This is a genomic window from Ignavibacteriales bacterium (genome assembly GCA_026390595.1).
GTDB lineage: Bacteria > Bacteroidota > Ignavibacteria > UBA10030 > UBA10030 > UBA9647.
Window position 1 is genome coordinate 57672 of the sequence record JAPLFQ010000008.1, and the last position, 57671, is coordinate 115342.

Sequence of the window (57671 nt, forward strand, 5' to 3'; positions counted from 1 at the left end):
CAAACATGTCACCGAGCGTGTATTTTCCCTTCCCATCGAGGTATCCGCTTCGCTCAGTCTGGCTGTTTCGCTCGGTGCTGAAGATGCCGGAGTCAATAGCGGCAACTGCAAAATTGTTCACGGCGTAGGGAATAACGACTTCGGGATTCGATTGGATATACAGATTGGGGGGAAGATCCATCCCAGACGTCGCATGCCCGGCCGCATCGCGCCTGCCGATTGCTTCGAAATAATCCAGATAGTAGTCGAAGGGCAAATCAGCAACCGACCGGGCGTAGGCTCCGCCCCACGTGAAGCTCAACCCCTGAAGAAAATTCTCTCCGCGGACAGAAGTATTGAACGCCGTCACCTTCTGGTCCCGGGCTTCGGTCTCGTAGTAGACGGGAGTGCTGCCGGCATTGTTTGTGGGATAGTTTCTCATAAACGTGTTGTATCCCCGCTGCGTGCCGTTGTAGTTTACGCTCATGCGGACAGATCCGCTGTCCGGAGTATTCACATCAAGCAACAGCGTCCCCCCGTCGCGCTTTCTGACTTCATCGACAAACTGCAGCTTGAAATTGCTCACGAAGTAGGTGGCTGGACGGATATCGTAGCGGTCTGAATAATTGATTGTCGTCTGTTCGTTGCTCCGAATCCTGTTCTCCAGGTTTCCGCTCACCTGCACTCCGAGGATCCCGTCAAAGAAGCGCTCTCCGTAGCGAAGGCTCAGGTCATATTGCTTCGCAGAATTCATCAGTCTGTTGTAATCCCCCTTGATGTCAGCTTGCAATTGTCTTTTGGAGGGCGCCCTTTTCGTAACGAGGTTGACGCTCCCCGCAATCGCATCGGCGTCTTTGTCCGGAGTGAGCGCTTTAGACAACTCGATACCGGACAATGAGCCCTGAGAGATTGTGCTCAGGTCGACACCGCGTGAATCTGCGTCTGTCGCGGCTATTTTGACGCCATCAATGGTGACGGTTGTAAACTTGTCGCTGAGGCCGCGGAGTATGACCTTGTTCGCTTCGCCGCCGGAGCGGAGGATGGAAACTCCGGGCAAACGACCGATGGATTCCGCAGCATTTGCATCCGGCAATTCTCTGATCTTTTGTTCAGAGACAACATTGATGATCGTGTTTGAGGCGATCTGTTGGTTCATCGCCGCGACCTGGCCGCGCATCTGTGCGGTGACAACAACTTCCTGACCCTGGATGACGGTGGAATTCAGTTTCACATCCAGCCGTTTCGCCGGGTTCTTTGAGAAGTCCACTTCAATCGTCTTCACTTCGTAACCGATGCAGGAGATCCGGATACTATAAACTTTTTGAGGAATTCCCGTGATGGCGTATTCACCTTCGATGTTCGTCGCGTTCCCCATTCCGGTACCAACGAGAACAACATTGACTCCGACGAGTTTCTCCTGCGTGAGCGTGTCAGTGACAACACCCCGGAGAGTGGCCTGGCCGAAAAGGGCAGCAGGAAGAAGGAGAACAATGATAACAAGGAGAAGTATGGAGAGCGAAGACTTCATGATAACTCCAGTGCAGGATTTGAGTTTGGCAAATCAACATCGGGAAACGTGAAGAGGCTGCTTACTCGCCGCTCAGGAGCGGGAACACATTGATCAGCCTCGGATTTCGGCTTCCTGATTATAGATGAGAGCATGGTTGGAGGTTCGGTGCAACCCTTTTTTCGCGTGGACGATGCGAATCTGGTTCGATGGTTCGGATGAGCGGAAACCCAGGCGCTCTGATGTTACTTAATCGTTTACTTTACCGATGACGGTGCGACACTACTTTAAGAAAAGAAACGGGTTTTGTCAAGTGTTTTCAGGGACTTGAGGCCAACAGAAAGGGCGCCGTTCTCAATATTGCAAAAGCACGAGAACGAGCGCCCCTTCGGGTGAAGATGAGATTCCGGCCTACAGCACAGGCTCAGGTACCAAAAAACAGCGGTACGATATGCCTTTGATAGAGGTTTTCGGAAACGTTGTTGGCAATCGTGTCCCGGTACTTCACCAACATTCCAATGTAGCGATCCCCCATTTCCGCGGCAACTTTGTACCCAACATGAAGCAATTGCCTGAAATGGAGATTGTATCGGGGATCTGTCTGATTGTGTCTGAGCGCGCACGCATAGTCGTCACTTCCCCATGTCTGGATTTTCTGAGGATCGGGAAGCTTCGACCTGTCGATATTGATGACGGTTTCGTACGGTTTGCACAGCTCGTCGATCCTGCTGAAAGCAGTTGCGTAAATTTCCTGTGCAATCTTCAGTCCCTCTCCACCGGCAGACGCCAGACCGATGAGTTCTTCCAGCCACGTCGTCCCAGCTGTCTTCAAATGCAAGCCTGCATTTTGCTTTTGCATGGCACGGCGGATCACCGGATAGAGCGAGAACTTATCGCTGCCGGAATGTACGCTCAGCTTGAGGTTCTTGGGAAGATCGAACGTCTTGATTGCATGCTCAATCACCAGCAGATCCTCCTCGAACTCTGTCGTGAATTTCTCTACGCTCCCGACGTAGTCGATTCCCTTCAGGAACGAGCCGGTGAACTTCGGCGCGATCGTTTGTACGCGCACACCTTCTTCCGCAAGCGCAGCCAGAATGAAAAACAACTGTGCGGGCGTCTGCGGTTCGTTTGCCTCGTCCGTCGACACCTCGGCCACAAAATTTTCCTCCCCCTTCTTCGTAGCGATGTGCCGGTAGATTCTGCCGGCCTCTTTCACCGCGAAGAGGTACTTCCGCCCGATTGCATACAGATCGTCTTCCGTTACCTTCGTCGTCGTATGAACACCGGCCAGCGGAAACGCAGCGGTATGCTTCATCATCGATCGGACGAATGCTTCAATGTCCTTCTCCTCCGCCGCTTTACCGATGAAATCAGCCACATCGAGTGTATAGAAGTTGCTCGAATCGAGGAACAGATCAACATTCTTCAAGCTGATATGATCTGCGTCGACGTAGTGCGCATAGCGCCAGCTGCGTTCCTTGACTGCGGAATCAGCCGCGATTCTCGTGTCGGCGGGTTTTGTTCCAACGATTGTATGTTCTCGGAATGATTTGTTCCACACGGGTACTATCTGTACACCGCGCTGAGCGGCGTGTTCGAGCGCCTGCAGCTGTGCCGCGCCCTGATGTCCAAACCTGTCACCAACTCCAATGGAATATTTTTCCAGTATCATGCGTTTCTCCGTTCTCTTTGTCAAAGTGCTTCATGTTGTCGAACGACATCGCCCTGCTGTTACACGATATAGGTCGACGATGCTGTGTCTCCTCCGCGGCCGGTCCAATTCGTATGGAAGAACTCTCCGCGCGGCTTATCGATCCGCTCAAACATATGTGCTCCAAAATAGTCGCGCTGCGCCTGCAGAAGGTTTGCCGGCAGGCGTGCGTTGCGATACCCATCGAAATAGTTCAGTGCCGTGGAAAATGCGGGAATCCAGACTCCATGCATCACTGCGGTCGCGATCACGCGCCGCCATGCTTCCTGCGATGCTGCGATCTTCTCCTTGAAGAACGGATCGAGCAACAGGTTTGCAAGCGTCGGGTTTTTCTCGAATGCCTCCTTGATCTTGCCGAGGAACGCCGAGCGGATGATGCAGCCGCCACGCCACAGGAGCGCGATGCCGCCATAGTTCAGATTCCATTTGAATTCATCCGCCGCCGCACGCATCAGGGTGAAGCCCTGGGCGTACGAGACAATTTTGGACGCGTAGAGAGCCTTCTCAAGATCCCCAAGAAACGCCTTCTTGTCGCCCGTAAACTTCGTGGCGGGGCCTTTCAGCACGCCGGACGCCGCCACCCGTTCTTCTTTAATAGCAGAAAGACAACGCGCAAACACGGATTCGCTGATCAATGTGAGCGGGATTCCGAGATCGAGCGAAGTCACACTCGTCCATTTTCCTGTCCCCTTTTGGCCCGCGGTATCGAGAATCTTGTCCACGAGCGGCTGGCCATCTACGTCTTTGTAGTCAAGGATGTCCCGCGTAATTTCAATCAGATAGCTGTCAAGGTCCCCTTTGTTCCAGCCCTTAAAGACTTCGTGCATCTCGCCAGCGTTCATACCCAGCAATTCGTGCATGATCTGATAGGCCTCGCAGATGAGCTGCATGTCGCCGTATTCGATTCCGTTATGGACCATTTTGACGAAATGCCCCGCTCCGTCGTTTCCCACCCAATCACAACATGGGGTTCCATCTGCCACTTTGGCGGCGATGGATTGGAAAACGGGCTTCACCTGAGGCCAGGCCGCCGGAGAGCCCCCTGGCATGATCGATGGACCCTTCAGTGCTCCTTCCTCACCTCCGGAAACGCCCGTCCCGATGTACAAGAACCCCTTCGACTCAAGGTACTTTGTCCTTCGGATGGTGTCGGGGAAGTGCGAATTCCCGCCATCGATAATGATATCGCCGGCATCCAGGTGCGGAATAATCTGCTCGATGAATTCATCGACCGGTTTCCCGGCTTTCACCATGAGCATAACCCGGCGAGGCTTTTTGAGGGAAGCCACGAGCTCGGCGATCGAATGCGCGCCGAGGATCTTCTTTCCCTGAGCACGCCCCTGAATGAAATGATCAACTTTGTCGACGGTCCGGTTAAACACCGCAACTGTAAACCCGCGGCTTTCAATATTCAAGACAAGGTTTTCTCCCATCACCGCCAATCCAACGAGTCCGAAATCAGCTTGTTGTTGCATGCTTTTGCTTTCTGTTGTTGTGTCTAGTGTAGTGTTTTGAATCCTATTGCCTTCACGATCGGCTCCAGTCCATCGCGTGCATGGAGCAACCTGACGGTGTACGTCGGGAACTCCCTCCGTAACGGATACTCACCGCGCTGCTTCTCAAATGCCGCCGGAAACATCCGGAGTCTGGCATCATCTGTAAGTACGTCATACGTGCGCTTCACGAGACCCGCGACCACGTTCTGCGTGCTCTGGTTGGCGCACTCAACTTCGAGCGTCGTGCTTGCGGGCAATGGCACTTTTTCAGGGTACCATTCGTGAAGATCCAATCCGAAGAAACGACTGAATGCCTGCACACTCATCGCTGTGCCGTTGGCTTTTCCATCTGCGGAATAGCCGGCAATATGCGGCGTCGCGATTCCAGCGAGGCGAAGAAGATCCGGGTCGATATCGGGTTCATGCTCCCATACATCCAGCACCGTGTCCTTCATCGGCCTGCTTTTCAGAACCGATTTCAGTGCTTCACCATCCACCACTTCCCCCCGGGACGAATTGATGAGGATGTGATCTTTTCTGAATTTCGCAAGCAGTCGTTCATCCACCATGTGCAGCGTTTTGTCCGGGCCATCGGGATTCAAAGGAACATGAAACGTGACAATATCCGACTGGTCGATGAGCGTATCGAGCGATACGAAATCCTTTGATCCCTCGTGACGTTCGCGCGGGGGATCGTTCAACAACACTCTCATCCCGAGCGCCTGGCAGAGCTTCGCCACCTTGCGGCCGACGTTTCCGACACCTACGATGCCGATGGTTTTCTGAGCAAGCTCAAACCGGTGCTGTTCGGCAAGGTGAAAGAGCGCCGCGGCAACGTACTGCTGGACAGAGGATGCATTGCAGCCGGCGGCGTTCGTCCAGAAAATCTTGTTCGCATTACAGAATGCAGTGTCGATATGATCAAACCCGATTGTCGCCGAGGCAATAAACCTGACCCGGGTCCCTTCCAGCAATTTCCGTGTGCATTTCGTCCGTGTGCGGACGATCAGCGCGTCGGCATCCCGGATGTCCGCCTGTCCGATCTCATGCCCCTCGAGATAAAGGACCTCGGCGTGCGGCTCGAGCACTCCCTTGATAAACGGAATGTTCCTATCGATGACAACTTTCATTCGATTCGTTCGGTGAGATACTGTGAAGGCTGACGTGGAACGATGCTCCCTCTGCTATCGAAATCGATCCCGGTGAGCCCAAAGCCCCAATGCGGGATTTGAGACAAAGAATACTTTCTCGCCATCGGGCATTGTGTTGAATCCTTCGCTCAGCGTGCCCGGGTTGTACTTCGCCATCATCGTGTTCAAATCGGCGTAGTGGAAGTTGACGCTCTCAATTTCCTGTTTCGTGAGATGTCCCGGGCAGTACGTGATCGAGAAACGTCCCTCAGACGAGCCGTGGATGAGGTGGGCAGCAGCACTCAGGTTATGTTTCAGATCTTCCGTGCTCTCTACATACCGCAACACTTCAGGGGTGGTCACATATCCGTACTTGCGTATAAGGACATCGATCTGCTTGTCCTCGCCAAATTCTTTCAGGCCGGGGGCCAACACGATGAGTTCCCCCCCATCGGCGATTGCCATCCTGGTCCGATACACACTTTTATTGCCGAGCCACGTGCTCTTAAATTCAGACGGATCCAGGTATACCACCACTTTCCTGAGCGGTTCGTCAAGTATCTGGAAATTCACCTTCAGGGATAGCGCCGCTGCCTGGTGGAAGCACTCCGCATCGTCTCCGACAAACAAGCCCCGCACTTTCAGCTGACCGTCTGCCCCTCGTGCGACCACAGTCAGTACATACACGATCGGCAGGTGTTGTGCAAAATTCTCGGACGCGTAGTTGAGCACTCTCCGCACGGGGGTGTCGGCACGCCCCATCATCCGTTCCATCCCATAGACCGCGCCGAGGAAATGACTCTTGTTGATGCCTTCCTGCCCGCCGGTTCCAACAAAAATATTCTTGTTGTGGCCTGCCATGCCCACCACCTCGTGGGGCACAATCTGTCCGACCGAAAGAATCAGATCAAACCCGCCCTCCACAAGCAGCTTGTTAACCTGCGCTTTCCAGGAATAGCTGAGTTTCCCCTCAGACTGCTGCCGGATAAACTCTGCGGGGACCTCTCCAAGCGTCACAATGTCATTTCGCCAATCGTGGATCCGGAAGAGTCCGAGAGGGGTCTCACCGAACATCGACCGTATATCCTTCTCCTGCATGGGCGAATGAGTGCCGAGAGCAGGAAGAATATCCGTGAGCCGTTCCCTGTAATACTCCCAGGCAAGACGGGTCAGGATGCCGGCATGAGAATGAAACCGCGTGTAATCCGGCGGAATGGCCAGAACTTTCTTCCTAGCTCCCAGTTTCCCGAGCGCCTCTTGTAGTCCGGCCCTCAGATCCTCCTCACGGAGGACATCATCCTCGGATCCTCTATGATAGAATACCATGGTTCTCCGTCGAACTACCGTTTGATCCTTGCGGAACCCCCGCCCATCACGTGTTTGATTTCTTCCATGGTGACCATGCTCGTATCACCGCGGGTGGATTGCAGCAGCGCACCGTGCGCCGCACCCATCTCCACGCACTCCTGGGGCGCCATGTCATGCAACAAGCCGTACACAAATCCGCTGCAGAACCCGTCACCGCCGCCGACTCTGTCTTCAATTTCGAGGTTCTCGTACTTCCGCGATTGATAGAAGACACCGTCATAATACATGATGGCAGACCAGTTGTTGACGAGGCCGCTCACGACCTCACGAAGCGTGGTCCCCACAGCTTGTATGTGCGGGTACGCGCGTACCACCTGCTGCACCATTTTCTTGTACCCATCGATCGGCAGCTGTTTCAGGTGTTCATCTGTTCCTTCCACCTGGAACCCGAGAACTTGCTGGAAATCTTCTTCGTTGCCGATGAGCACGTCGATGAACGGCATCAGTTTCTTTGTTTCGTCGATCGCTTTCTTCGACGACCAGAGCTTGCTACGGAAGTTGAGGTCGTAGCTCACGATGGTGCCGGCTTCGTGCGCTGCCTTCATCGATTCGAACGCCACGGCTGCGCAGTTGTCGCTGAGGGCGGTGAAAATTCCCCCGGTGTGAAACCACCGGACTTTCCGTTGTTGAAAGATCCGTTTCCAGTCCACGTCACCGGATTTCATGTGGGCCACCGCTGTGTGGCCGCGATCGTAGAGCGTCACACTCGCACGCACGCCAATGCCAACCTCTGTGAAGTTGAGTCCGATCCGGTCAGTGCGGCCCGACCCGTCATACGGCACCCAGATGACTTCGCTGAGATCCATGCCACTCGTGCGAGCGTGATTTTGAATGAAGTGACCGAGCGGATTGTCCACGAGACGTGATATCCAACTCGTTCTCATCCCGTAGCGCGAAAGAGCGTACGCAACGTTGTATTCTCCCCCTCCGGCGTATGCTTCAAAGACCGGAGTGATCTCGATGCGCTGATGTCCGGGTGGACTCAATCGAATCATGCACTCCCCCAATGCGAGGAGATCGAACTCAGTGCTGGATGCTACGAGTACTTTCACGCCCATTGATGGACCTTCCCGTTACGGTTATGTGGTGTTGCTCCTGACTTCTTACCGGGTTTTTCTGCCCTTCTTTGCGGGTTTCGCTTTCGTTTCAAAATCCGTGATCTCGGTCCCTTCCCGCTTGCTCTGCCAGACTGCCCACGCAATTGCCAACGCACACAGCAGCGCCGCCATCCCACCGATCGTCTTCATCGCCCATTCCGTTCCGGGCGCTGCAAGCTTCGGCGCAATTACGTTGTATTGGAGCACCAGTCCCAATGCAAGCAAGCTGACCATGTTCATGACCTTGATCAGTGGATTCACGGCCGGACCTGCAGTGTCCTTCAGCGGATCACCGACTGTATCACCGGTGACTGCTGCCTTGTGCGCGTCGGATCCCTTGCCGCCGTAGATGCCGTCTTCAATCAGCTTCTTTGCATTGTCCCAGGCACCGCCAGCGTTCGACATAAAGACAGCGAGGAGCTGACCGGTGAGGATCATGCCGGCCAGAAATCCTCCCAACGCATACGGTCCAAGCAGGAATCCCACAAGCAAAGGAGCCATGATTGCGAGAAATCCCGGACCGATGAGTTCTTTCTGTGCCGTGTTGGTGCAAATATCAACCACGCGGCCGTAGTCCGGTTTCTTCGTGCCTTCCCAGATCTCAGGATCGCGGAACTGCTCGCGGCATTCGCGGACGATATCGAACGCTGCGCGCCCCACAGCACGTATGAGCATGCTGCTGAACAGGAATGGAACGGCGCCGCCGATGAGGAACCCGATGAAGACCATGGGATCAGCGACGGTGAGCTTTCCGGCTTCGATAAGGTACTGCGCTGTTGTCATCTCACTGATCTTGTCTTCACTTCCCACCGCGATCACCGCGATGAAGCTTGCAAAGAGCGAGACGGCGGCGATGACTGCGGAACCGATTGCGATCCCTTTGGTCTCCGCTTTTGTTGTGTTCCCGACAGCGTCAAGGTCGGCAAGGATCTGTCGGGCGCGCTTGTAACTTCCCGGGTTCGCCGCTTCCATCTCCTTCGGTTCATATCCCATCTCTCCGATGCCGTTGGCGTTGTCGGCCACAGGTCCGAACACGTCCATCGAGATCGTGTTCCCGGTGAGCGTCAACATGCCGATACCCGTCATTGCGATGCCGTAGGCGACAAACAGCGGCGGAGTGCCCGCATAGACGAGGACGGAAAGCATGATCGCAGTCGCAATCACGATGATCGTTGCCACCGTGCTCTCGTATCCGACCGCAAATCCCTGAATGATGTTTGTGGCGTGACCGGTTGTGCAGGCTTTCGCCAGACTCTTCACCGGAGCGTGCGCCGTGTGCGTATAGTAACTGGTGACCTTGTTCAGCGCGACCGCAAGGAAGACGCCGATGAGACAGGTCCATGCCGGTCGCAGATCGAGGCCTGGAATTCCCCACGATGAAATCGTCGAAAGGGCTCCCGGATCGCCATTGGGGAAACCAGCGGCGGCTGTTGGATTCAGCAGTAGATAGGCCGCGTCGAAATGGAGATAGAAATACCCCAGGACGAAGAACCCGACCACGCTGATCACCGATCCGATCCAGAATCCGCGATGAACGCTCTTGAGTGCTTTGTCTGATGCATCATGTTCCCCGGCCCGGACGGTGTAGGTGCTGATGATGGACCCGAGGACGCCGATGCCGCGGACAAGAAGCGGGAAGATAACTCCTTTGTGCCCGAACGTTGCCATTCCAAGAATCATGGCAGCGACAATGGTGACTTCATAACTCTCGAAAATATCGGCAGCCATGCCGGCGCAGTCTCCGACGTTGTCGCCGACGTTGTCCGCGATGGTCGCCGCGTTGCGCGGATCGTCTTCCGGAAGATCTTTTTCGATTTTCCCGACAAGGTCCGCTCCAACGTCAGCCGCTTTTGTGTAGATGCCGCCGCCGACGCGCATGAAGAGAGCAAGAAGCGTTCCGCCGAATCCAAATCCCAGCAACGCTTCATACGCCTTGTCACCGAAGATCAGGAAAATGATCGTGCCGCCCAGCAACCCCAACCCGTCGGTGAGCATTCCCGTCACAGTCCCGGTGCGGTAACCGAGCTGCATTGCTTTTCCATAGCCGTGCATCGCCGCTGCTGCAACGCGGAGGTTTCCGGTCGTGGCAAGACGCATGCCCACAAATCCCACCGTCCAACTGAAGAGCGCTCCCACGAGGAAAGCGAACGCCCGCCCCCATCGGAAAGCCTCTACGGCACCGGTGTATGTAATAAACAACAGAACGGTAATGAGGATAATCAGCGGACCGATTCGCTTGAACTGGGCGCCAAGGTATGCGTTCGCCCCTTCGCGAACCGCAGCCGCGATTTCCTTCATCTTGTCCGTGCCGGAATCAGCAGCGTTCACCTGCCTCATGAGGAGAAGTGCGTAAAAAAGTCCCGCAACGGCGATCCCAAGAACCGACAGGAGGCTGAAGATCTCCATCGGTGAATACTTCGGATCGCTGAAGAGTGAAAAAGCTTCAAAGTGATGGGTTTCAGTGGCGACCGTAACGACTTTCGTGCTGTCCTGACTATAGCCAATCTGCCAGATGTACACAGCGGCAAATACTACCATCATCAAGAACAGGTACGCCCGTCGGACGGCCTCAGATTTAAAGTATCTTCTTATCGATTTCATTGTTAAGACCATTTCTCGTTAGGATGCTTGTGTATGTCCGTTGGTACGATTATTCCCTGACAACGCAGCATCGCTGTGTGCCCCGATCGAAACCGGACCAATCACGAACGGTTGCTGTCGCCATGGGTTTGTGCGGTGAACAAGAATGTAATCCTTTCAAGAGACCCGTGATTACGAAACGAGGCTCTCCGAAGCTGATCTCCACCATTTCGCGTATTCAACTTCAAGGATGCGGCGATCAGGGAATTCGTAGAACTTCAGGCCGGTCTGATCTCCCAGGAAGAATCCGCGACGGATCGTCCGGAAAAATGCGTGGTGACGGGGGGACCGTGAAACCGTCTTGGTCTTCTTGTCACTCCCTTTTTCCAGATCGTTGACACAGTCGATCAGGTGAAGGGGATCCGGATAAGGGAGATACCCCGCGAGCTTTCCGTGTTCATCCCGGTCGAGGAGCATATCGACGAAGAAGAGCCGCGGGACGCTGACCGGATTCTTCGGGTCGGTCATGAATTTCACAAATCCTGACGGCGGGAGCGCCGAAACGACGAGCGGGTAGACGGGACAGAGTTCTTCATAGAGATTTGACCCGGATTTCTCAGCCTTCGCATCGTAGGGGGAAGAATCGAGCGACAGGACGCGTCCATCAGCAGTGCAGAGATGGAGTTTCCCGAACGCTGAGAGAGGGAGATGCTCAAGGACTCTGTACACAGAGATGTATTTGCTGCGCTTCGGACTGCCATCCAGGTGCGGTGTGCACCGTTGCGCGATGTCGTCCATCTTGAAATGATCATTTTTCAACGTTGGATCTATCTCGAAGAACAGTACATTGCCGCGTGCATTCTTCTGAGTACCCATCGCCATGTAGCGACCGAACGCTTCAGGCTCAAGGTGTGATGCCACCAGTGCTTCAAAACGATAACAGAGCATGTACAAGTGTATGTTCATAACAACCTCCGGAACTAACCGACCTCCTTGGTCGTACAGCTTTGTGAACGATGATTAAGGGTACAGCAAAATCGACCGGTGGTTCGCCGAAACCGTACGCCACCGTTCCAGTGCATTTACCGGACAAATCTCCACCAATCGTAATACTTGTTTTCCAGATCGGAGTGCGACGGCATGGGATAAAACAACAACTCGCCGGGCGCAGCAAACCAGAATCCATGCTTGATCAGCGCATACGATGCTTCCACGAGTGTCGTGCTCAGGCTGATGGTCTTCGTTTTCTTGGATGGTTCTGCCTGCAATTCCAGGAGAAAATCATAAATGCGGGCCGGGTTGGTCTCCGGGATCGGCGAGGACATAATCTCACGATTCTTGTTCCTCTCCATGAATTCAGCAACATTGAAATCATATTGCGTGAAGCAGATCTTTGGCGCCCCCTTTGACTTCGTTTCGGTGGTAATGTATTTCCCGAACGAACGCTGATCCAGCGTCGATGCTACGAGATTGGTGAGTGGAGTCATTTCCTGATAGATGCGCACCAGTCCGGGCTCGTTCACAGCATCGTACGGCTTTGCCGTGAGTTCCAGCGACTTACCGTTCGCCGTGACCAGGTACAGATTTTTCATCGCTTTCAGGTCAACGTGCTCCAGGACGGCGTAGGAAGAGATGAATTTGGTTTTCTTTGGATGGCCGTCGGGGTGCGGAACCGTCAGAGCAAGGTAGTGATCGATATCAAAGTAGGGGTTCCGGAAGTTGATATCGATCTCCGCAAAGATCACTTTTCCTTTATAGTGCTTGGCGCTGCCGATGGTGTAATGCTCGGCGAATTCGGTCGGCTTCAACTGAGAAGCGACAAGCGCATTAATGGGGAAAACGATCATATACAGATGTTTATCGTGCTCAGCCATTATCTTTCCTCCGCATTGCGTATGTGATCATGTATGGAAATCAAACGTAAGTTCAATGTTCGGGAAACAGTCCTGGTCATCGCAGCCTTCAGTGCGAGGCCGCATCAGCGCTGGATGCGCGCCGATCCGCCTTTGGCGAAGGCCCGGACCTGTTCCACCGTGACCATGGTTGTGTCACCGGGGGTTGTTGTCATCAGAGCGCCATGTGCCCATCCCAGTCTCACAGCTTCTTCGGTGGTCTCTCCGTTGAGCAAGCCATAGATGAAGCCGCTTGCGAACCCATCGCCTCCACCTACGCGGTCAAGCACACCCAGCTCACATGTCGGTGCAATGTACGTCTTTCCGTTGACCCATGCCACGGCACACCAAATATGGCGATTTGTCAAATGGACCTCGCGCAGGGTCGTAGCAACCGCTTTGATTTGCGGATGCCGCGCAATGACCTGACCAATCATTCCAAAAAAAGTCTTCGGATCGAGTGATGACGTCGCGGCTACTTCCGGACCCGGGATACCGAGACCCTTCTGCAAGTCTTCTTCATTTCCCACAAGTACATCGACATTCTCCACAATGCGACTGACAACCTCGGCTGCTCTCTGCGAGCCGCCCCAGATATTCCACAACTTCTCGCGGAAATTCAAATCGAAGCTGACGACGGCCCCTGCCTTTTTTGCCGCCTTCATTCCTTCGATGATCACTTCTCCCGTCGTTGCCGACAAGGCTGCGAAAATACCACCGCTGTGAAACCAGCGCACGCCGCCGGCAAAGATTGCGTTCCAATCGAAATCGCCAGGCTTCAACTGCGCCGCTGCTTCGTTGGACCGGTTGTAGAACACCACCGGCGGACGGACACCATGCCCCTGGTCGCTGTACACGGTGGCCATGTTTGGACCATTGACGCCATTGTGCTTGAACTGCTTGTAGAAAGGCTTCACACCCATAGCCCTCACCCGCTCTGCGATCAGCTCGCCGATGGGATAATCGACCATCGCCGTCGCGATTCCCGTGTTCAAGCGGAAACAATCCGCGAGGTTCGCGGCCACGTTGAACTCGCCGCCGCTGACGTGGATCTGGCATTGCGTTGCCTTCCGAAAGGGAATGATACCCGGATCCAGCCTGTGAACCAGTGCTCCCAGCGAAACCAAATCGAGCGCACCATTGGGACGCACATTCAATTCGTTGCTCATCACTTGCTCCTTATGCTTTTTGATTTCTATTCCAGATTCTTGGTGCTCTTGGCGGCCTTGGCGGTTAATCCTTTCCACACATTGCTACACACCGGAGTACGCCGAGAACCCGCCGTCGATCGGAAGAACGACGCCGGTGACGAACGCGGACGCCGGCGAGAGCAGCCACAGAGTCGCTCCCAGCAAATCCTCCGGTGATCCGAAGCGCCCCATGGGCGTGTGATCCATGATCTTTTTTCCCCGCGCCGTAAGTTCTCCGGTGTTCTTGTCCGTCAGCAGAAACCTGTTCTGGTTTGTGAGGAAGAACCCCGGAGCGATGGCGTTCACTCTGATTTTGGGCGAATACTCCTGCGCCATATGCACGGCGAGCCATTGCGTGAAATTGCTCACTGCGGCCTTCGCTGCCGAGTAGGCCGGGATGCGCGTCAGCGGGCGGAATGCGTTCATCGAGGAGACGTTAAGTATAATCCCCTCCTTCTGCTCCGCCATGTATCGTCCGAACACCTGGCTGGGGAGAACCGTCCCAAGCAGGTTCAGATCGGACACGAGCTTGAACGCCTCGGCAGGCAGATTGAAGAATGACTGTTCGGGATTCGTCGTCGCCTTGGGGTTGTTCCCTCCGGCGCCGTTGACAAGACAATCGATGCGGCCGAATTCCTTTATGACAGCAGCGGCAGCTTCTTCCATACTTGCCCTGTCCAGGACGTCCCCTTTCGCCACAAGGTACTTCCCCTTGATCCCCTGAAACCGTTGTACCACCAGATCGGCCAGCGCCGGATCGCGATCCAGTATCGCGACGTTGGCATGACAACCGACGAGAGCGCAAGCCATTTCTCCACACAAGACACCTCCACCTCCCGTGATGACCACGGTGCGGTCTGTGAAATCATATTGTTTTGTGAGGTCTGCAAGATTCATACGAGTGTCCTTTATGGTCAACATTCACGGTGCGTGCGATGGCGTTCTCCATGGCACACGGCAATCTGTCTATGCAGCTTCCTTCATTTCAAATTGTTCAAACTTGGGAGCCAGAACATGGTGCAGGCCAAACGAAACCAGGTATGCGAATCCACAGATCGAGAACAACACGGCATAGCCGGCTGTGATGTTTCCCGAAGCTTTGAACACATCCAGCAATCTCCCCGTAATGAACGGGAACAGCATTCCACCAATCGCCCCGGCCATGCCGCCAATACCGATCACGGATGCCACCGCGCGCTTCGGAAACATGTCAGACACCGTGGTGAACAGGTTTGCGGACCATGCCTGGTGCGCAGCGCCCGCGAGACCAATCAGCATGACCGCCGTCCAATCGCCGACTTCTGTCACTGCCAGGATCGGAAGCACCAGAAAGGCGAATACGAGCATACCGGTTTTCCGGGCACGCGTTACCGTCCAGCCCGTTTTTGTCAGGTAACCCGTCACCCAGCCGCCAAGAATACTGAGAACTGTGACAATCGCATAGATCGTGACCAGGTGCACCCAACTGGATTTGATATCCAGGTGACGTGTTTGCTTGAAGTAGTCCGGCAGCCAGATAAGGAAGAACCACCAAACGGGATCGGTGAGAAATTTCGCCACGATAAATGACCACGTTTGACGGTAGCTCAGCAATTGAAGCCATGGAATCTTTGTGGTCTTTTCTTGATCGAGGTCGCTGCGGATGTGCGTCAGTTCACTTGCGGAGAGCTTTTTGATTTTTTCAGGAACATTGTAGAGCGGAAACCAGAAAAGCAACCAGAGGAACCCTGCCAGGCCTGCAGCGATGAACGCAGCCTGCCATCCCCATGTGAACGCTATCCACGGAACAACCGCGGGCGCGATGATCGCACCGACGTTTGTGCCGGAGTTGAAAATGCTCGTCGCAAGGGCACGTTCCTTCTTCGGGAACCAGAGAGCCACAGCCTTGATTGCGGACGGAAAGTTCCCTCCTTCACCGAGGCCAAGGGCGATGCGGGCAACGAAAAAACCTCCGACGGTCACAACGAGCGCGTGACCAAGCGCCGCCAGGCTCCATGCGGCGATCGAAACGGCATAACCGACCTTTGTTCCGTACTTGTCGATAAACCACCCAAAGAAGAGAAGAGCAACGGCATAGGCACCCTGGAAGGCCGAGTTGACCAGACCGAATTCTTCGTTCGTCCATTTCAGCTGCTCGTCCAGGATCGGCTTGAGCAGCGAAAGAATCTGGCGATCGATGTAGTTGATCGTTGTGGCAAAAAACAATAACGCACAAATCGTCCAGCGATATCGACTGTGCTCGGGACTTTCAATTGATCCGGTCATCTGCAGTGTTCCCTTTCGTTGGAGTCTGGTTTTCCGTTGCCTGATGCAAAACGGCTAGAGCTTGTAGGCCTTCTTCACCAGCCCGTTCGCCATGTCGTAGATCATCTCCCCCGCTTCGTCCAGTGTCAGAATGTGTTTCGCCACGAGACCCGCGAGGAAATTTGCGTCGACGCGCCGCGCCAGGTCGTGCCGGGCGGGAATCGAGACAAACGCACGGGTGTCGTCATTGAATCCCGCAGTATTGTAAATACCGGCGGTCTCCGTGACCATGGAACGGAATCGCGTCATCCCTTCGATGCTGTCGTGGAACCACCAGGCGGGACCGAGCTTCATCGCTGGGTAGTGGCCGGCGAGGGGGGCAAGCTCGCGCGAGTAACTCGTCTCATCCAGCGTGAAGACGATCACCGTCAGACGCGGGTCGTTGCCGAACTTGTTGAGAAGCTCTTTGAGGTTATGCGTGTACTCCGTTTGCGTCGGGATGTCACTTCCCTTGTCCGGTCCGTACTTCTCATAGATCGTCCTGTTGTGATTGCGGTCGGAGCCCGGATGGATTTGCATGACCAGTCCGTCCTCAACGCTCATGCGCGCCATCTCCATCAGCATGTGAGCTGCAAAGACAGCTGCGTCGTCCTTCGATGCCTGGCCCATCAGAGCTTTGCGGAATACGCGTTCCGCTTCTCCTTCTGTCAATTCATGCGTCGCCGGCGAGAAGACACCGTGATCCGTCGACACGGCGCCCATGGATTTGAAGAACGCGCGCCGGTTTTCCAACGCCTGGATGAACCGACGGTAGGAGGTAACCTCCATCCGTGATCGCGCACCGAGCAGCTCAACGTTCGCCCGCCAGGTCTTGTTGTTCAGATCCGTGACACCGTCCGGCCGGAAGCAGGGAATGACATTCCCCTTCCATCCGGATTCACGGAGTTTCTGATGAGGTTCCAGCGTGTCCGTCGCCGCATCGGTGGTTGAGAGCACGGCAATCTTGAATCGCTCAAAGAGTGCCCGGGGTTTGAACTTCGGCGTCTGTAGCTTCGCATTGATCTCATCGTAAATGTCGAGCGCGGTGGAACCGTTGAAGTGCTTCTTGATTCCAAAAACAACGGAAAACTCGTGGTTCAGCCAGGCCCCGGTGGGCGTGCCGCGGAAGAGGTAGTAGTGATCGCCGAAGAGTTTCCAGATCTTTCGGGCATCGGTTTCCCCTCTCGATCCGTCAAGAGCCGGGATGCCCAGCGACTCGAGTGGTATCCCCTGCGAGTACAGCATCCGGAAAATGTAGTGGTCGGGAACCAGAAAGAGCTCCGTAGGATTCGGGAACGGTTTGTTTTCCACAAAAATGTTCGGATCCACATGACCGTGAGGGCTGATGATGGGCAAATCCTTCACGGACTTGTAGAGTTTCCGGGCAGCGTTTCTGATGGCCGAAGCCGGATCGAAGAAGCGGTCTTCATTGAGTACTAGTCGGGATTGTGTTTTCATGTCTTCCTTTGTTTCTGCTGTTGTTGATGCATTGCTCTGGTGATGCCGCTAGGCCAGGTCGTTCACCTTGACGCCGTCCATGTCATCAAATACCTGGTTTTCGCCCCCCATAGCCCAGATGAACGTATAGGCTTGTGTCCCCACGCCGGCATGGATCGACCAGCTTGGATTGAGCACCGCCTGCCGGTTGCGCATCACGATATGTCGCGTCTCCTCAGGCTGGCCCATGAGATGCACAACCATTGCCGTCGGCTCGATGTTGAAATACATGTACACCTCCGACCTTCGCTGATGGGTATGCGGCGGCATTGTATTCCACACACACCCTTCCTCAAGCTCCGTCAGACCCATGACGAGCTGGCAGCTCCTGATGCCGTTCGGGTGAATATATTTGAAGATCGTTCGCTTGTTGGCATCTTTCTGACTGCCCAGCCGGGCGGGTTCGGCATCGGCAAACTTCGCGTGTGTCGTCGGCAATTCCTTGTGCGCCGGATAACTGACAAAATAGAACATTGCCGGCGTGTCGGGGTTCTTACTCGTGAATTCTATCGTCCGTGCGCCGCGCCCGATGTAGAGGGCGTCCTTGAACGTCATGGCATATTCTTTTCCGTCGATGGCGATCGCTCCATCGCCGCCGGTATTGATGACTCCGATCTCTCTGCGTTCTGCGAAATACTCTGCAGCCATTTCTTTTTTCGTTCCGAGGAGTTTGAGCGATCCCTTGACCGGCACCGCTGAACCGGTGATCGAACGATCGATATCGGAATACACCATCGGTATATCGTCCGGCGTGAACAGGTGTTCGATCAGGAACGATGTGCGAAGGTCTTCCGTCGTCATCGATCGAAATCCTCTGGGGTCTGTTGAGAATCGTACTTCCATTGTGTGCTCCTTCTCGTGTGATCGTTGTCTTCTGTACTCGTTGATGCTCAATTGCGTGTCTGTGGAATCATGATCCGTACTGTGGAACACTCAGAAATCACTTCCACAGCATTTCTTGTACTTCTTCCCGCTTCCGCAAGGACACGGTTCGTTCCGGTCTATCGCGGTTGAAGTTTTGTGGTTCTGCGTGCCAGATGCGAACACCGGTTCAACCGGGGCGGCGTTTTGTTGCATCCAATCGCTCGCGAGCTTTTTCAAACGGCTGTCAGCGTGTTCAAAGAACGCTATGTACGACTCGCAAAAGTGATTCAGATTGTTGTCACGGGGATCCCGTACACGATCCTTGGTGCATCCTCCCTGACAGGAACGCAGCCACTGGCATTGTGTGCATTTCTCGGGCAGTTCAGCCTTCCACGATCCGAATGTTGACTGCAGCGGCGAGTTCAGCATCTCGATGACGCTTCCTTCCATCAGATTCCCCAGTTTCCATTCGGGCTGAACAAAGAAGTCGCACGCATAGACATCGCCGTTGTGCTCCACCACAACATACACACCGCACGTTTTGAGGAGTGTGCAGTCCGGAGCGTTCAAGCCGACATATGTGTGAAAGACCGAATCGAAGAAGCGAATGGAAGTGGTAGCCACCGGCCCGTCGAAATCGGCCTGCCAGAGATCGAACAGCCTCACGAGAAATCTGCCATAAGCTTCGGCGGAGACTGAAAATGGTGCTGCCTTTGAAGGATCCGAAGGATCTGTCTCCACGCACGGAATAAATTGCATGAAGGTCAAACCCAGTTCTTTGTGGAAATTGTAGATCTCTTCGGGAAACTGAACCGAATAGTCATTAACAACAGTCAAAGCATTCACTTCAACGCCGGCATCGAGGAGTAGTTTGGCCCGATCTACAACTTCCTTCCACGATGCCTGTCCGCCCTTGAAGACCCGGTAGTGATCATGGACGTGCTCAGGTCCGTCTATCGACAGCCCGACCAGGAAGTTATATTGTTTCAGGAAATTGGCCCAATCCTTGTCCAGCAGGATTCCATTGGTCTGAAGGCCGTTTCCGACAGACCTCCCGTTACCGTACTTGATCTGAAATTGAACTGCCTTTTCGAAAAACGGGAGTCCGGCCAGGGTTGGCTCTCCGCCCTGCCACCCGAACGAGACGTGGCGCCCTCCCTGCTGCAAGACCTGTTTTACCGTTTCTTCAAGAACGTGCTCGCTCATTCGATGGACCTTCGCTTCCGGAAACTGGTTCGCCCGATCGAGGTAGAAACAGTACGTGCAATCAAGATTGCAGTCGGGACCTGCCGGTTTTATCAGGACGGAATCGAGAGATTTTCTGGCGAATTGCATAGTCCCTGAGATTTTGTTTTCCAACTCTTTCAAGATCTTTTCCATCGCATGCAGTCACCGAGCCTTGATTGAGCAATATCTCGAACAGCGCTCATGGGAAGGATCCTATCGATTCACAATCACGTAACTGCCTTTGAAGTCCTGATTACGCGCTTCGATCACCGCTTTCTTGCCCGGAGCCGGTTTGAACTCGATCTGAGCCTTTCCGTTTGCCATTTCGATGACAGAGCTGCGGGTTGGTGTCCCATAGTTCACAACCAGTTCGCCCCCGCCATCACTCGTGAAATATAACCGTTTGTTGTATTCGAGGCATCGTTGACCGTTCGCGTCGACCGCTGTCGCCGTCACGAGAATCGTTCCACCAGACAGCGTCTCTGATGTCAGCGCGATGTGATCTGCTTCCCCGCTCTTTCGGTTTGTGTACTGCACGATGACCGTATCGGATGCGGCAGCTTTGCCATTTGTGTACCCGATCGCAATCAGGGTGTTCTTCCCCGAGAGAAAGTCGATTTGCCAGTTGAGCCCGCTGGCGGGAAACTTCTTGATGTCCTTGAGACGTTTTCCCTGGTTGACACCATTCAGAAACAGTTCGACTTCGCCGCAATTGCTGAATACCTTCACGTCGCGCTTCACCGTGGCCGGGCCGCTTCGCTCCGTCCAGGTGTGAGATTCAATGTAACAGAATTCGGGAGAAGTTGTCCAATAGCTCTTGAATACATAGTAAGCATCTTTTGGCTTTCCAGATCTGTCGACCAATCCTTTTTGATTGATGTACGGTATTGGATTCTCCGGGCGCAGGGGCGTTGGAAAATCCTTGAACGCCCACTGAGCATTTCCGGTGAACCACGGCGTCTGTTCGGAGATATGCAAATACCAATCGAACAAGTTCACAATGTAGTTTTCGCTCCAATCGCTCATTTGTGAAATGTTCTTGATCTTCTGAGGTTTGATATTCTCCTCCCATCCGGTGGAGACTGTCATCCCTTCGCCAGTGACCGGAGTTTCTGTGTGCCGGCCAACGTGACTATCGCCCCCGTACTCAGCGTGAAAGCACCGTGCGAAGTTTTTTCGCGCATCGGTAATCGCCTTCTCGAACGTTGTGTAGACTCCGCTGTACCACCCCGGCCACATGGAAGGGGAAACCAGATCAACAAGGTCAGCTCCTTCTGTAAATTTCCGCGTGGCGGTGGCACGTCCCGGGTCTAATGCATGAGCGATGGTGTTCAGTTCCTTGATCATGGAGCGGAGAGTATCCATCTGATCCCCTCCAGGAACATCAGGCAGCCAGTAGAGCTCGTTGCCAAGTGAGTGAATGATGATCGATGGATGATTGAAATTCTGGACGATTTGTTCTTTGAGGAGTCTCCGCGTGTTCGTTTTCCATTCCTCACCCCCCATACCACCGCGGCACCAGGGGAGTTCATCCCACACGAGAATTCCCAACTCGTCGCACGCCTTATAGACCTCCGGGTCCTGAGGGTAATGTGCAAGGCGCACGAAATTTGCCCCCATTTCCTTGATCATGGTCATATCTTTTCTGTGCAGACTGTCGGGCATTGCGCTGGCAAGGCCGGCGTAGTCTTCATGACGGTGAGTCCCGCGCAGCAGCAGGCGTTCCCCGTTCAAGAAGAACGGTCCATGTTCCTGGAACTCAAACCACCGGTATCCGATGCGCTCGACGACGTTGTCGATCATCCGTCCAGCCTGTTTCAGCGATACTGACACGGTATATAATGCCGGATCGGATGGCGACCAGAGATCTGGATTCTTCACATTCTGCATGGTCAAGGCACATTCCGTGGTACCTTTGGACAGCTTCACCCTGGCAGACCTGCGACCGATTTCTTTTCCTCCGCGATCTTTGAGAACGGCCTCGACTTCACCGTTCATCTCTGCGGCCCCGGCGTTGGCGATCGAAACGTTCACGACTGTCTCGGCTTCCTTCCTGGTCACTTTCGGCGTTTTGATCAGCACGCGTTCGACGAATTGCGGCGGCACAATGTTCAACCAGACATCTCTGGTAATGCCGCCATAGATATGGAAGTCAGATTTCTGCGACGGAATGACATTCGGATCGTACGAGTTGTCGGCTCTGACCAAAATGGTGTTCGTTTCCCCATTCTTCAGAAAGGGGGTCATATCAACTGTAAAGGCAAGGTATCCGCCACTGTGCCCACCGGCGCGTGAGCCGTTGACGTACACATCGCTCTTGATGTTGACCCCTTCGAACTCCAACAGATACTGGAGACTGATCTTACTTGCAGGAACAAACAACTCCTTTTTGTACCAGCTTGCGGAACGGCGGTAGCCGGGAACCTGGTCGACAGCGTCAAACTGGTTCCATGTGTGCGGCAGATCGATTTGCATCCATGGCTTGCGTGTTTGGCTCAGTTGTTCGACGGTCGCAAGGTTGTCCTCGAGATAATTCCACTTCTCGTTGATCCTGAAGATCTGCCTCTTTGGCTCATCAATGATCGCTTGTGCCGTGACAATCGAGAGTGAAACCAGGACAAGAACAATCGACCTCAAGAGCAGAACGAAGAGTCTGTTTGTCATGTGCATTATCGTACCCAAAGAACCGGTTGCCGGATTGGAATGCTGCGCCGGACTTCTTCATTCCCGGAGTCGGCATCAAGCGTCTTCCATGTTTCAACATAGCGCTGCTCACCGAGAGCGATGCCGGCGAAGAGCAAAAAAGGTTGTCGCGCTGGAAATGCATCAAAATGCATCACGTCTTTCGCATATGGCCATTTCGATTTGTCCACGATGTAGGGATAGAGGAACTGAACCGCCTTCCGCATGTTCCGGCCGTCCGGGAGCGTGAATTCCCAGAGATTGTCATCGGCCGTCGAGAGAACCCAGCAGATCGCTGCCATTCCCTCGAGGTTAAAAATTGAATAGCTGTAGGGCTTTGTTCTTCGCAGTTCCTCCGGAAAGCTCCCATCGGCAGCAAATTGTTTGGGGAGGAAGACGTTCTTGAACCTTGAACGGCAAGACGAGAGCGTCGCCGTGTCATTGACGAGATGGGCAAATGCCGCCGCCTGAGTCACCCACCAAGTCCCGTGATTGTTCTTTGCCTCCCGCTCGTCAATTCCGTACTGGTGAGTTGTCAGCCATTGGAGGTATTCGCCAAACCACTGCTTGATGGCAGCCTCTTCGCCCGCCTTGAACGACTTCGATCCGGAAAGAACCTCGACCGCACGTGCAGCCTCAATGAGATGGATGGTGTCAATGATACCGGTCCCGCGTCCCGTGAACTTTCCTTTGATGGCCTGAGCATACTTCAAGTGAGGATACATTTTCGTTGCGTCATCAACACACCACGCATGCAAATGCAGAATTGCCTTGGAGGCGAATTTCTCGTCGCCGGTGATCTTGTACGCAGCGGTCAATGCAGAGACAACGTCACAAAAACGGCGCATGACCTCCCTATGTTTGTTGAAATTGTCCGGGTTCGTCATCCCATCGCGCTGTACATACGGACCATCCGGATTCTTCGGATCAGGCCACCAGTAGTCCCCTTCTGAAAAATACTCATGTACCCCGCCGGTGCTTCGCGGAGATGAAAAAGCAGTAACCGTCACAGGGGGTTCTTTCAAACACTCTTCTGCGCTTTTCAGGATACGGACGCGATCAATTGAGGCAACATCGACCACACTCTTTTGCCGGGCAGAGGCGTTGGACGCCGGGAGACAACACAGTCCGACCAGGCAGAATGCAAGAACAACTGAGCTGATGGTGATCGACGTGTCGGTGCTGAGTGACAATTAATTCCTCCTGTGGAGATACCGAAGCATCGCTTCGATGAAGTAGTAATCGCCATAGATAATCGAAACGTCGACCTCTGACTTGGCGGGCTTGCTGCCGACGGCGTGATTCAAAATCGCGTGCGAATTTGTTCCCTCTGCCAGATAGGGAGCCGAACAAAGCGAACGAAGTATCTTCTCTGCTGTTTCGAGATAATGTGTTCTCGTAGACGGGTTCTCTACGTAGTTTGATAATTCAAACAGGGCTGACGAAGTAATAGCAGCTGCGGAAACGTCCCGGGGTTCATTCGGTATCTCGGGCGCCAGGAAATCCCAGTAGGCCACATTGTCCGCAGGCAGATGACTGATGAAATAGTCCGCTGCACGCTGGGCTGTTTGCAGAAACCGCTTGTCGTGTGTGAACCGGTACGTCATCGTGTAACCGTAGATCGCCCATGCCTGTCCACGCGCCCAGGCCGATTCATCGGCGTATCCCTGATGCGTGTTCCGTGCGACCACGCTTCCATTCGTCGTATCATACCCGAGAACGTGATAGGTGCTCCCATCGGGACGGAAATGGTTTTTCATGGTCGTTTCCGCATGTTTGATGGCAATGTCACGCAGTTGTTTCGAACCGCCGTTCTCTGCCGACCAGAAGAGCAGCTCGAGGTTCATCATGTTGTCTATGATGACAGGGTATTCCCATTTGCGGTTATCCCATGATTTGATACAGCCGACAGTAGCGTTGAAGCGCGTCGAAAGCGTTTGGGCCGCCTGAAGAATGATCTTTTTGTATTCATCCGAGGGATACAATCGATATCCGTTCCCGTAACTGCAAAAAATCTTGAAACCGACATCGTGCGTGCCGGTATCGAATTGCTCATGTGCCATGCCCGCGGTCCATTTCTCGGCGGCATTCTTGAAGAACGGATCCTTTGAGTACTCATTCAAATACCAAAGTGAGCCCGGAAAGAACCCGCTCGTCCAATCGCGGGCGGCGACGGTCTTCCATGATCCATCTGGAAGCGTACATCGCGCGAATTTCGTGCTGTCCTGAATTACGCCGACCGACCGTCGCAACTGCTCTGCTGAGAATTGCAGCGCTTGCGAAACGAGCACATCGAGTTTCTGCAAACTCCGAACTCTGGGAAGGAACAAACGAGACGATGCCGCCGCGATTGTAGGATTCATAAGTCTCTCATACGCCGACTCATATCGTGCATCGCCGTATTTTACCGCTGCAATCTGGAGCATCGCAACCAGGTGATCGTACTCAATCGGCACGATCTGCCGCCATGTCCATTCCTTTTCCTTGAGCGCGTACGGGAGGAGGAAATCGATCGCCTTTTGTATGCCCCGTCCATCGGGAGTAGAATAGTGCCAGAGGTCAACACCGACATGGTCGCCAAGCAGTGCGAGGTTTACGAGTCCCCCCGTGTTCATGACCGAGTAACCCCACGACTTGGTGCGGGCCAGCTCGAAGGGCTGCGAGCCATCAGGTTCGATCTGAGCTGCGATCCTTTTCGTTCCGGCATTCGAAAGAACCTCCCGCACGAGCGCCGTCTTGTCCAGAAAAAGCGCGATGGATACTACCTGGACATCATATGCCGTCCCATGGTTATTCTTCTCCGCAGCTTCATCTCTCCCGTTCTTGCTTTCCAGCAGCCATGAAAGATACGCAGCAAACCACTCTTTCAATCCACGCTCGAGAGATGGTGTCAGAGATGCGGACCCTTTCAACAACCCGATCGCGTCGATGACGTCCCTGAAACCATAGGAATCAATGATACCGATCCCCCGGCCATCGGTGATACCGTTGATTGCCTGGGCAAAATTGAGATTGGGATTCATACGCGTCTCAGGATCCACGAACCAGACCTGCAACTGCAAACAGGCAGCACGTGCGAATTGCTCATCGCCGGTAATAAAATTCGCCGCCGCCAGCGTCCGGACCGCGCTCATCATTGTTCCCAACCGAACCCGATCGCCGAGAGTGTTGTGTTCCGGATTCGTTTCGCCATCACGACGAACATACGGCACCCCCCCGGGTTTGCTGCTGTCCGGCCACCAGTACGGACCCACACTCATATAATCGTGCTTGCTTCCGCTCGGCGGTACGCCTGATTTCTGCATCACGGAGACTGGCTTTGCCTGAAGAGCTTTCCGGGCCTCTTTGAGCAAGCCGTCTATCGGAGTTTTGAGCTCCCCGTTCTGCGTGCCGTACGCTGCCCGGGCGGCAACGAGAGTGGATGGATCAAGCAGAAAAACCCGCGGCCGCCGATCCTGAGCGGCAAGCGGTCGGCACACGAGGATAAGAACCAGCGCGAAAGCAGCAATTGTCTTCATCGAATCTTTCCCGGAATTACTTTTCGGATAATTTGAAAGACGGTATCCAATTCCGTTTCCCTGACGCCAATCGTCGAACCCGTCATTGCATCTGCCGGAATCGAATAGACAGAGTTACCAAAGGTGTTTTCCGATCGCACGCTATGATCTGGTGAATATGACAGAAATTAGGCGACGGTTGAAATCCAGCGTCGAGTTTGAATTTCCACCTATATGTATGCACCTCCCCGTACGCTGCTTTCATCGTATCGGGAGAAGATCCGTCCGTCTTGATCTCACAACGCTGTCGGTCTGTATTGATACACCGGTCATCGTCCTGGTCTCTGTGCAGCGTGAACACGAAAACGAATTTGCGCAGGTCAACGTCTCAAGCTTCGGTAATGTGTCTGCCCGCGTGCTTGCAGTCGGGAACCTCATAACCATATTTTTTCGACACGATCCGGGCGTACGCGTCTCCTGTGCTGTCGGCATTCATGAACACCTGGCCGCTCAGAAGATTCGTGGCAACGATGGACAATACGAGAATAGAACGCACTGAAGACATGATCATACCGTGTGGGGACATCTGGCTAGATCAAACAGGTTTCATGTGTGTACATTGACGGCTCGTGCACCAACAAATCCTATCGCGCCATCCAGCCGCCATCCACCACGAGAACGTGACCGTTCACATAGTCGGACGCGGGGGATGCGAGAAATACTGCCACATCAGCTAAATCCTCGGGTGTTCCCCAGCGGCCGGCCGGGATCCTGTCGAGAATAGCCTTTGACCGAACAGCGTCGGCGCGCAAAGCCTTTGTGTTGTCTGTCGCCATGTACCCTGGAGCAATCGCATTGATATTGATACCCAGCGACGCCCATTCGTTTGCCAGCGCTTTCGTCACCTGCGCAACGGCGCCTTTGCTCGCGGAGTACGCGGGCACCAGGATCCCTCCCTGGAAACTCAGCAAGGAGGCGATGTTGATGATTTTGCCGGATTTTCGCTTCACCATATCCCGTGCGACAGCCTGGCTGAAGAAGAAGACGGTCTTGGCGTTTACCGCCATGATGTCGTCCCAGTCTTTTTCAGAATACTCAAGCGCCGGAGTGCGGCGAATTGTCCCGGCGTTGTTCACGAGGATGTCAACTTTTCCGAACGCCTTGATCGTCTGCTCGACAAGCGATGGGATGGGCTCAATGGACATCAGGTCTGCCGAAAGCGTCAGCGCTTTTCTGCCAAGCGACCGGATCACGTCGGCTGTTTCGCTCGCTACTTCCCGATCAACGAGCGCGACATCTGCCCCAGCTTCGGCCAGGCCGATAGCCATACCGCGTCCCAGACCTTTGAAACCACCTGTCACGATCGCTACTTTGCCCGTAAGATCAAATGAGTGTTTCATGTGAGATCCTTCGTTTAATTCATTCCACAACGGTTTGTTGTTTGCCAACCCCAAAACAAATCCTCAATCACACCTTCACCAGAAAATCTTCACGCATCGGAGTGAACACATCGACGAGGACCCCCTCTTCCAGGGCAACCACTCCATGTTCAACACCAGATGGAATGAAGAACGAGTCGCCGGCCCTCAGCAACCTCTTCTCCTCAGCAATCTGCACTTCGAATGAGCCCTTTTCGACGAACGTCACCTGACGATGCGGATGTGAGTGCATCGCACCAACGGAGTGTTCTTGAAATTTGACGCGTACCATCATAAGTGCGGAATCGTACCCGAGAATCTTTCTCGTGACTCCTCCTCCCACATCTACCCACGTGAGTTGCTCCTCGTTCACAAACAGGCCGCTGTAGTTCATCTCTTGGCTCCCTTTGATTGTTCCTGTCGCTCTTTGTTTGCACATACCGTTGGTCACGCAACGATCATGCCGGTCTTTCTGTCTTTACAGCGACCGTCTGCTGTTCGGTTTCCCTTTCTCACCAGACGACTCACGGATGACCAGTTTCGGTTTCACGACCCTGCGAACTGCTCCCCCCTTTCCTGACATCAACCTAAGTAAGAGATCTACGGCTTGTTTTCCGATTGAGTCGGTAGGTTGGCGGACTGTCGTCAACGGCACCGTTGCGAACTCGCCCCGCTCGATATCGTCAAAGCCAACGATAGCGATGTCGTCAGGAACACGCAGTCCCTGTTCGAGGATTGCATCTTCAAATCCCAGAGCGGAGAGGTCGTTGTACACAAATACAGCGTCGGGTTTCACGGAGAGCGATCCAAATTTCTTCCCGATCTCGTAGCCGGACTGATAATCATGCTTTTCCCCCCTTCGGCGGAGCCGAAACTGCAGGCGTTTATCAACTCGCCGGCCGGCAGCTTTGAGAGCCTTCTCATAGCCTCGCCGGCGTAACTCCCCTACCATATTACCCGCTTCGCCGTTCACGTAACCGATTCGCCGGTACCCCTGGTTCATCAGGTATTCCGTAGCCAGGTAACCTCCCTGTTCGTGGTCACTTCCCGCGAACGGAACGTCCTCATCGGCGATGTACGAAACCATGACGAATGGAAATCCCTGCTGCAGCATTTTGCGAATCGTCGGCGTGACGTGGTACTTGTGGGTCATCGACGCAATGATCATTCCGCTGACCCCGAACTCCCGGAACCTCGCAATTTGCGCTTCTTCTTTTTCCGCTTTGCCCGATGAATTCGAGATAAGAACATGGTATCCGAGTTCATATGCAGCATCTTCCACACTGTGCATCACGCGTGAGAAGAAGGGACTGCGGATGTCGCGGATCACGAGACCGATCGTGGGGTGTCCGTTTTGACGCGTATCGATTGCGCGTTGCGCGACGTACGTGCCTTTACCGACACGGCTGAAGACGATTCCTTCGCTGGCCAGCGTCGTAAGCGCTTTCTTCACCGTAATAAGGCTGACACCATATGCGGAGGATAGTTCGGCGTGCGAGCCGAGCTGATCGCCGGGCTTGAGCTCCTTCGAAGCGATCTTCGACTTGATGTCGTCGATGATCTGAAGGTACAATGGCGTGGAGTTATGGATGTCGATGGGCATATGATAACCTGGTATACTAGGTATAACCAGATTACGTGGAAAGTACTTTTTTGTCAAGACCTATTTTATTTGACAAGTGGACAGCATTCCCATTCCTGAGATATGAAGACATGGGGGGCATCGAGCAACAAGTGAAGATTCTCACGCAAAGCAGAGTGTTTTGGAGGAATAGGAAATGATTGCTAGTTCTGCGGGCGGGTAGTTTCCGGAAAGAACCAGCTGACAAAGAATGGTAGCAATTATGTGGCGTCCTCAAACCATCGATTCGTTTTCTCAGACAAAGGAAACGAGGCGCCGTAGAAGCGTCTTCGATGGCGGACGAGTTCGGCAACGATGCTTATTGCGATTTCTTCTGCCGTGACCGCACCGATGTGAAGACCAATCGGCGCATGAACCCGCCTGAGTGTTTCAACGGGAACACCCTCTTGTCTCAGGCTGTCAAACGTCGCACGGACCTTTTTACCGCTCCCGATCATGCCGATATACCGGGCCGGTGTGTCGATCACAAGGCGCAAGACTTCTTTGTCTGATTGATGAGCGCGGGTCACAATGACAATGGACATCGACCGCGTGATCGTAATCTTTGAAAGCGCATCACTCCATTCTCCCGAGATTGTCGCCGCCGCTTCAGGACAACGCGCGGGGGTCGCATAGTCTTCCCGGTCATCGACAATAGTCACAGCAAACCCTGTTGCCGCTGCAACTTTCGAGACGGAACGACCAACGTGCCCTCCACCGCAAATGACTAAGGCCTGTATTCCCGAGATCGGCTGGATGATGAGCTCGACTCCGCGCGTGGCGAGACGCTCCACGTATTCTTCGCGCTGCGATCGTTGGACCTGCTGAAGGAATGTCTCTGGTTCGATCCCGAGCTCATGCAGGAGCGCCCTCAGAGGCTTGAGGTTTGGGGCGCGCTCATCTGATTCCTCCAGCACAATCCTGGACACAACTCCCGACAGATCGATCCGGCGAAGGAGTACACAATCCTGTCCACTGCTGCGCAGTGCAACCAATTGCGAAAACACATCGAGAGCATCTTCTCCGATTTTCTCAATCAATACGTCCACGTTGCCGCCGCAAATCATCCCTTCTTCTGAGCCGGATTCGTTCAGATCGAATTCTTTGATCACCGATTCCCCTGCGGCCGCAAAACGCTCTTTCGCTTCCCTCGTCACCTTTGCTTCAAGCAATCCACCGCCGACGGTCCCCAGGGCTCGCATTCCATGTTCGCAGATGAGCATCGAGGAACCGGTGGGCAACGGCGTCGATCCCGACGACGAGATGATTGTCGCAAGCACCACACGTTCGCGCGCTTTCAGAGCAGTGACAATTTCACCGAGGAGGTCCATACGTCGGGGGGGGTTAGCGAACCGTGGCGGAATCTGTATAGACCGATGGAAACATGGCGTACCACGCCATTGCCTTGACAAGCTGCTCAACGGCAATCTGCTCGGTGGCCATGTGCGCGAAAACTTCATTCCCTGGTCCAAAGCCGATGCACGGAATGCCATGCATGCCCATGACGGCAACCCCATTTGTGCTGAAGTGCCATCGATTGACAACCGGTTTCCCGCCGAACAGCTTCTCGAATGCCGAAACTCCGCTCTCAAGCGCGGGGTGGTTCCCGGGCAGCAGCCAGGTCGGATAGTACTTTTTCGTTGGATATGTCAGCCCCTTCCAGCTCGGCACCGCGTAGTCACACACGACAACCTCCGCCTGCGACTGCTTGACTCCCGGCAAGTCCTGGATTTCCTGGACTGCCGACATCAAGGTGTCGGTCGCCGCGAGACGGCGGTCGAGGTGGATTGTCGAAGAGTCTGCAACGGCGCACAGTGAAGGAGATGTTGAACGAATTTCCGAAATCGTGACTGTTCCTTTGCCAAGAAACGGTTCCCCCGACAGACGCTCGTTGAGCTTCTCGATATCCTGTATGATCGGAGCCATCGTGTAGACCGCATTAACTCCCCGCTCGGGAGCTGACCCGTGACATGAAATCCCCTTTGTGGTAACCTGAATTTCCATCCGACCACGGTGCCCGCGATAGACACCCAGGTTTGTTGGCTCCGCGATGACAACGAGCTCCGGATGCAGCTTGTCCTCGTTGATGATATATTGCCAGCACAGTCCGTCACAATCTTCTTCTTGCACGCTCCCCACGACATAAAGGGTGTAGTCATCCTCGAGCCCCAGGTCTTTTATCAGCTTCCCGCCGAACACAATTGACGCGAGCGCCCCCTTCATGTCACAGGCTCCCCGGCCATAGATAATGCCGTCTTTTTCCGCGCCTTTGAATGGATCGACCTTCCAGTTCGCAGGATTGCCGACATCAACTGTATCCACGTGAGCATCGAGGGCGATGACATGTTTCCCTTTGCCAATCCGGCCAAGGATATTGCCCATCGGATCAATCGTCACCTCATCATACCGGCACCGTTCCATTTCCTCTTTGATGCGTTGAATGACCTGTTCTTCCTGCGAGCTGAGAGACTTGATCGCGATCAGGTCCCGCAGGAATTGTACTATCTGGCGCTCATTACGGTGTGCAGCCTGAAGAATCTCTTTCTTCATACTTGTCCTTCGTTTAGCTTGCCATGGCGTTGAATTCGCCGATCAGCGTGTCGAAATATCCGACCTCATCTTCAAATAGACTGCGCCAGTATTGCGGATCCCACTGGGCGTTAATCTCTTCGTAGGTTTTTCCCTGTTGCTCCACCCACGTGTAATATTTCAGATTATGAATCGCCTTTCGGTCGTAGTACGTTAATTCCTTGAAATAATCAATCGATTGATGGGCGAGCGGTCCGGCTTGATCCCGCGCTGCTTCCACAGAAGAATATGCGCCCCGTTCTTTGCGAAGCTCTTCGAGCCGTGACTGGTAAAGATCAACCGAATCCGTGAAGATCGTGAAGATCACATCATCCTTTGTCAATTCAAAGTACTTCGCCGTCTTCATCGCTGCAAGCATGTTGCCGATGGATGATATGCCGAGCAGTGACAATCGATCAACGTGTTGTTGTGGAATACCCAGCGACGAGAGATACTTCTTCCCCTCCGTTTCATTGAACAGCCTGAGAAGGCGCATGCAATCCTCATCGTCCACTGCGGCTACCGCGTCAGTATTCCGGACATTGTGAACCCACGGCACGTGTTTGTCTCCGATCCCTTCGATGCGATGGCCGCCGAAGCCATTCATGAACAACGTTGGACACTGCAGCGCTTCACTTGCAACGATCTTGAGATGCGGATAGTGTTTCTTCAGGTAATCACCTGCAGCTATCGTGCCGGCAGACCCCGTGGCCGAAACGTACGCGGCCGCACGCAGGTTTGCTGAACGGAGTTCCCGGAATACTTCATCAATTGCCGGGCCGGTTACATTGTAGTGCCAGATGGGATTGCCGAATTCCTCGAACTGATTGAAAATGATGTTGATTGGATCCTTTTTCAACTCCCAGCATTTGTCGTAGATCTCTTTTACGTTCGACTCACATCCCTGCGTTGCGATGATCTCTGCACCAATTTCACGGAGCCACTGGAATCGCTCTTTCGACATTTCCTCCGGGAGGATGGCCACCGGTGTGCAGCCGAGCAAAGCGCAATCGAAGGCTCCGCCTCTGCAGAAGTTGCCCGTCGACGGCCATACCGCTTTATGCCGTGATGGATCAAATTCGCCGCTCACGAGGCGCGGGACCAGGCAGCCAAACGCAGCCCCCACTTTGTGGGCTCCTGTCGGGAAATACTTGCCGATGAGACCTATGATGCGCGCATTCACACCGCTGAGGGCCGGGGGAATTTCGAGGTAGTTCACCCCACCGAACATTCCGGTCGCTACATCATTCTTCCAGGTAATGCGGAACAAATTAAGCGGATTGATGTCCCAGAGTCCTACGCCCGAGAGCCGCTTCCTGATTTCAGCAGGAATGAGCTGTGGGTCGCGCATCTGCGCAAACGTGGGGATAACAACTCCGCGTTTCCTGCAAAGAGATGCTGTCTTCTTGATGACATCAGGAAAGAGTTGAGCAATGATCTTTGACATAAGTTTTTCCGGTACATTAACCACGGATTACGCTGAAATGACACAGATTGTCACGGATTTGACATCGGTGGATATCCGCACTATTCGTGTTATCCGTGGTTCCTCTTTCTTTTGGTGTTCATGAATTTGGTTATAGTCGGGACGGGTTTCTCCATTCTCGTCAGAAAGATGATTGCCGCTATCACAAACGGTTTGAACCCAGCCTCCGCGTACGTATCGAGGCGATATTTCTCGAATACGTTCTTCGATACTTCCCCTTGCACACAGCTCACACCGGAGATGTCGGCTGGGAGACAATGCATGTAGAGGGCTTGTCCTTTCTTTGTAAGCTTCATCTTCTGTTCGTCACATTCCCAATTCTTGAACCTTGCGTTGTTCACAAGGCATTCCTTCTCCAGCCCGACCAAGCCCTGCTTGTCATTGGCAAAGAGAAGTTCTGTTCGGCGCTGCATAACCTGGTACGGCGCCCACGATTTCGGGTACACCACGTCTGCGTCTTCAAACGCGGCCTCCATGCTGTCGACGACGGAAAATGACCCGCCGCGTTGACCGGCATTCTTCCGTGCGACGTTCACAACATCGGGGATCAGGTCATATCCCTTCGGGTAGGCCAGCGAAACGTTCATCCCGAACCGCGTCATCAGTCCTATGATTCCCTGAGGCACCGACAACGGTTTCCCGTAACTCGGAGAGTAGGCCCAAGTCATCGCCAGTTTCTTTCCCCGGAGAGCTTCGAGGGAGCCAAAATGGTTCTTCAGCTGCAGAAGATCGGCGAGAGTCTGTGTCGGGTGATCGATGTCGCACTGAAGGTTCACGACGCTCGGCCTGCGATGGAGAACGCCTTGTTCAAAACCCTCCTGGACTGCCACGCCAACCTCACGCATGTACTTGTTCCCTTCCCCAAGAAACATGTCGTCCCTGATACCGATAGTTTCCGCGAGGAAGGAAATCATGTTCGCGGTTTCGCGAACCGTCTCGCCATGAGCGATCTGTGATTTCTCTTCATCAAGCTCGGAGAGACCCAGTCCAAGGGCGTTCACTGCTGACGCGAAGCTGAACCGTGTGCGTGTGGACTTATCCCGAAATATCGAAATTGCCAGGCCGGTATCGAACGCCTTGAAGGGAATGCCCGCATTGTGAAGGTGTTTGAAGATCTCCGCGACCAGGACAATTCCCTTAATCTCGTCGTCGCTCTTTTCCCAAGTGAGGAGAAAATCTTTGTTGAACATTCCGAGCTTGAGTTTCTTCAACTCTCGCATTGATGAGTGCAGCTGTTTCTGTGTCATCGTGCTCCCTTGTTCACTTCCTGAACATGGTGATCTGTTACGCTTTCACGTGCATCTCGATGCATCCGTCCACCGGGCACACAAACTGACAGAGACCGCAGCCGACACACCGTTCCCAGTCGACGTGAGGAGACTTGTTTGCCCGCTGGTCAATTGCATTGTGGCCTCCATCGCGGCATGCAACATAACAGACATCGCACGCGATGCAGAGTTTGTCATTGATATGGCTGCGGATGGTTTGCCGCGGGAGATCGTCATGCATGACAATATTGGGAAGGGCCTTGCAGACAATTTCTGCCGGCGACGAGAACTTCATTTCATCGAGATAGTGTGACATCCCGCTTCGCAGGTCATCAATCACGCGGAAACCGTGATGCATAACCACCGTGCAGAACTCGACAACACCGGCCCCAACTGCCATGAATTCGACCGCATCGCTCCACGTCGATGCACCGCCGGTCCCGAGAATTGGAATGTCCACATTGCGCGCGATTTCGGCAATGGTGCGCAGCGTGATTGGCTTGATGGCCGGGCCCGTCATACCGCTGTACGTTGATTTTCCGGCCAGACTTGGATTTGGCGCGAACGAGCGGATATCAATACCCATGAGGGCCTGGATCGAGTTTGAAGCCGTCAGTGCATCACACCCACTTCGCTTCACCGCCCTGGCCACCTCCACGATATCGGTAACATGGGGGGTGATCTTGATGGAAACCGGGATTCTCGACGCTGCTTCTTTGACCCATCGGGCGGTCAGCTCGGTCGCACTCAGGCTCTGTGCAAGCATCTTTCCCGGGTCCTCACCGATATTTCCCTGGGGACACGAGAAACTGCATTCGATCAGATCCGCTCCCGCCTTTTCCAGCCGCGCAACCAGAGTCTGCCAGTCTTCTTTTCTTCCGGCCATGATGCTGGCTGCGACCATTTTGTCGGGAAACTCTCTTTTCAGCGTCCGGACATTGTGTTCAATCTTGTCGATGTGATGTTCGGAGATGAGATCGATGTTACCCATGCCGAACAGCTTTTTCCCTTCGTGTTCGAAGCTCGACATCATGGGATAGCACAAATCGACCAGCGTCCCCTCGATTGATGTCGTCTTCAGAATCGCCCCCGCCCATCCCATCCGGAATGCGCGACGCACCATATCAAGGTCATCGGTCGAGGGAGCCGCCGCCAGGATGAACGGATTCTCGAGGTGTATTCCCAAAAAATCATACGATAAATCCCGTGAAGGATAGATCTCAATTTCTGTCATGCGTTGGTATCCCATGCTTCTCCCCTCACTTCGCTGTCAGATATTGATGAATGGCGTGGGCTGCATACTTTCCATGCGCAACCGATTGGACGATCGTTCCTTCTCCCGCAATCATATCACCGCCGGCGAACACACCCCGCACCGATGTTTCAAAACTACCGCCGACTTTTACGTAACTGCCTTTTCGATCGAGATCGCCGAGCCACGCAGCCCCGATCGTCTGGCCGATCGCGATGATGACCGCGCTGGCGTCCAGCACGAAATCCGATCCCTTTACTTCAACAGGCACTGCTCTGCCGGATTTGTCTTTTCTCTTGCCAAGAGCTGTCTGGCGGCAAGTGATGCCTTCAACCTGTTTCTTCCCGGTGATTCGAACAGGATTGACGAGAAAGCGAATTTCCACCCCCTGTTTTCTGGCTTCGTCGAGTTCTCCCTTCCACACACGCATTTCTTTCTCGCTTCGGCGATAGATCAGGATCACGCTGTCAGCCCCCAGCCGTTTGGCGGTCGCTGCCGCGTCGAGCGAAACATTGCCGCCTCCGATGATCACCACCTTTTTTCCCAGCTTCAACCCTGATGGCCTTGTCTTGGCTCGTTCGAGGAACGAAAGCACTGGAAACACTCCCTGCAGTTTTTCACCGGGAATTCCAATCATCCGATCTTCGCCGAGACCAACTGCAAGAAAAGTCGCTTCGTGCGTCTTCCGAATCCGGTCGAACCCCCTCGCATCCACTGTTTGTTTCTTCACAGTGAAGAACTGCGAAAGGAATTCTGTATCCGAGTCAAGCTCCTTCGCGGCAAGCCGGAATGAAGGGATGCTGTTACGCGGTACTCCACCGGGTTTCCCCGAGTCATAGACATCGACCCTATGTCCCATTTTCGCCAACTCGAACGCACAACCGAGCCCGGCGGGTCCGGCGCCGACGACAGCGACGCTCCTGGCGGATTCCCGAAATATTTCCGGCATCGAAAACCCTCGCCTACGTTCACGTTGGGTTGCGAAGAAATGCAGCTCGCGAATCTGAATGGGTGTGTCTTCTTTGCCTCGCGTGCACACTGACTGGCAGAATACTTCTTCCGGACAGATCTTGCCGCATGTGTTTGCTAATGCGTTCGAAGTTTTCACGACCTCGGCTGCTCCGATCACATTGCCCGATCGTATCATCGAAATGAACTTCGGCACGTCGATGTGAGTCGGGCAGGCCGTCATGCAGGGGGCGTCAAAACAATACAGACAACGCTCTGCTTCAGTCTTCGCTTGTTGGGAATTCATATGATCGAGGTAGTTCGGTTTTGAGTTTTGAGTTTCGGGTTTCAAGTTCAAGGTTCAAGGTTCCCGGACAATACAACGTCTTACATCTAACGTTTTACGTCTTACATTTTACGTCTTCCACCTCTTTTATCGCATCAACGATTTGCTGATAGCCGGTGCAACGGCAAAGGTTACCGGAAATCGCAATCCGCACTTCCTCTTCGCTGGGTGTCGGGGAATGGTCGATCAGATCTTTGGCACTCATCAGCATACCGGGGGTACAAAAACCGCACTGCACCGCATCGTGGTCGAGAAACGATTCCTGCAATGGATGCAGTTTGTCGCCGTCAGCTAACCCTTCTATGGTAAGGACTTCCTGGCCTCGGATCTGCGGAACGAGAACAAGGCAGGAATTCACCGCCTGTCCGTTCAACAGCACGGTGCACGCGCCGCACTCGCCGATTTCGCATCCCCGCTTTGTGCCGGTGAGGCCCAGTTCGTCCCTCAAGAAATCAAGGAGTGTCTGGTTCGGGCGAACTTCGAGCTCGTACTTCCTGCCATTGATTGTCGTGTTGATCAGAACCAAATTCATGAATCCATCCTTCATGTCGTCGTGGGCAAAGGACGCCTTCACCCTGCATGCGCGTCCTTTGCGGTTGCTTTTCGCTATTGGCAACCCTCCAGTGTGCGCCGGACAAGGACGGCGATCACCGGTTCTTTGTATTCCGTCGACCAGCGCCTCCCGGAAAACGAGATCATCACTTCAGAGACTTTCTTTCCTGCCTCGGCGAAAATGTCCCGCGACGGTTTCTGACCGATTAACAGGCTCTCCGCTTCAGAAACCCGCTGCCACTTCGGCAGGGCGGCCCCCGGTACAATCCGCGCATCAGTGATAAGGCCGGACTGATCTCGGACAAGAATCGCGGCAACGCTCAGTCTTGAAATCGAGAGAGCGTTTCGGCGTCCGAGTTTGACGAACGAGCTTCGCGCGCCAGGAGGGAGCTTGGGAAACCGAACCTCAACCAAAATTTCCCCGCTCTCGGCGATCGTGACGTACGGTTTCGCGAAAAATTCCGAGAGCATCACTTCGCGGGAGCCCGTCGATGATTGCAGTGTTACGCTCGCCCCCAATGCGACGAGGGGCGGAAGAGTATCGGCGCATGCCGCTCCATTCATGATATTGCCGCCGATTGTTCCTCGATTGCGAATCTGCGGCGACCCAATTCCGGATACTGCCGTCTTCAATAACGGGGCAAAGGAGCCGACAACGGGAGAACGCAGGATCTCTGAATGCGTTGCTAACGGCCTGATGATGATCGCATCACCCGACTCTTCAATCCCCTTCAGCGCGGGAATCCGGGAAATGTCGACGATGGAACCGGCCAACTCTTCGGCCGCTTTGCGCATCTCGATAAGCAGATCAGTGCCGCCTGCGAGGAGTTTTGTGCCGGAGCCGAGCGTCGTCAGAAGGTTGCAGGCCTCCGCAACGGATCGCGGGGAATAATACTCAAACGGCCTCATGCCTTCCCCCCGCGTATTTTACACGAATCAGCCATCATCGCGTCGATAGATTGTTTTTGCTCCGACCCGCGTTTCCCCTGCCGCGTCAGTTTATGGCCCAGCAAAACACGTTCAAGGTCCGCCGGAATTTCATAGATCCGTTTGCCCGTTGCATTCGCAATCGCATTGACGATTGCCGGAGCGGCAAGCTCGTTCGTCGGTTCGCCGACGGACTTCGCCCCAAACGGCCCCATAGGATCTTCGTTCTCCACGATGATCGTTTTGATTCTCGGCACATCCATCGACGTCGGAATCAAGTACTCATCGAAGTTCAGCTGCTTGGGGATGGCATCCTCGAAGTCAAATTCTTCAAGCAAACCATACCCGAGTCCCATGGCAACGCCCCCGCACATCTGTCCGACAACCATGCCGCGATTGATAGCTTTGCCAACGTCGTGTACCGAGACAAAATCAACGACGTTGACCTTTCCGGTTTCCGTGTCGACTTCAACTTCAGCGGCATTTGCTCCATAGACGAATGTGAAATATGCTTCGCCTTGCCCTTCTTCTTCGTGCCAGAATGTCGGCGGGGATTTGTGCCACCCGAGGCCGATCATCGGTCTTCCTTTGTTGAAACACTCTGCTGTCAGCTCGCTGAAAGATGCCAACCGCTCCCTTTTTCTTGTATCGACGAGGTAATTACCATCAAGGTCGAGAGCATTCACATCGACACCGGTCATCTCCGCGCCTACGGCGAGGAGGGTCGTCCTCACTATCTCTGCCGCGTTCTTCGCCGCTGATCCCCCCATGATCGTTCCGCGGGATGCGACGGTGGGTCCGGAATCGGCCACGCGGCTGGTGTTGGTATTCAGGAATTGAATCCGGCTCATCGAAATCCCCAGCACCTCGGCAACAATCTGCGACATCTGTGTTTGTGCCCCCTGGCCCATATCGGTGACACCCGACGAAACAATCACGCTGCCGTCTGTTTGAACAGAGACAATCGTTTCGGCCGCATCGGTTCCTTCGGCGCCAAGGGAAACACCACGATAGCTGCACGCAAGACCCACGCCGCGTTTCTTATCCCCCTCACCTGCCTCACCATACGCCTTCCACTTTCTCCTGAAGTCGATGCCTTCGGCCGCCTTTGTGAGCACTTCCTTGAGGCTTACCTCGTGCGTGAGTTTCTGCCCTGTGGCAGTTACTGCACCGGATTCAAAGCCGTTTTTCAATCGTATATCGAGAGGCGACACTCCTACTTCTTTGGCGAGTTCGTCCATCATCGACTCAATGGCGAAATTTACCTGCGGCGATCCAAATCCGCGCATCGCGCCCGTGTAGTTGTTGTTCGTGTACACCGCATAGACGTCTGTTTTGACGTTCTCACAGTAATACGGTCCGGTCGCCTGCACTACAGACCGCCACGTGACAAACGGACTCATTGAAGAATACGCGCCTCCGTCTGCGATGCAGCGAATCTCCATCGCGGTAATAGTACCGTCCTTTTTCGCCCCCCACTTATAATAGAGCACATAGGGATGCCGTTTGTAGCTTTCCAGCATGGACTCTTCGCGCGAGTTCACCATCTTAACTGGTTTGCCTGTCTTGAGCGCCAGCAGCGCTGCACGGCAGCACATCGATGTCATCACTTCATCTTTTCCGCCAAACGAGCCGCCGAGGGTTGACTGCACGATTTGAACTTTGTTGAGCGGGATTTTCAATGCGTCCGCGACCGACCGCCTGCTGGAAAACAGATTCTGCACTGATCCCGTGATCTTCACGCCCCCCTGCTCCGCTAGCTCGGCAAGAACCGCTTCGGGTTCTATGTAGGAATGTTCGATGAATTGCGTTGTGAACTTTCGCTCCACCATGAAGTCGGCTTGCGAGAAGCCCTTCGTCATGTCCCCTTTGCGGACTTTGTGATGAACAAACTCGTTCTTCTCGCCGTGCAGTGCGGGAGCTTCCGGTTTCATCGCTTCTTCGGGATCGGAGACCACGGGTAGCGGCTCATACTCAACACGGATGAGCGCCAGCGCCTGCTCGGCAGCTTCTTTGGATGTCGCCGCTACCAGAGCAAGCCCATCACCGAGATACCGGACCCGATCCTCAACCAGGATCTGCTGGTTCTTCTGCACTATCCCAAATACTCTGCTGCCGGGTATGTCTTTCGCGGTCAGGACGGCTTCGACGCCAGGGAGCTTGGCCGCTGTGGACACATCGATGGAACGCACGAGGGCATGAGGGAACTTCGATCGAAGCACCTTCCCCCACAACTGGTGTCCCACTGAATAGTCCTCGGCGAACTTCGCCCTTCCTGTGACTTTTCCCCAGGAATCAACACGGCGCTCAGATTTGCCGATAATCTTGTGTTTACGTGCCATGCATCCGACTCCAGAGTTTCTTCGCGACCTGTGCCGCTTTGTGCATGACGGCATCCTCATCGATACCGACCAATTGTTTGTTCCACACGATCCATTTGCCCCCTACGATCACATGCTGGATCATAGTCGAGTTCATCCCAAACAGGAAGTGACCGTGAAGATTCCGCGAAGTGAGCGGTGTCGGTGACGCATACTCGAGAACAACCAAATCAGCCGGGCTCCCTTTCTTCAGCGTGCCAAACGGTCTGTTGAAGAATTCGCCCGCGAGCTTCTGGCCATTCTGCACCATCACGGGAAGACGTGAAAATTCAGCCCGATGATCGGACTCCGCGTTGCGGAAGTATCCGATCTTTGATTCCTCGAACATGTCTGCGGGAAATCCATCGGTCCCCAGCGCGGCGCGTGCGCCATACCAGCCGAGGGGCGCATAACCGACAGCGTTGTTCATGTTCGATCGTGGATTGTGAACCATCCACGCCCCCGCCTTCTCTACCGCCGCAAGCTGTCTCTTCGTGAGATGAACACCGTGCACTACAATTGATTTCTTCCTGAGCACACCGAATTTCTTCAGTCGATCAATAATATCCGTCCTGTGCTTCTTCAATGAATCGACGACGTCGGCTTTGTCTTCGGCAACGTGGACATGCACGCCGCAATCATACATCGCTGCCAGCTCACCCAATCGGGCAAGCGAATCGTCTCCGAGCGTGAAAGATGCATGGGCTCCGATTGTCCCCCGGAAGTGCGCGTTGCTGGCATTTTCAGTAAGAAATCTCTCGTTTTCCGCCAGTCCCTCGTCGCGCCGTTTCTTTCCTCCTCGGTCTGTCGTCTCATAGCAAAGGACCCCCCGTACACCCACTTGACACATCGCGTGTTTGATGAGATCGAGCGAACCGCTGATGAAATTCGGAGAGGCCTGGTGGTCAATCAATGTCGTGGTGCCAAATTTGACCGACTCTATCGCGCCGGCGAGAGCACTATAATAGATTGCCTCTTCATCGAGCGCTTCATCCAGTTTCCACCAAACCTTTTTCAGGATCTCAACGAAGTTCCTTGGAGGCGACGCCGGAGCAGGCATACCCCGGGAAAGCGCTGAATACAGGTGGGTGTGGGAACACACGAAGCCCGGCATCACGATCCAGCCCTTCAGATCAACGATCTCATCCTCCTGCTTCGGCTTCAATCGGGCGGCTCGTTCAACGATTGTACCTTCGTCGATTCGAATGTCGCACTCTTCAATTGAAGAGGGAGCGAGTGTGACAGCTCGTGTGTTCTTCAGTAAAAGGCTCACGTTCTGTGCGTCGAAATGAGTGAACGATCAGATAAATGTTGTTCAAGAACCTGAAAATCGGGTTCAATTTCAAGCGGTTCGCCTGCGGCGCGCTTCGCCGATTGCACATCCTTCAATCCATTGCCAGTAATGACAACGACCGCGGACACATCGGCCGGGACGATGCCTTGAGCGATCGCTTTCTTCAATCCGGCGACGCCTGCAACGCCCGCAGGTTCGCCAAACACCCCTCCGAGTTGCGCAGTGAGACGCATCGCTTCGAGGATCTCGTCGTCAGACACGGCGATCATATCACCGTGCGATGCTTTGACCTGCTGGATTGCCCGGCGCCAGTTCCGCGGTGTGCCGACAGCAATGCTGTCTGCAATCGTGTCGGTGGAAGTCGGCTGGAGATCCCCGCCGCTGAGGAATGCATCAAGCAGGGCCCGTGCTCCATTTGCTTGAACGCCAAGAAGCTTCGGAACGCGGTCGATGAACCCTAATCGCCGCATTTCCTCAAGCCCTTTGCCGATCCCTCCAATCGTGCAACCATCACCAACGGAAACCACAACCCACGTCGGGATCACTGAACCGAATTGCTCGGCGATTTCCAATCCGGCTGTCTTCTTTCCCTCCACGAGAAACGGATTCGTGCCGCTGTTCCTGTCGTACCACCCGAATTTCCGGCACGCTTCCCGGCACAAATCGAAGGCATTCTCGTATGTCCCGCGCACGCGGACAACTGTTGCCCCGAAAATAAGGAGCTGTGTTACCTTCGGTTCAGGCGCCCGCTGCGGCACAAAGATAATGCTCCGAAATCCCGTGGCTGCCGCCATGCCGGCCAGCGATGACGCAGCGTTTCCTGTTGAAGCGCATGCGATGGTATCGAAACCAAATTCTTGTGCTTTGACAAGGCCGACAGAACTCGCACGGTCCTTGAACGAGCTGGTTGGATTTCTTCCATCATCTTTCAGAAACAACTTCCTGATTCCGACGGCAGAGGCAAGGCGGGGAACATCATACACCGGAGTCCAGCCAACCTGGAGATGCGGAACCGGCGATCGCCGAGACACCGGCAGCAATTCACGGTATCTCCAATGATCGAACGGTCGATCGCAGAGACCGGACGGTGTCAGCGTTGTGCCCGCCGCGTCATAGTCGTACATCACATCGAGAATACCCTGAATGCCGCAATGCGAGCACGTATGGAGATTCCCGTTCTGGAACGAAGTCCCGCACACAAGACAACGAAGGCCGGCAACAAGCGATTCCGGTGCTGGTGTCATTTTTTCACCTCGGCGCTTGATTTCACTTTCACCGGCTCCCTTAGTTTCTCTATGGACAGAAGGACGACCTCATTGGTCGCAGGGAGCGAGAAGTCGGGTTCCGTTTCATGAGAGCCGACAGCGGAGACAGCATCCTTGATCGCCAACCAGGTAGCAAATCCAAGCATCAACGGGGGCTCTGCGACGGTCTTGCTTCCATGGATAGAATTCGGATGAGCCGCGTTCTCCAGAAGCCTGACTCGAAAATCGACAGGGATGTCTCTTGCCGTGGGAATCTTGTACGTGTCGGGCGAGTGCGTCATCAGGTTTCCTTCATGATCCCACTTGATTTCCTCGGTGGTGCACCAGCCAACTCCCTGGATATATCCTCCTTGGATCTGACCGATGTCAATTGCAGGATTGATGGAATCACCGGCGTCATGTAAAATATCTGTCCTCAGGAGCGTCACCGCGCCGGTGAGCGTATCCACGAGAACTTCAGAAACCGCCATGCCGAACGCATAGTACCGGAACGGTGTCCCAACCCCTTTGGCCTTGTCCCATCCAATGCCCGGTGTTCGGAAATATCCTGTCGAGCTGAGGCTGATGCGGCGGAAGACCATCTGCGGCATCGCTTCAGCAAATCCGATCCGTCGTTCAGGGTGTTTGATGTCGAAGATGGTATCGTGTTCAAACCGTATATCCTCCGGTGACGTGGGAACCGCCGGGCGCTTCTCATTGAAGAACGAGGTGACCCCTTCAGAGATGCGCGCCTTGAGGATGTCGGTCGCGTTCTTCACTGCAGCGCCGTTCATGTCTGTCCCAGAGGAAGCTGCGGTGGCGGATGTGTTCGGTACCTTGGATGTATTGGTCGCATTGACCCGAACACGGTCGATCTTGATGCCGAGTTCTGCTGCTGCGATCTGCTGCATCTTCGTGTGTAGCCCCTGTCCCATTTCCACGCCGCCGTGGTTGACCAGGACCGTGCCATCATTGTAGATGTTGACGAGAGCGCCCGCCTGGTTCAGAAAGGTCGTGGTGAACGAAATACCGAATTTCACCGGGGTGCAGGCAATCCCCTTTTTGTAGAACTCATTTGACGCGTTGAATTCTGCCACTGCGTTGCGACGCGCGACATACTCCGAAGAGTGCATCAGCTGATCGTATATGACGTGCAGGTTGTTGTTTTCCACAGTTTGGCCATAGTGCGTCACGTTGTTTGCTTCCAGCCCGTAGAAGTTCGTCTTCCGGATTTCTGCTGAATCTCTGTGCAGGAATCTGGCAACGCGGTCGATGATCGTCTCCATAGCGGCCATGCCTTGCGGACCGCCGAAGCCGCGGAATGCCGTATTCGAGGGGAGATTCGTTTTCCAGACCCGCGCCACGACAGTCATATGCGGTACATAGTATGCATTGTCGCAGTGGAACATCGCCCGTTCCATGATCGCAAACGACAAATCCGTGGCGCCGCCGGCATCGCTGTTGAGTTCGAACTTGACGGCGAGCAGCCTACCATCGTCATCGAATCCAGCTTCATAACGTGTCAGGAATCGGTGTCGCTTTCCTGTCATGATCATGTCATCATCACGGGAGAGTCGTATCTTTACGGGACAACGGCTTGCGTGAGCGAGGAGCGCACTCCAGCAGGCGACGTGGTTTCCCTGCGTTTCTTTGCCGCCAAACGCCCCTCCAATGCGCCTGACCTCGACAAGCACATCCTTTTTCTCAATACCGAGGACTTCAGCGACCAGCGTCTGCGTTTCCGACGGGTTTTGCGAACCGCAATAGACGGACATCTCATCCCCTTCGCCCGGCACGCAGAGAGAAGCTTGTGATTCAAGGTACCAGTGTTCTGCGGCGCCGGTTCTCAGTTCCCCCTGCAGCACATGCGGAGCAGATCGAAGAGCGGCTTTCGCATCCCCCCGCTGCATGCTTCGCTCAGGACCAAGGATCGTGTTTGCTACCATGGCCTCGTCAATGCTCAAAACATGTTCGAGGGGTTCATAGTTGATCTCGATGAGATGTTCTGCAGCCCGGCACTCTGCATCGGTCATCGCCGCTATCAGGAACACCGCTTGCCCGACAAACGCCACCTCCTCATGAGCAAGACATGGTTCGTCCTTGACAACAGGTCCCATCTCATTATGTCCCGGAATGTCATTGGCCGATAGCACAGAAACGACACCGGGTGCACGTTTCGCCTTCGTCAAATCGAATGAGACGATACGGGCATGCGCATGGGGGCTATAGACCACCCGCCCTGTCAAAGTGCTTGGGCTGGAGGGTATGTCATCGATGTACAGCGCCTCACCGGTTACGTGAAGCACTGCGCTCTCATGCGGCATTTGTTGATGCATGGAAGACCCTTTTCAATAGCCCGGGAGTATTCTCTGTTTGAAATCCGAAACACGAACCACGAAGCACGAAGCAATTTCGAAGTCCTGAGCACGAAACGATGGCTCCGGCTTTGCTCTTCACATTCGTGCTTAGAATTTGTTTAGACTTTCGGATTTAGGATTTCGGACTTATCTTTCAACCGTTTGTTTCACTCCAAAATTTCAGAAGGAGATTACGTGCGGCCGCGCGGCGAAACTCGGCGCTCCCGCGAACATCTGAAATCGGTTTGAAATCTGCATCAATCAAGCGACGCGCTTCTTCCACATGCGCACGGTCCCATGGTTTTCCCTTCAGGAACGATTCCGTCGAGATGGATCGCTTTGTGCATTCCGACATACCGCCAAATGCCAATGTAATATCGTTGACAACTCCGTTTTCATTCAGGTCCACCCTGAATCCGGCACTGACCGTCGAAATGTCGAGGTCCCGCCGCTTCGAGACTTTGTATGAACGTATGAGCGACGACGACGACTGCCGCGGCAGCACAATGGCCACGATCAATTCGTCAGGCTGACGATCGGTTTTCCGATACCCCTTGACGAATGCGTCTGCTGCAACAGTTCGTGTTCCACGGCGGCTTGTAAGAATCACCGACGCACCGTACGCGATCAACGCCGGCAGCGCGTCGCCGATCGGAGAAGCTGTGCCGATATTGCCACCAAGTGTGGCGACGTTCCGGATTTGTCGCGCAGCGAAGAGCGTGAGCATCTCATGAAAGGCCGGAAAATCGCTCTTCACGTGCATCATCACGTCATTGATCCGGACGCCGGCGCCAATCCTCAGGCTGCGATCATCCCGGACAACTGCCCGGAGTTCTTCGACTCTTGAACAATCGATGATATGCGGGAGTAGTTCAAATTTCTTTGTCACCTTGAGGGCCACATCTGTCGCTCCGCTGATCAAGGTCGCTTTCGGATGCTTTTCGATCAGCTCCAGGCATACATCCACTGTTACAGGTTGATCGTAGCGCTGTGTCTGTGCAACGATTGAGATGCTCTTGTGGTGGATGGAGTTCAGAAGTCCAACAATCCGTGATTCATCGTCGCTGAAATGATCACTTCCCTTGGCATCACAAGCGGACATAGCCGCTTCTATAATCGGCTCATATCCGGTGCAGCGGCAGAGGTTGCCCGCGAGAGCCTCTGCAATCTCATCCCGGGATGGTCGGCCCGCCTCTTTATAGAGGGCAAACAGCGTCATCACGATGCCCGGGGTGCAGAATCCGCATTGGCTGCCATGTGAATCAACCATGGCCTGCTGAACAGGATGCAGATCCCCGGAAGGATTCTTCAAGTTTTCTACTGTAATCAGCTGTTTTCCATGGAGCATCGGGAGGAAAAGGAGGCAGGAATCGACAGCTCTGTAGTTCATGCTCCCATCTGCGTTCCGATCTCCGAGCACAACTGTGCACGCACCGCAATCCCCTTCCGCGCATCCTTCTTTCACTCCCCGGTGTTTGGGAAGCGAGCGCAAGTACTCGAGGACCGTGGTTGTCGGTTTCAGTTGCAGCGAAGAATCGAAGGCAATGTCAACGATCGTGCCGTCGAGAATGAACTGGATCGAGTTGGTCATGTGAAAATCAAATTAATCAATCGACATTTATTATTGAGAGCTGGGAATTGTCACTGCCCCATGATCTGGACAATATCTAATGTCCAATATCGAATCATGACTATTGAAGTGTGTTCTCTTCAGTCAGCCCCCCCACGCAGCCGCGAAACAAGAACGCTTCACATACCTACCCCGACCAGCCTTGCCAAGCCACACATCCCGATCGACGATAATCTCACCGCGGGAAATGACCGTGTCCGCGTTTCCCCGCACCGTTATTCCCTCGTACATTGAATAGTCAACTTGCATATGGTGGGTCGACGCGGAAATTATGTGTTCCGCGTTCGGGTTCCAGATCACGACGTCTGCGTCACTTCCGACTTCCACCGCGCCTTTCTTCGGATAGAGTCCAAACAACTTCGCTGGATTGACAGAAACCAGGTCTACCCACTGTTTCAAAGAGAGCCTTCCCTCGTTCACTCCATAATGATAGAGAAGCTGCAACCGGTTCTCAATCCCGGGTCCACCATTGGGGATTTTTGTGAAGTCGTTCAAGCCCGCGCTCTTCTGGGTTTTGAACATGAACGGACAGTGATCGGTCGAAACAACCTGGATATCGCCGGCGCCCAGCCCTTTCCAAAGTGCATCCTGATCGGCGGGAGACCTCAAGGGGGGTGTCAGGACAAACTTCGCTCCTTCGAAATTTGGCCGGGAAAGGTCTTGCTGGGTCAACAAGAGATACTGCGGACATGTTTCTCCAAACACGCGGGTGCCGTTCTTTCGAGAACGGGAGATTTCTTCCAGAGCTTGAGCGGATGAAACGTGTACGATGTAGACCGGGAGATCCGCGCTTCTGGCCAGTGCAAGGACGCGACGGACAGCCTCAGCCTCGGCGCTCGCGGGACGCGTCAGGGCATGTTCAATCGGAGCCGTTCGCCCTTCGGCAAGCGCCTTGTGAACAAGATGGTCGATGGCACTTTCGTCTTCGGCGTGTACTGCCACGAGTGCTCCTCGTTTGCCGGCTCGGATCATCACCTGCAGGATCGTTGCGTCATCCACCATCAACGCTCCCGGATATGCTGTGAAGAGCTTGAAGCTCGTCACGCCTTCGTCGACGAGTGCATCGATCTCATTGATCCGGCCTTCCTCCACATCCACCACTATCATGTGCAAACCGTAGTCGATCGAAGCCTTCGATGCCTTCTCCCGCCAGGTGGCATAGGCCTCGCGCAGAGTGTGCCCCTTCGATTGGGTGGCAAAATCGATAATGGAGGTTGTTCCACCAAATGCTGCAGCGCGCGTGCCGGACTCAAAATTGTCGCTGGAAACAGTTCCCCCAACAGGTGCATCCAGGTGAGTATGGACGTCGATGCCGCCTGGGATGACGTACTTCCCTGTCGCGTCGATCGTTTGCTCTGCTTTCCGATCAAGCCCTTGACCGACGGCACTGATAACTTCATTCTCAATGAACACATCGGACGCTACGACACCTTGTGGTGTCACTACCTGTCCGTGTATAATCAAAATTGCCATCGTCATGAATGCAAGGATTGTCGGAGGATGACCGGGGGGATTGGATGCGCTGGCGTGCATCGTCTGCTGCAGAGAATCCAAAACGGTGACGTACAACAATCGAAACCGCGCAAACATCCCGATCACGGCACGCGCAAGTCAAAGTACGTCAGTAATGATTAAACGGCAAGGGGCACCGCCAAGGAAGGGAGCAAATGGGAATGCGACGCTGCATCTCTTACGATTGCCGGGCGATTCTCATGCTGGTGATCTTCCAGGCAATGGGCGCGGTCAGAACCGCGGCGACAGCGAAGAGTGTGGCATTGGTATAGGTAGTCTGCTCCGACAACGCCGCGGTCAGTGCGGTGACGAGACAGACCGTCGGCAACGCTGTCATCGCGATGAGTCCTGCGACGTTGAGGGGGATTTTGAACGGTCTCGGCTGCTCCGGGTTGCGGATGCGGAGAACAATAAGGGCGACAAATTCGAGGAAGAGCGCTGCGCCGTACAACGTCACATCGATGATGAGAAGATCGCCAAACTCCCAGAATACCATGCCGCTCACGACGAGCGCACAGACGACGATAGATACATGCGGAACATTGTGCTTTGGATGTACTTTGCTGAGCGACGCTGGGAGCAATCCATCGTCTGCCATGGCTTTCGGCACACGGGAAATGGCGAGCAGGATGGAAAGAAAAAGGCCCAGCGCGCTCGCAATACCCCCGAACGAAAGTATGGCGCCGAGCCACCACCCTCCTATGTGCAGGCCAAGCGATGGAAAACCCTGGGCGGTCAGCACTTCCGCGTCCATCCCTGCGGCTGTCCCGGTCCAGATGGAAAGGAAATAGAATCCGACGATAAGGAAGAACGCGACGACAATAGAGATGAGGTACGATCTCGCGGGACGATGTACTTCTTCAACAAAGGAGGATGAATTGTCCCATCCGAGAAAATTCCACATCACGGTATACAGACCCATACCGAAGACGGTGAATCCCATCCCGTGCGTTTGAAAGTTCACTCCCGACAGGGAAAAAGAGAACCCTTTCGTTACAGCCACACCAAAAAGTATTCCGAAGGGGACAAGAACGCAAAGGCCGAGGAGGACGGAGCTTCGCCCGACGGGAATGATTCCGAGGAGATTCAACACAGCAGCAACCCAGATGATGGCAAGACAGATGGGAATTTTGTATACACCCGCTTCCGGATAGAAGAAGCTCAGGTACTGGACAAACAGGACGGGATAGATCGCAAGATCCGTGAAGGTGAAGAGCCACGACCACCACCCTTCATAGAATCCCCATTTCATGCCGAGGCCTGATTTCACCCACTGGTAGTAACCCCCGTTGAGCGGCATCATGCCGTTCAGTTCAAGAACCATGAGAATGGAAGGGAGAACCCAGAGAAGCGGAGTGATAAGAATGAGCGCCAGCGCGAACCCTCCTCCGACGTACTGGAGAACAGGTTCGAGCCCGTACGGGCCGCCTGAAACCGTGAAGAAGACGACCGCTGTCAGTTGGAGGGGGCGGAGAAGACCGCGACCGCTTCCTGCTATGGGTTGGGTCATTCGTTATGAGTTCGGGGATCCTTCCGATTGTGATGGTGATACACGAAAACCTGCGGAAGGAACGAGGTTATCGCTGTTTCGCAAGCCAAAGTTCAGGGTTTTGCTTTTCGCGGTCTTTCCAGATTTCGAAATGAAGGATATCGCCGTCCACTGAAGAGCCGCTCTTCGCAATTGTCTCGCCCGCCGCGATCTTCTGGTTCTCCGCAACGTTTACTTCGGACAGATCAGCATAGATGGTCCGGTATCCGTCACTGTGAGTCAGAATGACGATGTTCCCCAGGCCGGGGATGAATGTCACGATCGAGACCCTGCCGTCTGCAACCGCTCTCACTTCGGAACCAGGCCTCACGCTGATATCGATGCCGGTGTTCTCGCGCACCGTCTTGAGCACCGGATGCACCTGGTTGCCGAACCTGGCAGCGATCGATCCGAGAGAAACCGGCCACCGGAGTCTTCCATGCTGAGCAGCGAACGTCCCCGGGATCCCGGCATCTGGCACGGGTGTGGGTCGGAGCGTACTTCCGGCCTTCGATCGTTCACGCTCCGCAGCAGCCTCGCGTTCCTTCCGCTCGGTTTCCTTGTTGATCAGGTCTGTGATGATGTTCTTGAGCTTGTCTGCCGCCGCCCTCTTCTCGTCCGCCTGTTCTCTGTAGAAAGTCTTGTCCTTGCGGATCGACGCGAGCATCTTCTGGCGTCTCGAAACGTCTCCCTTCAATGAAGACTCTTCGTCGGTTCTCCTCGCAAGCAACCTGTGCTGTTCCTTGAGGCTGGCTTCCAAACGCTGATTCTGGTGTTCGAGGTCGTTCTTCTTGGTCACAACATTCCGCAGATCTTTTGCCCGTTGTTCCGAGAACCGCTTCAAATACTCAATCCGGATGGAAAGTTGATTGACCGAATTCGAGGAGAAGAGCAGTTCGAGATCGTACACCCTGCCATGTTTGTACACCGATTGAACATACCGTGCGTACTGTCCCTTGAGCGACTCAAGCTGCTGTTCCATATTTCCGATCGATGAGCTCGCGCTTCGGATCTCCCCCGTCAGCTGCTCCTCCTGCTCCTGCAGCCTTCTGATGGATTTGCGCTTGCTGTTGATCTGCTGTTCCAGCTTGTTGATGTTCGCAAGCGTCGATTTCTCCTGGTCAACTTTCTTGTTGAATTCCTTCTCCGCCGCAGCTGCCTCCGCCCTCAGGCGGGCCTGCTCCTTCTGCATATCGCTGACGCTTGCCGGACGTTTGTCCTTTTCGGTGCGTGCTTTCTGCGTTGACTTTGACTTGCGGGAGGGTTGCTTCGAACCGGATTGGCCCATGGCCGGCTCGCACACGAGGAAGCTCAGTGCGACAAGGAGAAGTATGGCGGCGAGTGACCGGGCGAATGCAATCATTGCCAGCGCACACGTTCTGCGTTCGTGGGAATGTCGAGCACCAGCGGGCTACTGTCCGCGTCGATGGCGAGCGAGGAGAACGCCACTGCGACGACACGATGTGCCTGGTGTTGAGTGATGCGAATCTGCCGCGGGAGCGACGTACCTCCTACGTCCCTGAATTTCTCAAACCGTTCCTCCACCACCAGCTTTCCTTTGACGTCGGTGTGCTGAATCTTCGCTATTAAGAGTGTGGCGGGGTCGATCCAGTAGCGGCGAGTGCCTGCGGGATTTCCATACGTCATCACAAGCTGGTTCTCTTCGATCACAAGGCTGTCCGGCTTGTTGTCGTCCCCCGGGAAGAAACTCCCCCCCGTGAAGAGACTCAGGAGCTCGTCGAACGTCAGATTGACCCGGAAGATACGGTTCAGGTTGACTGCATTGACCGACCCAGTGATCAGCTGGTTTTCAAGACTATTATAGAACGTGAACCCGCTTCTTGTCACAAGCGCAGAACCGACGTGAATCCCGAAGGGACCTGCGATCTTCACCAGGATAGAGTCGGGCTTGCGAAGCATGAGCTCAAACGAACCGGACCCGGCCACCTCCATGGACTCCACGGTGATAGTCCCCGACCCGTTCAACGATTGCACCCGCTCCCGGTTCACTTTCACCGTGCGCTGCACAACGTCGGGCGAGATCGCCTTACCGGCAAGGTTTGCCGTCGGAATTGACGCGCATCCGCTGAGCACGATGATAATCCACACCACCAGAATCGCGGAGAGCTGCTTCATCAGATTGAACCTCGGGCGATCTTGTCTTTGAGCGACTGGTTGTTGACGTTCATGTTCAGCGCTTGCTTCCAGAACTCGTCTGCTTTTTCCTTCTGACCGAGCTTGAACTGGATGTCCCCCATATGTTCGTAGACTGTCGCGCTCGCGCCACCGGCTGCAATCGCCTTTTCGATGTACTTGCGGGCATCATCGTACTTCGAAAGCCTGAAGTACACCCAACCGGCGGTGTCCAGATACGACGGGTTTCCGGAATCAGCCGCGACCGCCTGCAGGGACATCCGCAGTGCACGATCGAGCTGTAACCCGCGTTCGGCCAGACTGTAACCATAATTGTTGAGGATCAAGTGAGACTGCGGATCAACCCGCAACGCGCGTTCGTACAACGAGTCGGATTCTGAGTTGCGATGGAGTCCATCGAGCGTCAGCGCCAGCGTACTGAGAGCATTGATATCGTCCGGCTTGAGGTCCAGCGAATGCTTGAGGGCTTTGACCGCTTCGTCAGTCCTGTCCAACCGGCTGTAGCCCAATCCTTCAAGAAAATAAATGCGTGAATCTTTCGGGAGCGCTCGTTTTGCCCGCTGCATCTCGTCGACAAGTTTCTGGTATTCCCCTTTTTCAAAGTACGAAGTACCGATATACCACCATGCATCGCCGTTCCATTCCGCGAGCCGCGTGACGCGTTCGAAGTACTGAGTGGCGAGAGAGTCCTGCTTCTCCTGATTGGCGATCATTCCCAGATAATAGTAGGAGCGCCAGTCGTTCGGGATCTCTTTCTTTAACTGCTCGAATATCGGTTTGGCCTTTTCGATGAAGGTTGAATCACGCTGCGCCTGCCCCACATAGGCCACGGCTACTCTGAGCCTCACCTCGGGATTGGTGTGCTCCAATGCCATCAGTTTCTTATAGAGCACGAGAGCTTCATCGAAGTTGCGCTGATCAAGATAGATATCCGCGAGGGCTGCCATTGCTTCGGCATTGTTCCTGTCGTTCTCGAGAATGCTCTCAAGGATCTTTGTGGCTTCCTGGATCTTCCCCCCGCGTGCATACGTTTCGGCGAGCTGACGCTGCAACACCTTGTTGCTTGGATCAAGCTCGACCATTCTCCTGTACTTCGCCGCGGCCTGCTCAAAGCGCCCAAGGACATTGTACATTTCCGCCGTTTGGAGCAGTATCTCCCAATCATCCCCCTCACGGTCGAGAATGCGCTCATAAATTTCGATTGCCCTCAGAGGGCGGGACGTTTGATAGAGACGTGCGAGATTGAACCATGCTTCTGTGTTGTTCGAATCAATCTGTACGATGCGTTCGAATTCCGGGACCGCCAACTCGGGCTGGTACGCATTCATGTAGATGGAAGCTAGATTCTGGCGATACAGGATCCTGGACGAATCGAGACCGACGGCCTCTTTGGCGTGCTTCGCCGCCAGTGCGTGCTTTCCGAGGAGAGAGTAATCTTTGGAGATTGCAAAGTGGATTGCAGCTGTTGCCTCCTGCTGAAGGGCTTCCTGGTATTCCAGCACCGCGTTTGCGAAATCGCCCGTGACTTCATACACCGACGCTTTGATGACACGACTCAACGCCTGTTCGTGCCTGGCTTCCTTGAGCTGCTCGTTGATCTTCCGGGTTGCCTGTACTGCGCGCTGTTCCCGCGCTGTATCCCTGGAGAAACTGCAGCCGGCGGCTGAAATTGCGACGAATGCGAAAAGAGCAATAAGGGTACGTTTCATATGCATTGAGAAAAATATATCGATTATGGCTCTGAATTACAAGGATTGGGCCAACATACCGGGGATCGCCGCCCGGAGATCCCGCAGCGCTTGCGGAGAGATGCGAAAGAGGGTATCTTTCGTGTGCATGGAATCATCAGCGAAAGAATATGACCTTGGTCTGATCTGGAACTGGACGTTCGATCAGGAGTTTCTCCGACTGGTCTCCTCTGCGGTTCAGGAACTGGGGATGAGCGTCTTCCTGATCGACCATCAGTGCCTTCCTGAAACGACTGAGTCGTTGAAAAACGACACCATGCATTTTCGCTTCATACTGGACCGTGCATCCGATGAGGATGAACGGTTCCTGCCTCTGGCTCAGCTCATCGCACGCAGGCAGGCCGGATCGGGCCGCCGATCGCCAATTCGTATTATCAATCCGTATGATTTGCTGCGTCGCGCGTCCGACAAGGCGACGATGCATCTCGAATTCCTGACGCATGGTATTCACGTTCCGTTCACCATCATCATTTCTCCTTACAACCACAAGCGGGAGGTGGAGCTCTCGCTCACTGAACTTGCGCAGCTTGGCCGCCCTTTCATCATCAAACCGGCAAATACAACCGGTGGAGGAGTCGGAGTCGTTCTCGGCGCCGAGTCTCTGAAAGACATCATCGAGACCCGTCAGCACCACAAGAATGACAAGTACCTCCTGCAGGAAAAGGTCGATCCGGCGAACCTGGCCGAGCGGCGCGCCTGGTTCCGTGTTTTCTTCGCGTTCGGCCTGATAATCCCGTGCTGGTGGGACGACCTGACACATATCTATGAAGAGCTAAGACCCGCAGAGGAAGAAGCGTTCAACCTGCAGCCTCTCCGGTCGATCACAGAGACGATCAGTAGAATCTGCGGCCTCGACTTCTTTTCCACCGAAATCGCCCTGACACAAGGACATACATTCATCGTCGTCGACTACGTCAACGAGATGTGTGACATGCGATTGAAATCCATCCATACCGACGGTGTTCCTGACAGTATCGTGCAGTCTATCGCCTCCTCCATGGCGGGATTTCTCAGCGATTCCAAGCATAAACTCTCATAGTGCCACGGCAACTTCCGGCACGAGCTAATATCGACAGAAAGTCCACTCCCTTTCATCTATCCCTTTAAATGAATCTATGAATGAATTGCCCTGTGGAAGCTTGATTTTGACTTGTGTCTTTGATACATTTCAACTGGTTATAATCAACAGTCGCCATTGCCATAGCCCGGAGGCCTTATGAGTTTTGCACGAACAAAGGAGATTGCGTTTCGCCTCTCCCTTCCCGCGCTGATGATCTCGCTCTTGGTTTGGGGCGGATGCTCAAGCGAGCAAGCGGTCAAAGTTCCCCCGGGGCCGACCCCCGAGCACAAGAAGATTGATTCGCTCGAGACGGTCAATGTGACTCTCAAGCAGAAGCTTGTGAAGTTTGAGCAGGACAACAATTCCCTCAATGCCAGACTCAGCGACGTTGAAGCGAAACTGAAGGCGGAACTCGATAGGGCAGCGGCAGCGGCAAAGCCACCTCCACCTCCTCCGGCCCCGGCGGCAACGTACGAAGGTGCACAGAAGGCCTTTGGAGAGAAGAAGTACGATGAAGCGATCCAGATGTTCCAGGCGCTGCTCGACGGCGGAACTCCCGAAGATCTCGCCGACAACTGCCATTACTGGATCGGTGAATCATACTTCGGCAAGAAAGATTACAAAGAAGCGGTGAAGCATCTCGAGATGGTCTTCCAGTACAAGACCTCCGAGAAGAAGGGGGACGCGTACTATATGCTCGGCCGCGCCCATGAAATGCTCGGAGACAAAGCGAAAGCAAAAGAATCATACGAAAAAGTAGTGAAGGACTTCCCCACAAACGACAACGTGAAGAAGGCAAAAGAACGCTGGGGACGCCTGTAATCTGTCCAGTGTAGATCTGATACATAAGAAACCCCCGGCAACGTACGGGGGTTTTTTTATTGGCCTGTCTCTATCTGTTCTTCGGGCGATGCCCTTTGTTCTTTGCCTCTCCTCAATTTTTATTTTCGACTCCGCATCCTGAGCCCTGCCGCTTCGAATTCATCTCCCTTGTTCCAGACTGGCAGAGCGCCTGCGTTGGCAAGGCGTCGGATCAGCCGCAGGGCGAATTCCGCCTGCTGCAGAGCACCGTCATAGTTCCAGTCATCGCGCAACTCGTCGCTTGGCTGGTGATAGTGTTTCAGGTTGAACTCATCGGAGACTTGCTTCCCATACGCCGCCGGCTTGCCAGCATATTCTGCGCACGAGCGGAGTGAAAGCGAAGGAATCCCGACCTTCGCAAATGAGAAATGATCAGATCGATAGAAACTTCCCTGCTCCGGAAATGCATCCGGCCTGACGACGAGCTTCATCACCGCGGCGATCGCCTCGACGTCCGCCCCGAGCGAAGAGCGCTCTGCTCCCAGACAGATAACATCGCTGGTTCTCCCCCAGATGTTGATGCCGTCAATGTTGACATTCGCAATCATCGATGCTGCCGGTACCGTGGGATGCTCAGCGAAATACTGAGACCCCAACAAATTCTTTTCCTCGGCCGCAACCGCCGCAAAGAGCATCGATCGCTTCGGTTTTTCTTTCATCGCAGCAAACTCTTCGGCAATCGCGAGAATCATGGAGACGCCGGACGCGTTATCCAGGGCTCCATTATAGATGGAGTCTCCCTCTACGGGCGCACCGATGCCCAGGTGGTCGTGATGCGACGAGACCACGACATATTCCTGGCTCAGCTTCTGATCGCCTCCCCGCAGAATGCCGATGACGTTGCGCGTTTCCAATCTGCGTATGGCGTAGTTCATTCTTCCCGATACTTTCAAACCGAGCGCAATGGGCTTGAACGTCTTCTTCTGGGCGGACGCAACCAGTGTGTCGAGGTCGAAACCGGTCAGCGCGAGGTACCGCCTCGTGGCTTCCTCGGTGGTCCAGCCCTTCAGCTTGATATCCCGTGATTTCTCCGGGAGGTCCAGATCAAAATTCTCTCTCGAGCGTGATGTCTTGACAACCTGGAATGGATACCCGGCGGAACTGGTTGTGTGAATAATGATGGCTCCAATGGCCCCTTTGCGCGCGGCGATCTCGTATTTGTAAGTCCATCTTCCGTAATACGTCCGTCCTTTCCCGGCAAAGAACGTCGAGTCCCCGGTGTTGGGATCATCGTTTATAATGAGGAGTGTTTTTCCTGTGACATCGACTCCTTTGTAGTCATCCCAGCCAAATTCCGGAGCAACGATCCCGTATCCGACGAAGACGAGGTCAGCCCCCTTGATGGCAATTGCGGGCTCATAGACACCTGTCGTCGCGACAAATTCCTCCGGAAACTTCAGCCGCGCGGTCTTGTTCCCGGCACCGATCTCCATCGTCGCAGACGGATCAATATGCACGCCGATGACCGGAACACGCTGCAGATATGTTCCATTCTCGCCTGCCGGTTCGAGGCCGAGGGCCTTGTATTGGGCGA

At 54.3% G+C, this 57671-nt stretch carries 43 protein-coding genes (2 of these 43 cut by a window edge); 2 read left to right on the forward strand and 41 right to left on the reverse strand.

Translation table 11 applies throughout. The features are described from left to right. The 40 genes from NTU47_03320 to NTU47_03515 form a co-directional block, all read right to left on the reverse strand. Positions 1-1507, reverse strand: partial view of a TonB-dependent receptor gene (locus NTU47_03320; protein MCX6132823.1) — the 5' portion only. 1493 nt of this gene lie to the left of the window's left edge; the window shows 1507 of its 3000 coding nt (coding positions 1-1507); its start codon is at positions 1505-1507; its stop codon lies off the left edge, out of view. A gap of 403 nt (positions 1508-1910) precedes the next feature. Next, positions 1911-3161 carry a tagaturonate epimerase family protein gene (locus NTU47_03325; GenBank protein MCX6132824.1) on the reverse strand — a complete coding sequence of 417 codons (1251 nt, stop codon included), beginning with the start codon at positions 3159-3161 and terminating at the stop codon, positions 1911-1913. A gap of 59 nt (positions 3162-3220) precedes the next feature. Continuing rightward, a complete protein-coding gene (gene gnd, locus NTU47_03330) occupies positions 3221-4675 on the reverse strand; it encodes a decarboxylating NADP(+)-dependent phosphogluconate dehydrogenase (GenBank protein ID MCX6132825.1) in 1455 nt (484 codons plus the stop codon). A 23-nt stretch (positions 4676-4698) separates the two neighbouring features. After that, positions 4699-5826, reverse strand: coding sequence for a 4-phosphoerythronate dehydrogenase PdxB (pdxB, locus tag NTU47_03335; GenBank protein ID MCX6132826.1), 1128 nt, complete (start codon positions 5824-5826; stop codon positions 4699-4701). A gap of 54 nt (positions 5827-5880) precedes the next feature. Then, the gene (locus NTU47_03340; protein MCX6132827.1) at positions 5881-7152 is read right to left on the reverse strand and encodes a lactate racemase domain-containing protein; all 1272 of its coding nucleotides are present in this window, start codon (positions 7150-7152) and stop codon (positions 5881-5883) included. A 14-nt stretch (positions 7153-7166) separates the two neighbouring features. Beyond that, on the reverse strand, positions 7167-8252 hold the full coding sequence (locus NTU47_03345) for a sugar kinase (GenBank protein ID MCX6132828.1): 1086 nt from the start codon (positions 8250-8252) through the stop codon (positions 7167-7169). A gap of 45 nt (positions 8253-8297) precedes the next feature. Further along, positions 8298-10892, reverse strand: a complete 2595-nt coding sequence (locus NTU47_03350) for a sodium-translocating pyrophosphatase (GenBank protein ID MCX6132829.1) — start codon at positions 10890-10892, stop codon at positions 8298-8300. A 171-nt stretch (positions 10893-11063) separates the two neighbouring features. Further along, on the reverse strand, positions 11064-11837 hold the full coding sequence (locus NTU47_03355) for a hypothetical protein (GenBank protein ID MCX6132830.1): 774 nt from the start codon (positions 11835-11837) through the stop codon (positions 11064-11066). A gap of 116 nt (positions 11838-11953) precedes the next feature. Beyond that, positions 11954-12745, reverse strand: coding sequence for a hypothetical protein (locus tag NTU47_03360; protein MCX6132831.1), 792 nt, complete (start codon positions 12743-12745; stop codon positions 11954-11956). 104 nt (positions 12746-12849) lie between these two features. Further along, entirely contained in the window at positions 12850-13932 is a 1083-nt protein-coding gene (locus NTU47_03365) for a sugar kinase (GenBank protein ID MCX6132832.1), read from the reverse strand. Between the two features lie 84 nt (positions 13933-14016). Then, positions 14017-14850: an SDR family oxidoreductase gene (locus NTU47_03370; protein ID MCX6132833.1), complete on the reverse strand. Its 834-nt coding sequence runs from the start codon at positions 14848-14850 to the stop codon at positions 14017-14019. Positions 14851-14919: 69 nt separating this feature from the next. Further along, a complete protein-coding gene (locus NTU47_03375) occupies positions 14920-16218 on the reverse strand; it encodes an MFS transporter (protein MCX6132834.1) in 1299 nt (432 codons plus the stop codon). A gap of 54 nt (positions 16219-16272) precedes the next feature. Next, positions 16273-17694 (reverse strand): glucuronate isomerase, encoded by a 1422-nt coding sequence (uxaC, locus tag NTU47_03380; protein MCX6132835.1) that lies wholly within the window; start codon positions 17692-17694, stop codon positions 16273-16275. A 48-nt stretch (positions 17695-17742) separates the two neighbouring features. Next, on the reverse strand, positions 17743-18576 hold the full coding sequence (gene kduI / locus NTU47_03385) for a 5-dehydro-4-deoxy-D-glucuronate isomerase (protein ID MCX6132836.1): 834 nt from the start codon (positions 18574-18576) through the stop codon (positions 17743-17745). A 90-nt stretch (positions 18577-18666) separates the two neighbouring features. Further along, the gene (locus NTU47_03390; protein MCX6132837.1) at positions 18667-19977 is read right to left on the reverse strand and encodes an anaerobic sulfatase maturase; all 1311 of its coding nucleotides are present in this window, start codon (positions 19975-19977) and stop codon (positions 18667-18669) included. A 60-nt stretch (positions 19978-20037) separates the two neighbouring features. Continuing rightward, positions 20038-22488: a DUF4982 domain-containing protein gene (locus tag NTU47_03395; GenBank protein ID MCX6132838.1), complete on the reverse strand. Its 2451-nt coding sequence runs from the start codon at positions 22486-22488 to the stop codon at positions 20038-20040. Between the two features lie 5 nt (positions 22489-22493). Next, positions 22494-23699 (reverse strand): alginate lyase family protein, encoded by a 1206-nt coding sequence (locus NTU47_03400; protein MCX6132839.1) that lies wholly within the window; start codon positions 23697-23699, stop codon positions 22494-22496. Further along, complete coding sequence (locus tag NTU47_03405) at positions 23700-26024, reverse strand: alginate lyase family protein (protein MCX6132840.1); 2325 nt, start codon at positions 26022-26024, stop codon at positions 23700-23702. A 367-nt stretch (positions 26025-26391) separates the two neighbouring features. Next, the gene (locus NTU47_03410) at positions 26392-26574 is read right to left on the reverse strand and encodes a hypothetical protein (protein ID MCX6132841.1); all 183 of its coding nucleotides are present in this window, start codon (positions 26572-26574) and stop codon (positions 26392-26394) included. Between the two features lie 73 nt (positions 26575-26647). Beyond that, complete coding sequence (gene kduD, locus NTU47_03415) at positions 26648-27403, reverse strand: 2-dehydro-3-deoxy-D-gluconate 5-dehydrogenase KduD (protein ID MCX6132842.1); 756 nt, start codon at positions 27401-27403, stop codon at positions 26648-26650. 67 nt (positions 27404-27470) lie between these two features. Beyond that, positions 27471-27860 (reverse strand): cupin domain-containing protein, encoded by a 390-nt coding sequence (locus NTU47_03420; GenBank protein MCX6132843.1) that lies wholly within the window; start codon positions 27858-27860, stop codon positions 27471-27473. A gap of 39 nt (positions 27861-27899) precedes the next feature. Then, complete coding sequence (locus NTU47_03425) at positions 27900-29024, reverse strand: GntR family transcriptional regulator (protein ID MCX6132844.1); 1125 nt, start codon at positions 29022-29024, stop codon at positions 27900-27902. Between the two features lie 239 nt (positions 29025-29263). Then, entirely contained in the window at positions 29264-30373 is a 1110-nt protein-coding gene (locus NTU47_03430) for an XdhC family protein (GenBank protein MCX6132845.1), read from the reverse strand. A gap of 13 nt (positions 30374-30386) precedes the next feature. After that, positions 30387-31592, reverse strand: a complete 1206-nt coding sequence (locus NTU47_03435; GenBank protein MCX6132846.1) for a YgeY family selenium metabolism-linked hydrolase — start codon at positions 31590-31592, stop codon at positions 30387-30389. Positions 31593-31605: 13 nt separating this feature from the next. Further along, positions 31606-33057 (reverse strand): pyridoxal-phosphate dependent enzyme, encoded by a 1452-nt coding sequence (locus NTU47_03440; GenBank protein ID MCX6132847.1) that lies wholly within the window; start codon positions 33055-33057, stop codon positions 31606-31608. Positions 33058-33146: 89 nt separating this feature from the next. Then, on the reverse strand, positions 33147-34343 hold the full coding sequence (ygeW, locus tag NTU47_03445) for a knotted carbamoyltransferase YgeW (protein ID MCX6132848.1): 1197 nt from the start codon (positions 34341-34343) through the stop codon (positions 33147-33149). Between the two features lie 37 nt (positions 34344-34380). After that, entirely contained in the window at positions 34381-35613 is a 1233-nt protein-coding gene (preA, locus tag NTU47_03450) for an NAD-dependent dihydropyrimidine dehydrogenase subunit PreA (GenBank protein MCX6132849.1), read from the reverse strand. A gap of 10 nt (positions 35614-35623) precedes the next feature. Then, complete coding sequence (locus NTU47_03455) at positions 35624-36565, reverse strand: FAD-dependent oxidoreductase (GenBank protein ID MCX6132850.1); 942 nt, start codon at positions 36563-36565, stop codon at positions 35624-35626. Between the two features lie 400 nt (positions 36566-36965). Further along, complete coding sequence (locus tag NTU47_03460) at positions 36966-37442, reverse strand: (2Fe-2S)-binding protein (GenBank protein MCX6132851.1); 477 nt, start codon at positions 37440-37442, stop codon at positions 36966-36968. A gap of 74 nt (positions 37443-37516) precedes the next feature. Then, the gene (locus NTU47_03465) at positions 37517-38371 is read right to left on the reverse strand and encodes a xanthine dehydrogenase family protein subunit M (GenBank protein ID MCX6132852.1); all 855 of its coding nucleotides are present in this window, start codon (positions 38369-38371) and stop codon (positions 37517-37519) included. Further along, the gene (locus NTU47_03470) at positions 38368-40731 is read right to left on the reverse strand and encodes a xanthine dehydrogenase family protein molybdopterin-binding subunit (protein ID MCX6132853.1); all 2364 of its coding nucleotides are present in this window, start codon (positions 40729-40731) and stop codon (positions 38368-38370) included. Before NTU47_03470 ends, NTU47_03465 begins: the two co-directional genes overlap by 4 nt. Beyond that, a complete protein-coding gene (ssnA, locus tag NTU47_03475; protein ID MCX6132854.1) occupies positions 40721-42022 on the reverse strand; it encodes a putative aminohydrolase SsnA in 1302 nt (433 codons plus the stop codon). The genes NTU47_03470 and ssnA overlap by 11 nt, the downstream gene beginning before the upstream one ends. After that, the gene (gene thrC / locus NTU47_03480; protein ID MCX6132855.1) at positions 42019-43287 is read right to left on the reverse strand and encodes a threonine synthase; all 1269 of its coding nucleotides are present in this window, start codon (positions 43285-43287) and stop codon (positions 42019-42021) included. The genes ssnA and thrC overlap by 4 nt, the downstream gene beginning before the upstream one ends. Continuing rightward, complete coding sequence (gene xdhB / locus NTU47_03485; protein ID MCX6132856.1) at positions 43284-45623, reverse strand: xanthine dehydrogenase molybdopterin binding subunit; 2340 nt, start codon at positions 45621-45623, stop codon at positions 43284-43286. Before xdhB ends, thrC begins: the two co-directional genes overlap by 4 nt. A 175-nt stretch (positions 45624-45798) precedes the next feature. Then, entirely contained in the window at positions 45799-47235 is a 1437-nt protein-coding gene (gene xdhA / locus NTU47_03490) for a xanthine dehydrogenase small subunit (protein ID MCX6132857.1), read from the reverse strand. A gap of 123 nt (positions 47236-47358) precedes the next feature. Then, a complete protein-coding gene (hydA, locus tag NTU47_03495) occupies positions 47359-48807 on the reverse strand; it encodes a dihydropyrimidinase (protein MCX6132858.1) in 1449 nt (482 codons plus the stop codon). A 157-nt stretch (positions 48808-48964) separates the two neighbouring features. Beyond that, positions 48965-50296: an APC family permease gene (locus NTU47_03500; protein ID MCX6132859.1), complete on the reverse strand. Its 1332-nt coding sequence runs from the start codon at positions 50294-50296 to the stop codon at positions 48965-48967. A gap of 67 nt (positions 50297-50363) precedes the next feature. Beyond that, complete coding sequence (locus tag NTU47_03505) at positions 50364-51677, reverse strand: peptidoglycan DD-metalloendopeptidase family protein (GenBank protein ID MCX6132860.1); 1314 nt, start codon at positions 51675-51677, stop codon at positions 50364-50366. Beyond that, positions 51674-52450 (reverse strand): DUF4292 domain-containing protein, encoded by a 777-nt coding sequence (locus NTU47_03510; protein MCX6132861.1) that lies wholly within the window; start codon positions 52448-52450, stop codon positions 51674-51676. Before NTU47_03510 ends, NTU47_03505 begins: the two co-directional genes overlap by 4 nt. Next, positions 52450-54177 (reverse strand): tetratricopeptide repeat protein, encoded by a 1728-nt coding sequence (locus NTU47_03515; protein ID MCX6132862.1) that lies wholly within the window; start codon positions 54175-54177, stop codon positions 52450-52452. The genes NTU47_03510 and NTU47_03515 overlap by 1 nt, the downstream gene beginning before the upstream one ends. Before the next feature lie 127 nt (positions 54178-54304). On the opposite strand from NTU47_03515, the gene NTU47_03520 reads away from it, so the two are divergent. Both NTU47_03520 and NTU47_03525 read left to right on the forward strand, forming a co-directional pair. Beyond that, the gene (locus NTU47_03520; GenBank protein ID MCX6132863.1) at positions 54305-55255 is read left to right on the forward strand and encodes a hypothetical protein; all 951 of its coding nucleotides are present in this window, start codon (positions 54305-54307) and stop codon (positions 55253-55255) included. Positions 55256-55432: 177 nt separating this feature from the next. Continuing rightward, positions 55433-56098, forward strand: a complete 666-nt coding sequence (locus tag NTU47_03525; GenBank protein MCX6132864.1) for a tetratricopeptide repeat protein — start codon at positions 55433-55435, stop codon at positions 56096-56098. A 119-nt stretch (positions 56099-56217) separates the two neighbouring features. On the opposite strand, the gene NTU47_03530 is transcribed toward NTU47_03525, so the two are convergent. Beyond that, positions 56218-57671, reverse strand: partial view of a M28 family peptidase gene (locus NTU47_03530; GenBank protein ID MCX6132865.1) — the 3' portion only. Its footprint extends 196 nt past the window's final position; 1454 of the gene's 1650 nt are visible here — the last part of the coding sequence; its start codon lies beyond the right edge, outside the window — the gene reads right to left on this strand; it ends in the stop codon at positions 56218-56220.

Bases quoted from the DNA above. Each gene is read 5' to 3' on its own strand.
- NTU47_03325 (MCX6132824.1), bottom strand. From the start codon at position 3,161: ATGATACTGGAAAAATATTCCATTGGAGTTGGTGACAGGTTTGGACAT.
- NTU47_03515 (MCX6132862.1), bottom strand. From the start codon at position 54,177: ATGAAACGTACCCTTATTGCTCTTTTCGCATTCGTCGCAATTTCAGCC.
- NTU47_03420 (MCX6132843.1), bottom strand. From the start codon at position 27,860: ATGTGCAAACAAAGAGCGACAGGAACAATCAAAGGGAGCCAAGAGATG.
- NTU47_03360 (MCX6132831.1), bottom strand. From the start codon at position 12,745: ATGGCTGAGCACGATAAACATCTGTATATGATCGTTTTCCCCATTAAT.
- NTU47_03440 (MCX6132847.1), bottom strand. From the start codon at position 33,057: ATGTCAAAGATCATTGCTCAACTCTTTCCTGATGTCATCAAGAAGACA.
- NTU47_03455 (MCX6132850.1), bottom strand. From the start codon at position 36,565: ATGCCGGAAATATTTCGGGAATCCGCCAGGAGCGTCGCTGTCGTCGGC.
- NTU47_03365 (MCX6132832.1), bottom strand. From the start codon at position 13,932: ATGAGCAACGAATTGAATGTGCGTCCCAATGGTGCGCTCGATTTGGTT.
- uxaC (MCX6132835.1), bottom strand. From the start codon at position 17,694: ATGAAAACACAATCCCGACTAGTACTCAATGAAGACCGCTTCTTCGAT.
- preA (MCX6132849.1), bottom strand. From the start codon at position 35,613: ATGGGATACCAACGCATGACAGAAATTGAGATCTATCCTTCACGGGAT.
- xdhA (MCX6132857.1), bottom strand. From the start codon at position 47,235: ATGACCAACTCGATCCAGTTCATTCTCGACGGCACGATCGTTGACATT.
- NTU47_03435 (MCX6132846.1), bottom strand. From the start codon at position 31,592: ATGAAGAAAGAGATTCTTCAGGCTGCACACCGTAATGAGCGCCAGATA.
- thrC (MCX6132855.1), bottom strand. From the start codon at position 43,287: ATGACACCAGCACCGGAATCGCTTGTTGCCGGCCTTCGTTGTCTTGTG.
- NTU47_03355 (MCX6132830.1), bottom strand. From the start codon at position 11,837: ATGAACATACACTTGTACATGCTCTGTTATCGTTTTGAAGCACTGGTG.
- kduI (MCX6132836.1), bottom strand. From the start codon at position 18,576: ATGGAAGTACGATTCTCAACAGACCCCAGAGGATTTCGATCGATGACG.
- NTU47_03425 (MCX6132844.1), bottom strand. From the start codon at position 29,024: ATGCCCATCGACATCCATAACTCCACGCCATTGTACCTTCAGATCATC.
- pdxB (MCX6132826.1), bottom strand. From the start codon at position 5,826: ATGAAAGTTGTCATCGATAGGAACATTCCGTTTATCAAGGGAGTGCTC.
- gnd (MCX6132825.1), bottom strand. From the start codon at position 4,675: ATGCAACAACAAGCTGATTTCGGACTCGTTGGATTGGCGGTGATGGGA.
- NTU47_03500 (MCX6132859.1), bottom strand. From the start codon at position 50,296: ATGACCCAACCCATAGCAGGAAGCGGTCGCGGTCTTCTCCGCCCCCTC.
- NTU47_03345 (MCX6132828.1), bottom strand. From the start codon at position 8,252: ATGGGCGTGAAAGTACTCGTAGCATCCAGCACTGAGTTCGATCTCCTC.
- NTU47_03405 (MCX6132840.1), bottom strand. From the start codon at position 26,024: ATGAAGACAATTGCTGCTTTCGCGCTGGTTCTTATCCTCGTGTGCCGA.
- NTU47_03465 (MCX6132852.1), bottom strand. From the start codon at position 38,371: ATGAGGCCGTTTGAGTATTATTCCCCGCGATCCGTTGCGGAGGCCTGC.
- ygeW (MCX6132848.1), bottom strand. From the start codon at position 34,343: ATGACACAGAAACAGCTGCACTCATCAATGCGAGAGTTGAAGAAACTC.
- NTU47_03470 (MCX6132853.1), bottom strand. From the start codon at position 40,731: ATGGCACGTAAACACAAGATTATCGGCAAATCTGAGCGCCGTGTTGAT.
- NTU47_03520 (MCX6132863.1), top strand. From the start codon at position 54,305: ATGGAATCATCAGCGAAAGAATATGACCTTGGTCTGATCTGGAACTGG.
- xdhB (MCX6132856.1), bottom strand. From the start codon at position 45,623: ATGCATCAACAAATGCCGCATGAGAGCGCAGTGCTTCACGTAACCGGT.
- NTU47_03430 (MCX6132845.1), bottom strand. From the start codon at position 30,373: ATGGACCTCCTCGGTGAAATTGTCACTGCTCTGAAAGCGCGCGAACGT.
- NTU47_03375 (MCX6132834.1), bottom strand. From the start codon at position 16,218: ATGACCGGATCAATTGAAAGTCCCGAGCACAGTCGATATCGCTGGACG.
- NTU47_03410 (MCX6132841.1), bottom strand. From the start codon at position 26,574: ATGATCATGTCTTCAGTGCGTTCTATTCTCGTATTGTCCATCGTTGCC.
- NTU47_03390 (MCX6132837.1), bottom strand. From the start codon at position 19,977: ATGGAAAAGATCTTGAAAGAGTTGGAAAACAAAATCTCAGGGACTATG.
- NTU47_03505 (MCX6132860.1), bottom strand. From the start codon at position 51,677: ATGATTGCATTCGCCCGGTCACTCGCCGCCATACTTCTCCTTGTCGCA.
- NTU47_03510 (MCX6132861.1), bottom strand. From the start codon at position 52,450: ATGAAGCAGCTCTCCGCGATTCTGGTGGTGTGGATTATCATCGTGCTC.
- hydA (MCX6132858.1), bottom strand. From the start codon at position 48,807: ATGCACGCCAGCGCATCCAATCCCCCCGGTCATCCTCCGACAATCCTT.
- NTU47_03395 (MCX6132838.1), bottom strand. From the start codon at position 22,488: ATGACAAACAGACTCTTCGTTCTGCTCTTGAGGTCGATTGTTCTTGTC.
- NTU47_03460 (MCX6132851.1), bottom strand. From the start codon at position 37,442: ATGAATTTGGTTCTGATCAACACGACAATCAATGGCAGGAAGTACGAG.
- NTU47_03525 (MCX6132864.1), top strand. From the start codon at position 55,433: ATGAGTTTTGCACGAACAAAGGAGATTGCGTTTCGCCTCTCCCTTCCC.
- NTU47_03340 (MCX6132827.1), bottom strand. From the start codon at position 7,152: ATGGTATTCTATCATAGAGGATCCGAGGATGATGTCCTCCGTGAGGAG.
- NTU47_03350 (MCX6132829.1), bottom strand. From the start codon at position 10,892: ATGAAATCGATAAGAAGATACTTTAAATCTGAGGCCGTCCGACGGGCG.
- kduD (MCX6132842.1), bottom strand. From the start codon at position 27,403: ATGAAACACTCATTTGATCTTACGGGCAAAGTAGCGATCGTGACAGGT.
- NTU47_03370 (MCX6132833.1), bottom strand. From the start codon at position 14,850: ATGAATCTTGCAGACCTCACAAAACAATATGATTTCACAGACCGCACC.